The organism is Serratia ureilytica (genome assembly GCF_017309605.1).
Classification (GTDB): domain Bacteria; phylum Pseudomonadota; class Gammaproteobacteria; order Enterobacterales; family Enterobacteriaceae; genus Serratia; species Serratia ureilytica.
The window spans coordinates 4,896,780-4,954,450 of the sequence record NZ_CP071320.1; the positions used below are offsets into that span (position 1 = coordinate 4,896,780).

At 60.4% G+C, this 57,671-nt stretch carries 44 protein-coding genes, 1 tRNA gene and 1 other RNA gene (2 of these 46 cut by a window edge); 8 read left to right on the forward strand and 38 right to left on the reverse strand.

All coding sequences use genetic code 11. The features are described from left to right. The 10 genes from rffA to trxA form a co-directional block, all read right to left on the reverse strand. Window positions 1-100 carry the 5' end (the start) of a dTDP-4-amino-4,6-dideoxygalactose transaminase gene (rffA, locus tag J0X03_RS23195; protein WP_033631478.1) on the reverse strand. It extends 1,031 nt beyond the left edge of the window, so 100 of the gene's 1,131 nt are visible here — the first part of the coding sequence; the start codon lies at window positions 98-100; the stop codon falls past the left edge of the window. Continuing rightward, the gene (gene rffC / locus J0X03_RS23200) at window positions 87-818 is read right to left on the reverse strand and encodes a dTDP-4-amino-4,6-dideoxy-D-galactose acyltransferase (protein WP_069100561.1); all 732 of its coding nucleotides are present in this window, start codon (window positions 816-818) and stop codon (window positions 87-89) included. Before rffC ends, rffA begins: the two co-directional genes overlap by 14 nt. Then, window positions 796-1,677 (reverse strand): glucose-1-phosphate thymidylyltransferase RfbA, encoded by an 882-nt coding sequence (gene rfbA, locus J0X03_RS23205; protein WP_160203887.1) that lies wholly within the window; start codon window positions 1,675-1,677, stop codon window positions 796-798. Before rfbA ends, rffC begins: the two co-directional genes overlap by 23 nt. A gap of 49 nt (window positions 1,678-1,726) precedes the next feature. Then, complete coding sequence (rffG, locus tag J0X03_RS23210) at window positions 1,727-2,794, reverse strand: dTDP-glucose 4,6-dehydratase (RefSeq protein ID WP_033645040.1); 1,068 nt, start codon at window positions 2,792-2,794, stop codon at window positions 1,727-1,729. Then, on the reverse strand, window positions 2,791-4,053 hold the full coding sequence (gene wecC / locus J0X03_RS23215) for a UDP-N-acetyl-D-mannosamine dehydrogenase (RefSeq protein WP_033645041.1): 1,263 nt from the start codon (window positions 4,051-4,053) through the stop codon (window positions 2,791-2,793). Before wecC ends, rffG begins: the two co-directional genes overlap by 4 nt. After that, window positions 4,050-5,180: a non-hydrolyzing UDP-N-acetylglucosamine 2-epimerase gene (gene wecB, locus J0X03_RS23220; protein WP_033645042.1), complete on the reverse strand. Its 1,131-nt coding sequence runs from the start codon at window positions 5,178-5,180 to the stop codon at window positions 4,050-4,052. The genes wecC and wecB overlap by 4 nt, the downstream gene beginning before the upstream one ends. Before the next feature lie 84 nt (window positions 5,181-5,264). Then, the gene (wzzE, locus tag J0X03_RS23225) at window positions 5,265-6,320 is read right to left on the reverse strand and encodes an ECA polysaccharide chain length modulation protein (RefSeq protein WP_033645043.1); all 1,056 of its coding nucleotides are present in this window, start codon (window positions 6,318-6,320) and stop codon (window positions 5,265-5,267) included. Window positions 6,321-6,347: 27 nt separating this feature from the next. Further along, window positions 6,348-7,445: a UDP-N-acetylglucosamine--undecaprenyl-phosphate N-acetylglucosaminephosphotransferase gene (gene wecA / locus J0X03_RS23230; protein WP_025160399.1), complete on the reverse strand. Its 1,098-nt coding sequence runs from the start codon at window positions 7,443-7,445 to the stop codon at window positions 6,348-6,350. 296 nt (window positions 7,446-7,741) lie between these two features. Further along, window positions 7,742-9,001, reverse strand: coding sequence for a transcription termination factor Rho (gene rho / locus J0X03_RS23235; RefSeq protein ID WP_004934188.1), 1,260 nt, complete (start codon window positions 8,999-9,001; stop codon window positions 7,742-7,744). A 400-nt stretch (window positions 9,002-9,401) separates the two neighbouring features. Next, window positions 9,402-9,728, reverse strand: coding sequence for a thioredoxin TrxA (gene trxA, locus J0X03_RS23240; RefSeq protein WP_004934187.1), 327 nt, complete (start codon window positions 9,726-9,728; stop codon window positions 9,402-9,404). Window positions 9,729-9,859: 131 nt separating this feature from the next. Here trxA and rhlB point away from each other — a divergent pair, with 131 nt between their 5' ends. Further along, entirely contained in the window at window positions 9,860-11,146 is a 1,287-nt protein-coding gene (gene rhlB, locus J0X03_RS23245) for an ATP-dependent RNA helicase RhlB (protein ID WP_033645045.1), read from the forward strand. Between the two features lie 5 nt (window positions 11,147-11,151). Then, window positions 11,152-12,648 (forward strand): exopolyphosphatase, encoded by a 1,497-nt coding sequence (gene ppx, locus J0X03_RS23250; RefSeq protein ID WP_099782464.1) that lies wholly within the window; start codon window positions 11,152-11,154, stop codon window positions 12,646-12,648. Between the two features lie 32 nt (window positions 12,649-12,680). Here the strand turns inward: ppx and rep are convergent, their stop codons facing one another. Further along, on the reverse strand, window positions 12,681-14,705 hold the full coding sequence (gene rep, locus J0X03_RS23255) for a DNA helicase Rep (protein ID WP_033645047.1): 2,025 nt from the start codon (window positions 14,703-14,705) through the stop codon (window positions 12,681-12,683). Between the two features lie 109 nt (window positions 14,706-14,814). Here rep and ppiC point away from each other — a divergent pair, with 109 nt between their 5' ends. After that, complete coding sequence (ppiC, locus tag J0X03_RS23260; protein WP_004934175.1) at window positions 14,815-15,096, forward strand: peptidylprolyl isomerase PpiC; 282 nt, start codon at window positions 14,815-14,817, stop codon at window positions 15,094-15,096. A 26-nt stretch (window positions 15,097-15,122) separates the two neighbouring features. Here ppiC and J0X03_RS23265 read toward each other — a convergent pair whose 3' ends face one another. The 9 genes from J0X03_RS23265 to bcsR all read right to left on the reverse strand — a co-directional run bounded on the left by J0X03_RS23265 (window position 15,123) and on the right by bcsR (window position 31,142). Then, the gene (locus tag J0X03_RS23265; protein WP_142001765.1) at window positions 15,123-16,625 is read right to left on the reverse strand and encodes a M16 family metallopeptidase; all 1,503 of its coding nucleotides are present in this window, start codon (window positions 16,623-16,625) and stop codon (window positions 15,123-15,125) included. A 260-nt stretch (window positions 16,626-16,885) separates the two neighbouring features. Then, window positions 16,886-18,172: a dicarboxylate/amino acid:cation symporter gene (locus J0X03_RS23270; RefSeq protein WP_033645049.1), complete on the reverse strand. Its 1,287-nt coding sequence runs from the start codon at window positions 18,170-18,172 to the stop codon at window positions 16,886-16,888. Between the two features lie 273 nt (window positions 18,173-18,445). Then, window positions 18,446-20,452 (reverse strand): biofilm formation regulator HmsP, encoded by a 2,007-nt coding sequence (gene hmsP, locus J0X03_RS23275; protein WP_046688042.1) that lies wholly within the window; start codon window positions 20,450-20,452, stop codon window positions 18,446-18,448. Between the two features lie 230 nt (window positions 20,453-20,682). Continuing rightward, window positions 20,683-24,156: a cellulose synthase complex outer membrane protein BcsC gene (gene bcsC / locus J0X03_RS23280; protein ID WP_160203886.1), complete on the reverse strand. Its 3,474-nt coding sequence runs from the start codon at window positions 24,154-24,156 to the stop codon at window positions 20,683-20,685. Further along, window positions 24,138-25,250, reverse strand: a complete 1,113-nt coding sequence (gene bcsZ / locus J0X03_RS23285) for a cellulose synthase complex periplasmic endoglucanase BcsZ (protein WP_080273430.1) — start codon at window positions 25,248-25,250, stop codon at window positions 24,138-24,140. The genes bcsC and bcsZ overlap by 19 nt, the downstream gene beginning before the upstream one ends. A gap of 5 nt (window positions 25,251-25,255) precedes the next feature. Further along, window positions 25,256-27,544, reverse strand: coding sequence for a cellulose biosynthesis cyclic di-GMP-binding regulatory protein BcsB (gene bcsB / locus J0X03_RS23290; RefSeq protein WP_069100559.1), 2,289 nt, complete (start codon window positions 27,542-27,544; stop codon window positions 25,256-25,258). A 62-nt stretch (window positions 27,545-27,606) separates the two neighbouring features. Next, a complete protein-coding gene (gene bcsA, locus J0X03_RS23295) occupies window positions 27,607-30,210 on the reverse strand; it encodes a UDP-forming cellulose synthase catalytic subunit (protein ID WP_033645053.1) in 2,604 nt (867 codons plus the stop codon). Then, window positions 30,207-30,947 carry a cellulose biosynthesis protein BcsQ gene (gene bcsQ, locus J0X03_RS23300; RefSeq protein ID WP_033645054.1) on the reverse strand — a complete coding sequence of 247 codons (741 nt, stop codon included), beginning with the start codon at window positions 30,945-30,947 and terminating at the stop codon, window positions 30,207-30,209. Before bcsQ ends, bcsA begins: the two co-directional genes overlap by 4 nt. A gap of 3 nt (window positions 30,948-30,950) precedes the next feature. Next, the gene (gene bcsR, locus J0X03_RS23305) at window positions 30,951-31,142 is read right to left on the reverse strand and encodes a cellulose biosynthesis protein BcsR (protein ID WP_033645055.1); all 192 of its coding nucleotides are present in this window, start codon (window positions 31,140-31,142) and stop codon (window positions 30,951-30,953) included. Between the two features lie 189 nt (window positions 31,143-31,331). Between bcsR and bcsE the strand changes: the two genes are divergently transcribed. Genes bcsE through bcsG form a run of 3 tightly spaced genes read left to right on the forward strand, consistent with a single transcriptional unit; the run spans window position 31,332 to window position 34,745 of the window. Beyond that, window positions 31,332-32,900 carry a cellulose biosynthesis protein BcsE gene (gene bcsE, locus J0X03_RS23310; RefSeq protein ID WP_160203885.1) on the forward strand — a complete coding sequence of 523 codons (1,569 nt, stop codon included), beginning with the start codon at window positions 31,332-31,334 and terminating at the stop codon, window positions 32,898-32,900. Then, complete coding sequence (bcsF, locus tag J0X03_RS23315; RefSeq protein WP_033645228.1) at window positions 32,887-33,093, forward strand: cellulose biosynthesis protein BcsF; 207 nt, start codon at window positions 32,887-32,889, stop codon at window positions 33,091-33,093. The genes bcsE and bcsF overlap by 14 nt, the downstream gene beginning before the upstream one ends. Then, entirely contained in the window at window positions 33,090-34,745 is a 1,656-nt protein-coding gene (gene bcsG, locus J0X03_RS23320; RefSeq protein ID WP_160203884.1) for a cellulose biosynthesis protein BcsG, read from the forward strand. Before bcsF ends, bcsG begins: the two co-directional genes overlap by 4 nt. 287 nt (window positions 34,746-35,032) lie before the next feature. On the opposite strand, the gene dppF is transcribed toward bcsG, so the two are convergent. The 14 genes from dppF to J0X03_RS23390 all read right to left on the reverse strand — a co-directional run bounded on the left by dppF (window position 35,033) and on the right by J0X03_RS23390 (window position 50,455). Then, window positions 35,033-36,022 (reverse strand): dipeptide ABC transporter ATP-binding subunit DppF, encoded by a 990-nt coding sequence (dppF, locus tag J0X03_RS23325; RefSeq protein WP_015376237.1) that lies wholly within the window; start codon window positions 36,020-36,022, stop codon window positions 35,033-35,035. Next, entirely contained in the window at window positions 36,019-36,999 is a 981-nt protein-coding gene (gene dppD, locus J0X03_RS23330) for a dipeptide ABC transporter ATP-binding protein (RefSeq protein ID WP_033645058.1), read from the reverse strand. Before dppD ends, dppF begins: the two co-directional genes overlap by 4 nt. Before the next feature lie 15 nt (window positions 37,000-37,014). Beyond that, entirely contained in the window at window positions 37,015-37,917 is a 903-nt protein-coding gene (gene dppC / locus J0X03_RS23335; protein ID WP_033645059.1) for a dipeptide ABC transporter permease DppC, read from the reverse strand. A gap of 11 nt (window positions 37,918-37,928) precedes the next feature. Continuing rightward, entirely contained in the window at window positions 37,929-38,948 is a 1,020-nt protein-coding gene (gene dppB / locus J0X03_RS23340) for a dipeptide ABC transporter permease DppB (RefSeq protein WP_033645060.1), read from the reverse strand. Window positions 38,949-39,116: 168 nt separating this feature from the next. Further along, on the reverse strand, window positions 39,117-40,724 hold the full coding sequence (dppA, locus tag J0X03_RS23345; protein WP_042783430.1) for a dipeptide ABC transporter periplasmic-binding protein DppA: 1,608 nt from the start codon (window positions 40,722-40,724) through the stop codon (window positions 39,117-39,119). A 601-nt stretch (window positions 40,725-41,325) separates the two neighbouring features. Beyond that, window positions 41,326-43,017, reverse strand: coding sequence for a chitinase ChiA (chiA, locus tag J0X03_RS23350; protein WP_033645062.1), 1,692 nt, complete (start codon window positions 43,015-43,017; stop codon window positions 41,326-41,328). A 426-nt stretch (window positions 43,018-43,443) separates the two neighbouring features. Then, window positions 43,444-43,572: non-coding RNA, RtT sRNA (locus tag J0X03_RS23355), on the reverse strand. 36 nt (window positions 43,573-43,608) lie between these two features. Continuing rightward, window positions 43,609-43,685 (reverse strand) — tRNA-Pro (locus J0X03_RS23360). A gap of 120 nt (window positions 43,686-43,805) precedes the next feature. Next, window positions 43,806-45,137 (reverse strand): MFS transporter, encoded by a 1,332-nt coding sequence (uhpC, locus tag J0X03_RS23365; protein WP_033645063.1) that lies wholly within the window; start codon window positions 45,135-45,137, stop codon window positions 43,806-43,808. Window positions 45,138-45,232: 95 nt separating this feature from the next. After that, on the reverse strand, window positions 45,233-46,777 hold the full coding sequence (gene uhpB / locus J0X03_RS23370) for a signal transduction histidine-protein kinase/phosphatase UhpB (RefSeq protein WP_033652277.1): 1,545 nt from the start codon (window positions 46,775-46,777) through the stop codon (window positions 45,233-45,235). After that, complete coding sequence (gene uhpA, locus J0X03_RS23375; protein ID WP_033645065.1) at window positions 46,774-47,364, reverse strand: response regulator transcription factor UhpA; 591 nt, start codon at window positions 47,362-47,364, stop codon at window positions 46,774-46,776. Before uhpA ends, uhpB begins: the two co-directional genes overlap by 4 nt. Window positions 47,365-47,483: 119 nt before the next feature. Further along, window positions 47,484-49,178, reverse strand: coding sequence for a kdo(2)-lipid A phosphoethanolamine 7''-transferase (gene eptB, locus J0X03_RS23380; protein WP_033645066.1), 1,695 nt, complete (start codon window positions 49,176-49,178; stop codon window positions 47,484-47,486). A gap of 226 nt (window positions 49,179-49,404) precedes the next feature. Then, a complete protein-coding gene (locus J0X03_RS23385; protein WP_004934114.1) occupies window positions 49,405-49,830 on the reverse strand; it encodes an organic hydroperoxide resistance protein in 426 nt (141 codons plus the stop codon). Between the two features lie 160 nt (window positions 49,831-49,990). Further along, window positions 49,991-50,455: a MarR family winged helix-turn-helix transcriptional regulator gene (locus J0X03_RS23390; protein WP_033645067.1), complete on the reverse strand. Its 465-nt coding sequence runs from the start codon at window positions 50,453-50,455 to the stop codon at window positions 49,991-49,993. Between the two features lie 97 nt (window positions 50,456-50,552). Here J0X03_RS23390 and J0X03_RS23395 point away from each other — a divergent pair, with 97 nt between their 5' ends. Then, window positions 50,553-51,152 (forward strand): HD domain-containing protein, encoded by a 600-nt coding sequence (locus J0X03_RS23395; RefSeq protein ID WP_033652280.1) that lies wholly within the window; start codon window positions 50,553-50,555, stop codon window positions 51,150-51,152. Here the strand turns inward: J0X03_RS23395 and J0X03_RS23400 are convergent, their stop codons facing one another. From J0X03_RS23400 to bglF, 3 genes are all read right to left on the reverse strand, one after another. Continuing rightward, on the reverse strand, window positions 51,153-52,523 hold the full coding sequence (locus J0X03_RS23400; protein ID WP_408987893.1) for a carbohydrate porin: 1,371 nt from the start codon (window positions 52,521-52,523) through the stop codon (window positions 51,153-51,155). A 150-nt stretch (window positions 52,524-52,673) separates the two neighbouring features. Then, a complete protein-coding gene (locus tag J0X03_RS23405; protein ID WP_042783423.1) occupies window positions 52,674-54,077 on the reverse strand; it encodes a glycoside hydrolase family 1 protein in 1,404 nt (467 codons plus the stop codon). Window positions 54,078-54,091: 14 nt separating this feature from the next. Continuing rightward, complete coding sequence (gene bglF / locus J0X03_RS23410; RefSeq protein WP_033645070.1) at window positions 54,092-55,957, reverse strand: PTS beta-glucoside transporter subunit IIABC; 1,866 nt, start codon at window positions 55,955-55,957, stop codon at window positions 54,092-54,094. 660 nt (window positions 55,958-56,617) lie between these two features. On the opposite strand from bglF, the gene J0X03_RS23415 reads away from it, so the two are divergent. Then, window positions 56,618-57,367 (forward strand): NAD-dependent epimerase/dehydratase family protein, encoded by a 750-nt coding sequence (locus tag J0X03_RS23415; RefSeq protein WP_033645071.1) that lies wholly within the window; start codon window positions 56,618-56,620, stop codon window positions 57,365-57,367. 32 nt (window positions 57,368-57,399) lie between these two features. Here the strand turns inward: J0X03_RS23415 and J0X03_RS23420 are convergent, their stop codons facing one another. After that, window positions 57,400-57,671, reverse strand: the end of a protein-coding gene (locus J0X03_RS23420; protein ID WP_033645072.1) for an MFS transporter. The gene runs 895 nt beyond the window's last position; only the last 272 of its 1,167 coding nucleotides appear in the window; the start codon falls outside the window, past its right edge; the stop codon is at window positions 57,400-57,402.

Here is a 57,671-nt window from a genome sequence, read left to right on the forward strand (position 1 = left end):
GGGTAAAACCGCCGTCGCCGCACAACTTGCCGCTGCCCATGGCAGCCTGCATATATTCCAGTTCAGTGCCAACAACCGGTGGTGCGTTAAATGGAATCATGTCTACCTCTGTATAACCAGTACGCGGTGCTTTCAATCACGGCACCCTGTCGTTGATAGAGTCGTAATGCGGCGATATTGCCTATCTGGGTCGCGACCCGCAGGTGCTGCATCCCCTGACGCCGGGATTCGGCGATCGCCGCCGCCATCAGCCTGGAACCAATCCCCCGGCCGGATGCGCCGGGGAAAGCTGCCAACAGGCCGATGCGTGTTTCCCGTTCGCCCAAATTGCGCAGGCTGACGAATCCTTCTGGGTGCCCCTGTTCGTCCAGCGCCAACAGGCACTGATGATCGAAGGTGCCCAAAACGGCCTTTTCGATCCACAAAGCATAAAACCGGCCGCTGTCATCAGGTTGATACCAGGGCGCACGAAAGCGGCTGGCGGCGAACGCCTGAGCCGCCGCGCTACGCAATGCGGGGATATCGGCCTCGGTCGCAAAGCGTATCGCCTGTACGCGGTCACCAAATTCAAGTATCGACCTGTTATCAAGCGCCAAAACCAGATCGACCTCGCCCTCAACCAGGCGGAAGCCGAAATCGGCCAAGTCATCCGCCAAGGCCAGTTGCTGCGCGGAGATTTTGGCCTGCACCAGGGCATAAGCCGCCAAGTCGGCCTCAGCCAGAACCGGGGCTGAGGAGGAGAAGATGAGTTTCGCGCTGTCCAGCGCGAAAAACTCACTTTCCCATGACAAAGGCTCAATAATGGCGTGGACGCACATGCAGCAAATCCAGCAAATACTTGCCATAGCCGGTTTTGGACAAGGAGTGGGCGGCACGTTTGACGCCCTCATCATCCAGCCAACCGTTGCGCCAGGCGATCTCTTCCAGACAGGCGATTTTAAATCCCTGACGTTTCTCGACCGTCTGCACGAAGCTACTGGCTTCCAGCAGGCTGTCGTGAGTCCCGGTGTCCAACCAGGCAAAACCGCGCCCCAGCAGCTCGACAGTCAGATCACCGCGCTCCAGATACATCTGGTTGATGCTGGTAATTTCCAGCTCGCCGCGCTCGGAAGGCTTCACCTGCTTGGCAAACTCCACCACCTGGCTATCGTAGAAATACAAGCCGGTTACCGCCCAATCGGATTTCGGTTTTTTCGGTTTTTCTTCGATCGACAGCGCGCGGAAATTGTCGTCAAACTCCACAACGCCAAAGCGCTCAGAATCCATGACCTGATAACCGAACACGGTGGCGCCCTCGGTACGAGCCGCGACGGTTTTTAATTTCGGACTGAAAGACTGGCCGAAGAAGATGTTATCTCCCAACACCAGGCAGCAAGAATCGCCGTTGATGAACTCCTCGCCGATCAGGAACGCCTGGGCCAGGCCTTCCGGCTTAGGTTGCGCGGCGTAGCTGAGATTGACGCCAAACTGTTCGCCATTACCCAGCAAACGTTCGAAGGACGGCAAATCCGCTGTGGTCGAGATGATTAAAATGTCGCGAATCCCCGCCAACATCAGCACCGACATCGGATAATAAATCATCGGTTTGTCATAGATCGGCAACAGCTGTTTGGACACGCCGCGCGTGATCGGATGCAAACGCGTGCCGGAACCGCCGGCCAGAATAATACCTTTCATACTAGCTCCCAAATCCGCAGCGCCTTATAAGGACAGCACTGCGCTACATTCAATCGGACAGCCCCAAACGCTCGCCGGCATAAGAACCGTCTTGCACCCGGCGCCACCAGACTTCGTTATTCAGGTACCAAACCACGGTTTTGCGAATGCCGCTTTCGAACGTTTCCTGCGGCCGCCACCCCAACTCACGGTCGATCTTGCCAGCGTCGATGGCGTAACGCATATCGTGGCCCGGACGATCCTTGACGTAAGTGATCAGATCGCGGTAGTGCGCCACGCCCTGCGGTTTGTTCGGCGCCAGTTCTTCCAGCAGGTCACAGATGGTCTGCACCACTTCGATATTCTTGCGCTCGTTATGGCCGCCGATATTGTAAGTTTCGCCCACCACGCCTTCGGTCACCACCTGATAGAGCGCGCGCGCGTGATCCTCGACATACAGCCAGTCGCGCACCTGCGCGCCGTTGCCATATACCGGCAGCGGTTTACCAGCGACGGCATTCAGGATAACCAGCGGGATCAGCTTCTCCGGGAAGTGATAAGGGCCGTAGTTGTTCGAACAGTTGGTGACGAGGGTCGGCAAACCATAGGTGCGCAGCCAGGCGCGCACCAGATGATCGCTCGACGCCTTGGAAGCGGAATACGGGCTGCTCGGCGCATAGGGCGTGGTTTCGGTGAACAGATCGTCAGTGCCATGCAGATCGCCGTACACTTCGTCGGTGGAGATATGATGGAAGCGGAAAGCCTGCTTCTTCTCCGCCGCCAACGGCTGCCAATAGTGGCGCGCCGCTTCCAGCAGGGTGTAAGTGCCGACCACGTTGGTCTCGATAAACGCCGCCGGGCCGTCGATAGAGCGATCGACGTGACTTTCCGCCGCCAGGTGCATCACCACATCCGGCTGATAGCGGGCAAACACCCGATCCAACCCGACGCGATCGCAGATGTCGATCTGCTCGAAGGCATAACGATCGCTGTCGGCCACTACCGCCAGCGACTCCAGGTTACCGGCATAGGTCAGCTTATCCACCACCACTACGCTGTCGCCGGTGGCCTCGATGATATGTCGCACGACCGCAGAACCAATAAATCCGGCGCCACCGGTGACTAAGATACGCTTCAACGCCAAACTCCTTTGGTATCCACCACCCAGCTTTGCTTGATCTCTTCCGGCCGGATGGCCTTGAACTGCTGATGATCGACCAACATCACGATCACATCGGCCTGCTGCAACGCCTCAGCGATCGTTTTCAACGCCACATGACCCACCAACGATGCCGGCAGGTGTTCGACGTTAGGTTCCACGACTAGCGTTTCCCCCGAATGCCAATCAGCAATCAAATGGGCAACTTCCACCGCCGGGCTTTCACGCAGATCGTCGATATTGGGTTTGAACGCCAGGCCGAAGCAGGCGATTTTCACCTCGGACGCGCGCTTGTTAGTCGCGGCCAGGCAATCGGCCACCGCCGCTTTCACCCGGTCGACTACCCACAGCGGTTTACCGTCGTTTACCAGGCGCGCGGTGTGGATCAGACGCGCCTGCTGCGGATTCTGCGCCACGATAAACCACGGGTCGACGGCGATGCAGTGGCCGCCGACGCCCGGGCCAGGCTGCAGAATATTCACTCGCGGATGACGGTTCGCCAAACGAATCAGTTCCCAGACGTTGATCCCCTGCTCGGCGCAAATCAACGACAGCTCGTTGGCGAAGGCAATGTTCACATCACGGAAGCTGTTTTCCGTCAGCTTGCACATCTCGGCGGTTCGCGCATTAGTCAGTACGCATTCACCCTCGAGAAAAATCTTGTATAGCGCACTGGCGCGCGCCGAGCACTTCGGCGTCATACCGCCGATCACACGGTCGTTTTTAATCAGCTCCACCATCACCTGCCCCGGCAACACGCGTTCCGGGCAGTAGGCAATATTCACGTCCGCCGCTTCGCCCGCTTGCTGCGGGAAGCTGAGATCGCTGCGCGTTTCAGCCAACCATTCCGCCACCTGCTCAGTGGCGCCCACCGGCGAAGTGGACTCAAGGATCACCAGATCGCCTTTTTTCAGCACCGGTGCCAGCGACTTCGCCGCTGTCTCGACATAGCTCAGGTCGGGTTCATGATCGCCCTTGAACGGCGTGGGCACCGCGATCAGAAACGCATCGGCCGGCTGCGGTTTGGTCACCGCCCGCAGATAACCGCCCTCAACGGCGTCCTTGACCACTTTATCCAGATCCGGTTCGACGATGTGGATCGCGCCACGGTTAATGGTATCTACCGCATGTTGGTTTACATCAACGCCCACCACTTTTTTCTTGCGTGAGGCAAACGCCGCCGCCGTTGGCAAGCCGATATAACCCAGACCAATGACAGAAATAGTGTCAAAGCTCATAGTGTCACCTGATGATTCTTTAAGGCTTCGAGGATACGCTGGCAGGCATGTCCGTCACCGTATGGGTTATGCGCCCGGCTCATCGCTTGATATTCGCTTTCGTCCGTCAACAACCGAGTTACCGTATCAACGATTTTGGTCACATCGGTCCCAACCAGACGCACCGTTCCCGCATCCACCGCCTCCGGGCGCTCGGTGGTATCGCGCATCACCAGCACCGGCTTGCCTAACGAGGGCGCCTCTTCCTGAATGCCGCCGGAATCGGTCAGGATCAGGTGCGCTTTGGTCATCAGATAAATAAACGGCAGATAATCCTGCGGTTCGATCAACATGATGTTATCGATACCTTTCAGAATACGGTTGACCGGCTCGCTGACATTCGGGTTCAGGTGCACCGGATATACTACCTGCGCCTCCGGGTGGTTGCGGGCTATTTGAGCCAACGCGCTGCAGATCCGCTCAAAACCGCCGCCGAAACTTTCCCGGCGATGGCCGGTGACCAGAATCAGTTTTTTGTCGGCGTCGAGGAACGGGTAACGCTGCGCCAGGCTAGCCTGCAGAGCGGCATCGCTCATCACCCGATCGCGCACCCAAAACAGCGCGTCGATTACCGTATTGCCGGTCACGAAAATCTGATTATCCGGCAGTGTTTCGCGCAGCAGGTTTTGACGTGAATTTTCGGTCGGCGCAAAATGGAATTTCGCCAAATGCCCCGTCAGAGTTCGGTTGGCTTCTTCAGGCCAAGGGGAGTACAGATCGCCAGTACGCAATCCGGCTTCCACATGCCCGACAGGAATTCGCTGATAGAACGCCGCCAGGCTGGTCGCCAGCGTGGTGGTGGTATCGCCGTGCACCAGCACCACATCAGGTTTGAACTCTTCCAACACCCCTTTCAGCCCTTCCAGGATGCGACAGGTGATTTCCGTTAGCCCCTGGCCAGGTTTCATGATGTTCAGGTCGTAATCCGGCGTAATCTCAAACAACCGCAATACTTGATCCAACATCTCACGATGCTGCGCCGTTACACAGACCTTTGCGTCAAAGGCCTCATCCTGAGCCAAAGCATGTACCAGCGGCGCCATTTTAATGGCTTCAGGTCTGGTGCCGAAAACAGTCAACACTTTCACAGAGAATCTCTTTTTGGTCAGTTAAGCGCAGGCGTACCTGCGAACCGAGCGCACTAAGCGCCCATCGGTAAGTTAAATCTATGGTTACTTCGGCTGCCGACGCGCCAAGGCCACACCGGCGCCAACCAACGCGCCCATCGCGCCCCACAAAATCAGCCAGAAGACCCGGCGTGGGCTGTCGCGTTTTACCGGCTCTTCCGGCGTGCGCAAATAGCGATAGGTCTGGAACTTCTCATCCAACGTCGGGCCAACATTCAGCGTCGCCAGCATTGCGCGGTTCTGATCGTAATCCAGATCGTAGGTCGGGCCGGAGGCCTGCAGGCCTTCCAGACGCGCCTGCAGCATTGGCCGGCCCAGCAAGAACAGATCCGAATCCGGCAACTGTTCGGCCGGAGTGTCGGTTTGCGTACGGCTGATCCCCTGGCTCTCGGCAATTTTCAACGCCTGTTGCGTGGTGTTCAGCTCGCGCTTGTAAACCGACTCCGCGACCGCTTCCTGACGCTTGACCTGTGCCTTCATCGAGGTGGTGCGAGCGGCCCACGCGCCCTGGATCTCTTCGTTCAGGTGCAGGGCTGCGCGGTGGCTGGCGAAGGCCACGTATTGGCGCAGCAGGCGGTTGGCGTCCGCGGCGGTTTCCGCCGTCAGCTTCACGCCGTCGTTCGGGACTTTTTTGTCGTCGCGCGGCGTAAACAGGATGTTATTGATCAGCTCGTCGAGCAATGCCGCATCGGCACGGGCATCCCCTTCCTGACGCTGTTTGTAGTAATCGCTCTGCAGCCAGAAATCGCGACGCGTGTCGTAAGCCGCCAGCTGCATGATGAATTCATTGTACGCTTCATCCGCGATGCTCGGCTGATCGCCGGCCGCCGCCGCCGGCAGCGTGCGCACATCCAGATTGCGCAGGAACTGCTGCTGGGAGTAATAACCGCCCAGCGCATTCACCGTCGGCCTGTCGGTGATCGCGGTGGCGCTCCACTCTTGCTTAACCAGGTAAGAAACGATCAGCGCGACCGCCGCGAACAGCACCGCAATGCCGATAATCCACGGTTTGCCGCGCCACAGGGTGCAGCACAGGCCGCGGATATCGAGTTCGTTATCCACCGCCGGGGTATGCTTGTCAGACGTTGTTTCTGGATTCATCACAGCCAAAAAGCCTCTGGTCTCTGGTTAAGGTACTTGCTTGTTATCGCCCGAACGCCGCAGCCGGCGCTTGATACGCTTAATGTACCGCGCAACCCGCCAGGCGCGCTTGATGCAGTAACCGTACAGGAAGAAGGCAAGCAAGAATAATGCCAACATAACCCACTCAGGGATAAAAGTCAGGCGTTCGCCGATCACGCCCACCGCAGCCAGCAACGCGGCCGCCAGGGTGATCAGCACGAAAGCCTGCCGCGGCGTAAAGCCGGCGCGCATGATCAGGTGGTGAATATGTTGACGATCGGGAGAGAAGGGGCTCATCCCCTTGCGTAAACGACGATACATGATTGCTATCATGTCCATCAGCGGAATAGCGATGATCCACAGCGCGGTCACCGGGTTGATCGAGTGCGCCTTTCCCTGTGAACTTTGCAGCAGCAGCCAAATGGCGGTAAAGCCGATCAGGGTGCTGCCGGCATCCCCCATAAACACCTTATAACGGCGGCCGAGGATGCCGAGATTGAGCAAAATATAGGGAACGATAGTGGCGATCATCGCAAAGCACCAGAACGCCAGCTCATGATGGCCGCTCAGGTACAGCAGCAGGCCCAGCGCCCCGAAGGAGACGCACGACAAACCGCCCAGCAGACCATCGATGCCGTCGACCATATTGAAAGCGTTGATCGCCGCCCATACCGCGAACAGCGTCACCAGATAGCCGAACGGCCCCAGCAGCATCTCCCAGTCACCCAGCACATGGCCGAAGCTGCGCAGATACAGACCGGCGAACACCATCATGGCGATGCCGACCAGCGCCTGCACCAGGGCGCGAATTTTAACGCTGATATCGAAACGATCGTCGAGCGCCCCCACAAACACCAGAATACCGGCGCAGGTGAGATAAAGCTTGGCGTGTGCGATGGGTTGTTCAGAGATCCAAAACGCGAAGCACAACCCGGCATAAACGGAAATACCGCCGACCAGAGGAATCAGCCCCTGATGGCGTTTGCGATAATTGGGTTTATCTACCAGACCAATACGTTTTGCCGCCTTGCGGGCAACAAAGAGAAAAGCCAAAGAAAACAGGAAAACAAATAGAATTTCAGTACTCATAGTGAGTAAGTTCACAGTTAACAGATCTCTGTAGAAGATAAGGCAGCTTACCACGGGCTAAGGCTTGTGCCATCGGCCCCCGCTACCTTTCGGTCATTTCCTATGACAACGGTGATTCATGCCTATTTTCTTCGCATCGACTGACAAAATGACAGCAGCAAAGCCGACCGGCGCGAAACCGACCGACAAACAAGATGAATTCTCAATAAGTCGAGGAAACAACTTACTTTTCCATTACTGCTACTTATCGTATCCGCCAAAAGCGAAAAACGCCACGACTAGGCGTGGCGTTCAGCGAATTTTTTAACGAATTATGAGCGTTTCATCATATCGAAGAATTCATCGTTGGTTTTAGTCATCGCCAACTTATTAATGAGGAACTCCATCGCGTCGATTTCACCCATCGGATGAATGATTTTGCGCAGGATCCACATTTTTTGCAGCTCTTCAGAGGTGGTGAGCAGCTCTTCTTTACGGGTACCGGAGCGGTTGTAATCGATAGCCGGGAATACGCGTTTCTCGGCGATTTTACGCGCCAGATGCAATTCCATGTTGCCGGTACCTTTAAATTCTTCGTAGATCACTTCGTCCATCTTCGAACCGGTATCAACCAGCGCGGTCGCGATGATGGTCAGGCTGCCGCCCTCTTCCACGTTACGCGCCGCACCGAAGAAGCGCTTCGGACGATGCAGGGCGTTGGCGTCCACACCACCGGTCAGCACCTTGCCCGAGGCCGGCACCACGGTGTTGTAGGCGCGCGCCAGACGGGTGATGGAGTCGAGCAGAATGATCACGTCTTTCTTGTGCTCAACCAGGCGCTTGGCCTTCTCGATCACCATTTCGGCCACTTGCACGTGACGCGAAGCCGGCTCGTCGAAGGTCGATGCGATCACTTCGCCTTTCACCAGGCGCTGCATCTCGGTCACTTCTTCCGGACGTTCGTCGATCAGCAGCACCATCAGCACGCAGTCTGGGTGATTGTAGGCGATGCTCTGCGCGATGTTCTGCAGCAGCATGGTTTTACCGGCTTTCGGCGGTGCCACGATCAGGCCACGCTGGCCGCGGCCAATTGGCGCCGCCAGATCCAGTACGCGCGCCGTCAAGTCTTCGGTCGAACCGTTGCCGCGCTCCATCCGCAGACGGGAATTGGCGTGCAGCGGCGTCAAGTTCTCGAACAGGATCTTGCTGCGGGCGTTTTCCGGCTTGTCGTAGTTGACTTCGTTGACTTTCAGCAGGGCAAAATAGCGCTCGCCTTCTTTTGGCGGACGAATCTTACCGGAAATGGTGTCACCTGTGCGGAGGTTGAAGCGGCGGATTTGGCTAGGGGATACGTAGATGTCGTCGGGACCGGCGAGGTAGGAACTGTCTCCAGAGCGGAGGAAACCGAATCCATCCTGCAATATCTCGAGCACGCCGTCGCCGAAGATATCTTCTCCGCTTTTCGCATGTTGCTTCAGAATGGAGAAGATGATGTCCTGCTTGCGCATGCGGGCAAGGTTTTCCAGCCCCATATTTTCGCCGAGAGTAATCAGCTCAGAAACCGGCGTATTCTTTAATTCGGTAAGATTCATAGTGGTGGGTTCTTAAACTCGGGGTATGTCTCGAACTTGTATCGTGAATGGTATGGCAGCGAGATGCGTGCCTGTTTACTGGACGTTCGATCACCGGGCGCAGAGCCGTCGCGGTAAGAAATGGCTTACATCGGGCGCACGCATTGACGATTGAAGATCGAAGGTACCTTAAAAATGATTTTTGCAAAACCGTTTGATTGCCAAAACACGGGTTGAGCTCAGTTTACTTTCAACGCCGGTGGTTCGACACAGAGTATAGCTTTAGATTCAAACTCTTTAGATTTAAAACTTCGGGCAAGTTCTATATGCAGTGTGGTTAAACTTAACACGCTTCTTGGCAGGCGTCTAGCGGTGAATTGAACATCACCGCCAGGCGCCTGATACTGGGCTTCCCGCCCGATTACAGATTCGCGTTCAGGAAATCTTTGAGCTGACCTTTGGACAACGCGCCAACCTTGGTCGCGGCCACTTCACCGTTCTTGAACAGCAACAGCGTAGGGATGCCACGGATACCGTACTTAGGCGCGGTAGCCGGGTTCTGATCGATATTCAGCTTGGTGATGGTCAGTTTGCCTTCGAACTCTTCGGCAATCTCATCCAGAATCGGAGCAATCATCTTGCACGGCCCACACCATTCAGCCCAGAAATCGACCAGGATCGGCCCTTCCGCTTTCAGCACGTCAGCTTCGAAGCTGCTGTCAGTCAGGTGAATAATTTTATCGCTCATGTTCTACTCCACAGGATTATGTCTACCTTGTTGGTGTAGCATTAACCAACTCAAGGTGATTTTATTGCACCGCGTTTATTTCAACGGATGTGCTTTCGTAAAGCAATAGTTAGCTGATATTCTACCACACTATGAGCAAAACACACTTGACCGAACAGAAGTTTTCCGACTTCGCCCTGCACCCGTTAGTCCTTGAAGCCCTTGAGAAAAAAGGGTTTCACAATTGCACGCCCATCCAGGCGTTAGCATTGCCGCTCACGCTCTCCGGGCGTGACGTTGCAGGTCAGGCGCAAACCGGTACCGGAAAGACGCTGGCGTTTTTGGCGTCTACTTTTCACTATTTGCTGACCCACCCGGCGAAACAGGATCGCCAGACCAATCAGCCGCGCGCCTTGATCATGGCGCCTACGCGTGAACTGGCGGTGCAAATCCACTCCGATGCGGAAGCCCTCTCCCAGAGCACCGGCCTGAAGCTGGGCCTGGCCTACGGCGGCGACGGCTACGACAAACAGCTGAAAGTGCTGGAAAGCGGCGTGGACATTCTGATTGGCACCACCGGCCGTTTAATCGATTACACCAAGCAGAACTATGTCGATCTCGGCGCGATGCAGGTCGTCGTGCTGGATGAAGCCGATCGCATGTACGATCTCGGCTTTATCAAAGACATCCGCTGGCTGTTCCGCCGCATGCCTGCGGCCGATCAACGCCTGAACATGCTGTTCTCCGCCACGCTGTCCTATCGCGTACGCGAACTGGCCTTCGAGCAGATGAACAACGCCGAATATGTTGAAGTGGAACCGGAACAGAAAACCGGCCACCGCATTAAAGAAGAGCTGTTCTACCCGTCCAACGAAGAAAAAATGCGTCTGCTGCAGACGCTGATCGAAGAAGAGTGGCCGGATCGCGCCATCATCTTCGCCAACACCAAGCACCGCTGCGAAGACATCTGGGGCCACCTGGCCGCCGACGGTCACCGCGTCGGCCTGCTGACCGGCGACGTGGCGCAGAAAAAACGCCTGCGCATCCTCGACGACTTCACCAAGGGTAATCTGGATATCCTGGTCGCCACCGACGTCGCCGCGCGCGGTCTGCACATTCCCGCCGTCACGCACGTCTTCAACTACGATCTGCCTGACGACTGCGAAGACTACGTGCACCGCATCGGTCGTACCGGCCGAGCAGGCGCCAGCGGCCACTCCATCAGCCTGGCTTGTGAAGAGTACGCGCTCAACCTGCCGGCGATCGAGACCTATATCGATCACAGCATTCCGGTGAGCAAGTACAACAGCGATGCGCTGCTGACCGATCTGCCGGCGCCGAAGCGCCTGTCGCGTCCGCGCGGCGGCAACGGCCCACGTCGCAACTCCGCGCCACGTCGCGGCGGCGCGCCGCGCAGCAACCGTAAACGCTCGAGCTGATCGCCATGCTCAGCTCCAGCACGCTTTATGCTGCCATCGATCTCGGCTCCAACAGCTTCCATATGTTGGTGGTGCGCGAGGTGGCCGGCAGCATTCAGACTCTGGCGCGGATAAAGCGCAAGGTGCGCCTGGCGGCCGGGCTGGATCAGCACAATCACCTGTCGCATGAGGCCATGCAACGCGGCTGGCAGTGCCTGCGGCTGTTCTCCGAACGCCTGCAGGACATCCCGCGCGAGCAGATCCGCGTCGTCGCCACCGCCACCTTGCGCCTGGCGTCCAACGCCGATGAGTTCCTGCAGGCCGCCGAGCAAATCCTCGGCTGCCCGGTGCAGGTCATCAGCGGCGAAGAAGAAGCGCGGCTGATTTATCATGGCGTCGCGCACACCACCGGCGGGCCGGATCGGCGGCTGGTCGTCGATATCGGCGGCGGCAGCACCGAACTGGTCACCGGCACCGGCGCACAGGCATCGCAGCTGTACAGCCTGTCGATGGGCTGCGTCACCTGGCTGGAGCGCTACTTCAGCGATCGCAACCTCGGGCAAGAAAACTTCGAGCGCGCCGAACAGGCCGCGCGCGAAATGGTGCGGCCGATCGCGCCGCAGCTGCGCCAGCACGGTTGGCAAATCTGCGTCGGCGCTTCCGGCACCGTACAAGCGCTGCAGGAAATCATGGTGGCGCAAGGCATGGATGAACGCATCACCCTGCCCAAGCTGCGCCAATTGAAACAGCGGGCCATTCAGTGCGGCAAGCTGGAAGAGCTGGAGATCGAAGGGTTGACGCTGGAACGCGCGCTGGTCTTCCCGAGCGGCCTGTCCATTCTGCTGGCCATCTTCCAGGAGCTGGGCATCGAAAGCATGATGCTGGCCGGCGGGGCGCTGCGTGAAGGCCTGGTTTACGGCATGCTGCATCTGCCGGTGGAGCAGGATATTCGCATCCGCACCATCCGCAACCTGCAGCGTCGCTACCTGATCGACACCGAGCAGGCCGAGCGCGTCAGCCAGCTCGCCGCCAACTTCTCGCAGCAGGTCGCCAACGAGTGGCAGTTGGATGCGCGATGTCGCGAGCTGTTGCACAGCGCCAGCCTGATCCACGAACTCGGCCTCAGCGTCGATTTCAAGCAGGCGCCGCAACACGCCGCCTACCTGATCCGCCACCTGGACTTACCCGGCTTTACCCCCGCGCAGAAAAAACTGCTGGCCACCCTGCTGCAAAACCAGAGCAACACCCTCGACCTGTCGCTGTTGAACCAGCAAAACGCCCTGCCGCCGCGCACCGCGCAGCGTCTGTGCCGCATTTTGCGCCTGGCGATCATCTTCGCCAGCCGCCGCCGCGACGACACGCTGCCGGCGGTGCGTTTACGCGCCAATCAGGACGATGAACTGACGGTGATCTTGCCGCCGGGTTGGCTGGAGCAGCATCCGCTGCGCGCCGAGGCGCTGGAGCAGGAAAGCCACTGGCAGAGCTACGTCCACTGGACGCTGCGATTGGAAGAACAACGTTGAAATAGCAAGGGCGCGATGAGCGCCCTTTCTTTTTAATTCCCGCCTTTGGCCTTGGCCAGCTGGGCGCGGATATTGGCCAGATGGCTCTGCCCCTTCTGCATCCGCTCCTGCGGGCTCACCACTTTGCGCTCGGTTTCCCACGCCAAATCGTCCTGCGGCAGCTCCAGCAGGAATCGGCTCGGCTCCGGCCGCACCAACTCACCGTACTGACGGCGTTCGCGGCACAGGGTGAAGATCAGCTCTTTTTGCGCGCGGGTGATCCCCACATAGGCCAGACGCCGCTCTTCATCGACATTGTCTTCGTCGATGCTGCTCTGGTGCGGCAGCAGCCCCTCTTCCATACCCACCAGGAACACGTAGGGGAACTCCAACCCTTTGGAAGCGTGCAGCGTCATCAGCTGCACCTGATCCAGCTCCTCTTCGCTTTCACCGCGCTCCATCATGTCGCGCAGGGTGAAGCGCGTCACGACCTGGGTCAGCGTCATCGGCTCGTCCAAATCGTTGCCTTCCAGCATCTCCGTCATCCAACCGAACAGCGTATTGACGTTCTTCATCCGCATTTCGGCGGCCTTCGGGCTGGTCGAGGTTTCAAACAGCCAGCTTTCATAATCCACGCCGCGGATCAGATCGCGCACCGCCGCCACCGGCTCACGCTCCGCCTGTTGGGCGATGCCGCCCAGCCAGTGGGTGAAGCGCTGGAGCGATTCCAGCCCGCGCCCGGTCAAGTGCTGGCTCAGCCCCAGATCGAAACTGGCGTGGAATAAACTCTTGTTGCGCTGGTTGGCCCATTCGCCGAGCTTCTGCAGCGTCGCCGGACCGATCTCGCGCTTGGGGGTATTGACGATGCGCAGGAAGGCGCTGTCGTCGTCCGGGTTGGTCAGCACGCGCAGGTAGGCCAGCAGATCCTTGATCTCGGGGCGAGAGAAGAACGACGTGCCGCCGGAAATCTTGTACGGGATGCGGTTCTGCATCAGCATCTTTTCAAACACCCGCGACTGGTGGTTGCCACGGTAGAGAATCGCATAGTCGCCGTAGTTGGTTTTTTTCACGAAGTGGTGGGCGATCAGTTCCCCCACCACGCGCTCGGCTTCGTGATCCTCGTTGTTGGCGGTCACCACCTTCAGCTCCTCGCCATACCCCAGCTCAGAAAACAGCCGCTTTTCAAACACGTGCGGGTTATTGGCGATCAGAATGTTGGCCGCCTTCAAAATGCGCTCGCTGGAACGGTAGTTTTGCTCCAGCTTGATCACCTGCAGCGCCGGGAAATCTTCCTTCAGCAGCACCAGATTCTGCGGCCGCGCGCCGCGCCAGGAGTAAATCGACTGGTCGTCGTCGCCCACCACGGTAAAGCGCGCGCGATGGCCCACCAACAGCTTCACCAGCTCGTATTGGCTGGTGTTGGTATCCTGATACTCATCCACCAGCAGATAGCGGATGCGCTGCTGCCAGCGTTCACGCACCTCTTCGTTGCGTTGCAGCAGCAGCGTCGGCAGCAGGATCAAGTCATCGAAGTCCAGTACGTTGCACGCCCGCATATGGGCGTGGTAAAGGCCGTAGCAGTGGGCGAACAGCTTGTCGCGCTCCGAGCGCGCCAGCTCCGCCGCCCGCTGGGGATCGATCAGGTCGTTTTTCCAGTTGGAGATGGTCGAAATCAGCTGCGCCACCAGCGTCTTATCGCTTTCCAGCCACTTTTCGGTCAGCTCTTTCAACAGCGCCAGCTGATCCTGGTCGTCGAACAGCGAGAAGTTGGACTTCATGCCCAGCGCCACATATTCCCGCTTGATGATTTCCAGCCCCAGAGTGTGGAAGGTGGAAATCATCAGCCCGCGCGCCTCTTTGCGTCCCAGGGTTTGCGACACGCGCTCTTTCATCTCGCGCGCGGCTTTGTTGGTAAAAGTCACGGCGGCGATGTGCCGCGCCTGATAGCCGCAGTGGTGGATCAGGTGGGCTATCTTATTAGTGATAACGCGCGTCTTGCCGGAGCCGGCACCGGCCAACACCAGGCAGGGCCCGGTAACGAATTCGACGGCTTGTTGTTGGCTGGGGTTTAATCGCATGGCGCTGACTTGCTCGACTGTAAAACGTGGAAGGGAATTGTAGCAGAAAGCGCCGATGAGATTTAGCGGGTATAATCAGCGCAATTTTCGCATCGACAAAGGCAATACCATGGCAAAAACGGCGTGCGCCCTGCACATTCTGGTAGACAATGAAAAGCTGGCCAACGAGCTGCTGGCCAAGCTGAAGCGCGGCGTCAGCTTCGACACGCTGGCGCGCAAATATTCGAGCTGCCCGTCAAAACGCAACGGCGGCTCGCTGGGCGAATTCAACAAGGGCGCGATGGTGCCTGCGTTCGATAAAGCGGTGTTCAGCATCCCGCTGCTCAAACCTTACGGCCCGGTCAAAACCCAGTTCGGTTACCACATCATCAAGGTGCTGTATCGCAACTGAGGGGGCCTGAGCCCCCTGTCGCGATATTACTGCGCGCCGGCGTCCGTCGCCGGCGCAGCCACCGCAGCGTCGGCCGGTTTGGCTTCTTCCGTCACCACCGCCGGCGCCGGCATCATGATGCCGTCATAAGTTTCCTGCAGCTGCTTCATGCTCATTTCCGGCTCGCCTTTCGGCTGCATCAGCACCAGCGTCGCCTCCTGAGACAGCTGCAGCTTCAGCGCCTGATTCAACGTCTCCAGCGTCAGGCTGGACAGGAATTCCTGGCGCAGTTTCTGATACAGCTCCGGCGCGATATCCACCACCCCGCTCTGCTGCGAACGCAGGCGCTGACTCATCAGCACATCGGTGTCGGTACGGGCGTAGGTCGCGAACAGCTTGCTCAGCTGATCGTTTTTCTGCGCCAGCAGCGCATCGAATTCCTCTTTCGACAGGCCGTTGTCCCGCACGTTGGCCAGTTCGCGGGCAATGAAGCCCAGGCTGCCGTTCAGGTTGTTGTTCGGCGTATCCAGGTGGATGGCGCACTGCCCGCGCTGGTACTGCACGCGGCAGTCAAAGCCCAAATGCAGGTTTTTCTGGTCGCTTTTTTCCAGCGTCTGCTGGAGGTGCCAGAACAACGCCTCGCGGGCGAGATCGCCACGCCAGTAGCGCAGCAGGCTTTGCGAATCGCGAATCGGGTGCCACGGCGAATCCCACATGATCGACAGCGTATCCTGCTTCACCTGCTCGCTGATCAGGCTCACCGGCTGCTGCGGCAGCGGCGTCAGGGTCGGCATCGGAGCCGGGGTTTCACGTTTGCCCTGCAGCGGCGAGAAAGCCTTGTTGATCTGCTCGCCCAGGCTGCGGCTGTCAACCTTGCCGACCACGAACAGCGTCATGGCGTCCGGTGTGTACCACTGCTGATAGAATTTCTTCAACTGCTCAAGGTTGACCGGCCGTTTCGCCGGCTGCGCCGGATCGTGCGCCAGCAGCGTCGAGCCTTTCAGGCGGTAACGCCACCAGGCGTCTTTGGTATTGGGTGGGAAAGTGCCGACCGGATTGATGCTGGAATTCATCACCGCGTGCACCGTGTGCTCGTCGATCGCCAGTTTGCCGGTCGTGTCCGCCAGCCAGGCCAGCGCTTCTTTCAGCAGATCGGGCCGGTTGTTCGGCAAGCTGAGGTTATACATGGTGAAATCGTACGAGATGATAGCCGGCGGCAGCGGCCGCTCGTTATCTACGCTCTGCTGCCACAGCGCCCGCAGCTGCGGCGCCGTGAAGCTTTCGCTGCGCGTCAACGCCAGCCGCGGCAGCAGGTGGGCAAAGCCGGTCTGCTGCGAAGACTCCACCAAAGAGCCGGTATTGACGATCAGCCGCAGTTCCACGCGGTCGCTCGGCCGCTGCGGCGTATCGAGAATCTGCCATGAAAACCCGTTGGCCAGCGCCCCCTGCTGCCAGGCAGGATCGGGTTGTAGTGCTTCAGCCTGCACGCTGCCACTGGCTGCCGCCAGTAGCAGCCCACCAACTATAAGATGAATTCTGGTGCCCTGCATGTGAACCCCTACTTAATGACTATCCAATTTCTTATGCAAATGCGTGTATTCCATTCAATGGAATCATAAAAATACGCCCTGAGTTTCACGGTGGGGCGGAAAGCAGAAAGTGTACCATCGTGTTAGACCGCGCGCCTTTGCGGATGTCACTCATTAGAGTGAAAAATAATAGATTGCGGAGTTTTTAATGCAAAAAATCGTTACGAGGCAGGGGAAGAAGCTCACCGGCCGCGGATGCGACCGGTGATTTACCGCCGAAATCAGGCGGAAGGCAGCGTTTTGTCCGCGCCGGTATTTTTGTTGTTCAGGGTGTCTTTCAGCTGCTTCTCATCCAGCTGATTACACCATTTGGCCACGACCACGGTCGCCACGCCATTGCCCACCAGGTTGGTCAGCGCGCGAGCTTCCGACATAAAGCGGTCGATGCCGAGGATCAGCGCCAGGCCGGCCAGCGGCAGGTGGCCCACGGCGGAGATGGTGGCGGCCAACACGATAAAGCCGCTGCCGGTCACGCCCGCCGCCCCTTTGGAGGAGAGCAGCAACACCACCAGCAGGGTAATCTGATGCATGATATCCATGTGGGTGTTGGTCGCCTGAGCGATAAACACCGCGGCCATGGTCAGGTAGATAGAGGTGCCGTCCAGGTTGAAGGAATATCCGGTCGGGATCACCAGACCCACCACCGATTTCTTGCAGCCCAACTTCTCCATTTTATCCAGCATGCGCGGCAGCGCGGATTCAGACGACGAGGTCCCCAGCACGATCAGCAGCTCTTCTTTGATGTAGTTGACGAATTTGAAGATGCTGAAGCCGTTGGCGCGGGCGATGCTGCCCAACACCACCACCACGAACAGGATGCAGGTGATATAGAAACACACGATCAGCTGGCCGAGTTGCACCAGCGTGCCGACGCCGTATTTACCGATGGTAAACGCCATGGCGCCGAAGGCCCCCAGCGGCGCCAGACGCATGATCATGTTGATGATGCCGAAAATCACCCGCGAGAAGCTGTCGATCACGTTGTAGATCAGCTGCCCTTTGTCGCCCAGACGATGCAGGGCGAAGCCGAACAGTACCGCGAACAGCAGCACCTGAAGAATGTTGCCGCTGGCGAACGCGCCGATCACGCTGCCGGGGATGATGTCCAGCAGGAACGGAATGATGCCCTGCTGCTGCGCCTGCTCGGCGTAGATCGCCACCGCTTTGGCGTCCAGCGTACCGGGATCGACGTTCATGCCGGCGCCCGGTTGCACCAGGTTGACGATCACCAGGCCGATAATCAGCGCGAGGGTGCTGACGATTTCAAAATACAGCAGCGCGATGGCGCCGGTGCGCCCCACCGCCTTCATGCTTTCCATGCCGGCGATGCCGGTCACCACGGTGCAGAAAATCACCGGGGCGATAATCATCTTGATCAGTTTGACGAAGCCATCGCCCAAGGGTTTCATCTGGGCGCCGAGGTCAGGGTAGAAGTGGCCAAGCAGGATACCCAGCGTGATCGCCGTCAGCACCTGAAAATAGAGGCTCTTAAAAATTGTTGTTTTCATATGAACATCCTATGGGGGGAAGACACGCACCAGGCGGCAGTCTAAAAATCCAGCCTGTTCATTGCTTGCGCGGAAAATAACACCCACTTAACAACATGGAAATAATTTGTTGCACCCACCCCTCAGGGTTGATGTGAATTTAAGAGCTGAAACGCGTCAGTCCGGGTGCAAAGCTGAAAATTGCGTAAGCCTTTGTTTGCACTAACGCAAAAGAGGTATGAGTGGAATAGCGATTTTCGGACGGGGAAAAGTACCGGAAAGGTAACGCGGCGCTCACGGCGCCGCGCGGCAAAACTCGGTTTCGAACGCTTCACGCGGCAGCGGCCGAGCGAACAGGAACCCTTGCCCGCTGCGAATGCCGTGCTTCAGCAGCCAGTCGCGCTGCTCGGCGTTTTCCACGCCTTCGGCCATCACCGGCAACGCCAGCACTTCAGAGATTGAACTGACGATGCGCACCATCGCATCGTCGGCCGGCAGCCCCTGAATGAAACTGCGGTCGATTTTAATCAAATCGATCGGCAGGGATTTCAACCGGTTCAGGTACTCCAGGCTGGAGTAGCCCATGCCGAAGTCGTCCAACGCGATCGACAGCCCCAGATCGTGCAGCTCGCGCAGCAGCGCCAGCGCGCGGTCGAGATCATCGATGCGTACCGTCTCGGTGATCTCCAGCAGCAGCTTGCGCGGATCGATTCGATACTGCGCCAGCAGATTTTTCAGATGCGGAACAAACGCCTCGTCCTGCATCTGAATGCCGGAAACGTTGACAGCCAGCGGCAGCGCAATGCCGCGCTGCTGCCAGTCCGCCAGGATACGGCAGGACTCTTCCAGCACCCAGTTGCCGAGCGGCACAATCACGCCCAGCTCTTCCGCGAGCGGAATGACGTCGGCCGGCAGGGTATAGCTGCCGTCGTACTGCTGCCAGCGCAGCAACGCTTCTGCGCCAATCACCTCGTTGGACTGCATGTCGATCTGTGGCTGCAGGAACAGCGTGAAATGCCGCTGCTCAATACCGTGCAGGATCTCGCTCTCCTGCGTCAATCGCTTCTGCGTGCGCTCCGTCAGGCTGGGTTCGAAGAACAGGATCTGATTTTTCCCTTCGCGATGTGCGGACATCATCGCCGAGGTGGCGCTGCGCAGCAGCTGTTCCGCGCTCTCCCCCTGATTGAGGTAGTGGGCGATGCCGATGCTGGCGTTGGGCCGCAGCGCCAGTCCTTCCAGCGTCAACGGCGCGTTGATCTCCGCCATGATGCGCCGCGCCAGCTGCATGGCGTGGAACGGCCGCTCGATGCCCTTGGCCAGGATGGCGAATTCGGTATTGCTAAGCTGTGCCAGCACGCCGTTTTCGTCGATGCAGCCGCGCAGCTTCTTCGCCAGCGCCAACAGCAATGCCTCGCGCATCGCCGGGCTCATCACGCCCGACGCTTCATGCAGCGTCTCGATGCCGATCACCAGCAGGTTAAAACGCTCGGGGCGCAGGCTGGAGGCGATATGCTGTTCCAGCAACGCGTTCAGCAAGGCCGGGTTGGGCAGTTCGGTCACCGGGTGGCGGGTGCTCAGGCGGCTCATGTCGGCATGCGCCTTGGCCAGCGTCTGTTGATTGCGGTTGTAATTGCGCACCAGCAGGCCGAGCTCATCATCCTGGTGCAGCGCCGGCAGCATCAGTTGATGATAGGGCGCTTCGTCCTGCGAGATGTTCTCCAGCTCTTTGGCCATCGCGCGCAGCGGATGCACCATCAGCCGGTTCATGCACCAGGTGATGGACACCGACAGGATCAGCGCCAGCAGCAGGTAGGTCGACAGCATGGTCGACAAAATGCTGAGGATAAACTGGTACATGCGGAACGAATCGGCCTGCAGCACCAGGTAGGCCAGCGGCTGCTGGTTGGCCGGCACCCGTTCCAGCGAATAGAGCGGCACGGAAATTTGGATAGGCAGCTCAAACAGCCGGGCGATCAGCGTCGGCACCGGCCGCTCCGGCGGGAAATTGGCGTGCAGCGCCTGAAACTCGTTCGGCAAGACGATATCCGCCCGGCTGAGAATGCCGACCGGCAACAGCGTGTTCAGCACCCTTTTGGCTTCCGGCACGTCCATGCGCAGCACCGCCTCCGCCAGCGGCTGGCGCACGGAGTGGGCGATATTCTCCAGTTGCTGGGCGTAGTCATCCCTGCGCTGCTGCACAAAGTGGAATAACTGGATCACGATAAAGATGCAGATCGTAACCAGCGCCACGCCGGACACTGTCGCCATCTGCTTAATCGTTAACGAACGCCTGACCCGCAAACCTGCTCTCCGTGAAATCGGGCTGAAACAAAAAAGGGGGCTGACTCTCACCCGCCCCCTCGAACCGGGCTGAGTATACTCGATCATCGGCTGTTTTTATCTGGCTATGCCGCAGGCAAAACCAAGAAAATCGCGGGTTTCAGTCTTTTCCTAAAGCGAACAAACGCGACCCGCACACAGGGTAACAAAACTCCCCGGCGTCCGACACTCCGAATCTTTCCCCCTTCCGGCTACTTGAAGTCGGCGTAAGGCGTCAGCGGCTGCGGCGGCAAATCGAGATCCCCTTGCCAGCCGGCCAGGGTATAACGCAGATAAATCAACGCGTGGCTCGGCGTATAGTCCTTCGCCTGTTGAATGTCGATGCCGGCGCCGAGCGTCCAGTGCGAACTGAGACGGCGTTCGACGATCGCCCGCAGGGTATAACCGACGCCGCTCGAGGCGCTGCCGTCCTCGACGGCGAACTTATCGGGCAACGAATCCGGGATCAGGCCTTGCAGCGGATAACGGCGCTGGCTGTCGGTTTTCGAATGCGACAGCGAAACCGAACCGCCCAGCTCCCACGACCAGTTCTCGGTGCGCTGACGATAGTTGACCGGCAGCGACAGCGACAGATATTGCTGCGGGCTGTAATAGCCGCCCTGTCCCAGCGAATAGCCGCTCAAGTCTTTCTGGTAGTGCCACAGCATGGTATTGAGTCCAACGCTCAGGCGGCGATTGTCTTCGTTGATCAGCTTGTAGTAGTAACCGACCATCAACCGCTGCCGCTGGTTGTCCGCCACGTTCTTGCCGGTGAGCTGGTGCGCGCTGAGATCGGCCCACACGCCGTTCGCCTCGCCGCGATCGTAGCTGGCGCTCAGACTGACGCCGGTGGCGCGCACGCCGCCCCAGGTAGTGCCGGTATTCGGATCCTTGGCGCCGCCAAACGCCAGCAGCGAGCTGGAGATCGGCCGCCGCGAGGCCGCCAGCGTCCAGCCGATGTGGTTCCAGTCGCCGCTGTAGGCCAGGCCGCCGGTCCAGTCGACCACCTCAAAGCCCATCGGCGTCGTGCCGATGTCGGCGGCCCAGCGATCGTTTTTCCAGCCGGCCGCCACGCTGGTGCCGGTGGTTTTCTGGTGTTCATCGCCGCGGCACCCTTGCGTGTTGCAGGTGCCGAAGGTTTCGTAGTACTTGCCGCTGCCGTCGGTCGAGAAGCGGCCGGCATCCAGCTGCACGGTGTCGGTACGCAAAAAGGCGCGCCCGTCATACAGCGGCATGTCCACCTGCAGCATGGTGTCGTGCGCGTTGAAGTCGGAAATGCCGCCGGTGCCGCTCGAGCGCCAGTAATCGTGATCGAGCGTGACGTTCACGTCTTGCTGTCGATACAGATCCGCGGCGTCGGAGCGGATGCCGCGTTTCAGCCAGTCGTCGCTCGGATTATTGCGCGTCAAATAGGTGTAGCCGTCATTATCCTGCGGCAGCGTCGGCGTGATGCCGCCGGCCACCATCGCCTGGCGGTAATCCTGCTGCGCCCGCTCAGGCTGTTGCTGAGCCCGTTCCAGCCGGGCGGCGTCACGATAAACAAGCGCCTTGGTCTGCCCGGCGGGCTCCGAAGCCGCCGCCGTTTTCAGCCGGCTGAAGAGCGCGTCGGCCTGCTGCGGATCGCCGACCGCGCCCCAGGCGTTGGCGACCCGCCGTTGGCTGTTGAGCGAAGCGTCTTGCGGCTGCGGTTCGGTTTTCAGCCGCTGACGCGCCGCGTCCAGATCCCCCTGCGCCACATAGGCTTCGATCTCGCCCAGCTGCGCATCCGGGTTGTTCGGTTCACGCCGTTTCACCCGCTGATAGTCGTCCAGCGCCGCCGCATACTCCCCGCGCGCCAGCGCCCAGTCGGCGAGCAGCAAATCGATGCGCGTGTCCGCCGGCTGCCGGCGCAGATAGGCTTCCGCCGCCGGTTCGTCACCGGCCGCCCGCAGCCCTTCGGCATGTGCGATCGTCGCCTGCATTTTCAGCCGCTGCGCCAGTTCGCGCATATTGTCGTTCCACTGCGCCGCCGGCAGCGTATTGAGCTGCGCCAGCGCCTGCCTGTCGCGATCGCTGCCGGAAAGATAGAGCGCATAGGCGTAGGTCAGCTGCGGATTGGCGGGCTGGCGCTGCGTCAGTTGCCGGAATAAGGCGTCCGCCTGTTGCGGCTGCCCGGCCTGACGCAGCGCCTGAGCATAGCGATAGGTCAGCCAGACATCGTCGGGCGCCATCGGCTGGGCGCGCCGATAGATTTCCGCCGCCTGCTGCCACTGTTGCTGCTGCGCCAGCGTCTCCGCCTGCTGTTTCAGCCTGTCGAGCCGCAGCCCATCGAGAGTACTGCGCAGCTTGGCCTGCTGGCTGTGCGGCAGGCCGTCAAGGTAGGCCAGCGCTTTTTCCGGCGACTGGCGCTGATAGATATTCACCAGGCCGCGCAGCGCGCTGCCGTTGCCGGGATCGCGCCGCAGCGCCTGCTGATAAAACCCTTCCGCCGCGGCGTCATCCTTGCTCGCCACCGCCACATCGCCCAGGCCGAGAAACGCGTCGCCGTTGCTGTCGTCGAGCTGGCGCGCCTGCTGATATTTCTGCCGTGCCAGCGCGAGATTGCCGGCCTTGAGCGCTTTGTCGCCCTCGTCAATCGCCAGCCAGTAGCCGGTGCTCTTGATCAGGCTCTGCCATTTGCCGCTGCCGTAGCCATTCTTGTCGGCCGCCAGCGCCTGGCGAAACAGCTTCAGCGCCTGCGGGCGGTTGCCGGCGCGCGAGTAGGCCTGGCCGAGCGCGCCCAGCACCTCGGCGTCGTTCGGCGCCGCCGCCAGCGCCTTTTGCAACTCTGGAATGGCTGCCCGGCTGCCGCCTTTATCCACCTGCGCCAGACCGCGCACCCTCGCCTGATAAGCCGGATCGGCCAACAGTTTCTGCTGTCTGGCCAGCTCTTCACGGGCGCGGGTCGCCTGATCGCCGGTGTCGAATACGCCGAGGAAACGGTTGAGCGCCGCTACGCTCTGCGCGCTGACCGGCATCGCTTTGACCTTGTCCAGCCACAGATCGGCGGCATCGCCGCGCCCGGCCGGATCGGCGGCGATCTTCTGCAGCAGTTCATAGGCCTGCGCGTCCTGATTCTGGCTGAACAGCATGCGCGCCAGCGACATGCGCAGCGCCGCGTTGCCGGAATATTGCTGATCCAGCGCCTGCAGCTGCTTTAACGCCTTCGCCTCCTGTCCCGGCAAGCGCGCCACCAGCCGCCAGTATTCCACCGCCAGATCGAGCGTCGGCGGCTCGCCGTGGAACAACGCATCGTACTGCGCCTTGGCCTCCGGCAACCGGCCGGCGGTCGCCATCAGGCGCGCCTGCTGCAGCTTTTGCCGGGTTTCCGGCTGGGTCAGCAGCATGTTCATTTGCGCCTGGCGATAAGCGCTGGACTGCGGCGCGAGCGTTTTCAGCTTGTCCAACTGCTGCTGCGCCAGCGCCATGTTGCCCTGCCGCAGCGCCAAACGCATGCGCGCGGCGATCACGTCCGGGTTGTTCGGATCCATCAGTTCGAGCCGGTACAGCGATTGGCGCACCAGATCGTCCTTGTTGCCGGCCTCGCCAATGCGCACCTGCTCCAGCAGCCACTGCTCCGGAGCCACGGCCTCCGCAGCGCGCGCCTGCGGCAGCATCGCCAGACTCAGCGGAATCAAATTCAGCCAGTTTATTTTGAAGTTGTGCATTGGCCGTCCCACGAGGGTTGCAATTCACCCTGACGATTAAAGCGATAACGTTGTTGATCCCACCCCTGGCCGAACAGCGTCAGCGAGGCGCTGAAATAGGCGTCGTCACCCGGCGGGTGTTCGCCGATCCGTTGCCGCTGGGCCGCCAGCGCGTCGGCCTGCGCCGCCAACATCGGCAACATCGCGGCGGAAAAGCCGACCGGGCCGTCGCCGGTGGTTTTGCCGCTGGCGGTATCGGTTTTCTCCGGCGGCACGCCCTGGCTGGCGGTAAGCTGCGCCATCGGCTGGAAGCGTTTGAGCAGCGCCGCCTTGTGTTCATCGTCGTCCGCCAGCATGCCGGCCCACAGATAGACCCGAATGGCGTCGTAGCTGCCGACGTTCGGCTTGACGGTGTCCGGCTGCCAGCCGGCGCCGACCCGCCATACCACCCAGTCCGGCGAGAAGCCGTGCGGCGCGGTCTCCAACCACAGCCGCTGATTGATCTCGCGCATCGCGCGCCACGGGCCGTTCAGCGCCGCAAAACGCGTCAACAGCTGCGGCGGCAGGTAGCTGGGGTTCAGCCGCCAGCGATCTTCCGCCACGAACCCGACTTTGCCCGGCAGCAGCATCAGCCCCAGGCCGGGGATGTCGGCCACTTCCTCGCGGCCGATGCGCTGCAACAGCAGCGTCCCCAGGGTTTGATAACGCCGGCTTTTCCACAGGCGGCCGGCTTCGAGCAGGTTATAAGCGATCCACAGATCGGCGTCCGACGCCGAGTTGGCGTCCAGCACCTTCCACTGCTTGTCGTCGCCCTCGCCCCACAGCCAGGCGGGTAAACGGGCGCTGAGATCGCCCGCAGCCAGGTTGTTCTCCGTCCAGGTCAACAGCTGGTCGAAGGTCGGCCGGTCATTGGCCACCAGGGCGAAGAACAGGCCGTAACTCTGCCCCTCCGACGTGGTGATTTTGTTCGGGCTGCTCGGATCGATCACCCGCCCCTGCGGGCTGATGTAGAACTGCTTGTACTGTTGCCAGCCCGGCCATTCGCAGGCCGCCGCCGCGCTGAAAGCGCACAGCAGCAGCATGCCGAGCGACAGGCGTTGCAGCATCGCGTTCACCGCCGTCAATCCCGATCTTCAGGCGCCAGACGCCGCCGGCTGAAGGCCTTCAGGCCGCGCCACAGCATCAACCCCAGGATCACCACCAGCACCACCGCGAGCACCGCCAGCAGGACCGGATGCGTGGAGAGGGCATACCAAAGCCGCTCCCACCAAGGCAGGTGGCCGACATAGTAAACATCACCGACGCGCAGGCTGTTGACCCCCGATTCGCGGATCACCGCCACCGAGCCGAACACCGCGGCGCGCTTGCCGCTGTCCAGCAGGGCATTGTTCAGCAGCTCATAGCCGCGCGGGCTGTCCGCCAACAGCGCCACGATGCTGCGCTGGTCGTTGAACGGCGACTGCACGCCAATGATCGCCGACATCGCCCCCTCGGAACTGACGGTGGTCTTGCTGTCCGGCTTGGCGTCCTCCGCCAGCACTTCCGAGCTGGGCAGCGGCGGTTGGCGCGTCGGCTGTTTCACCCAGCTTTGGGTCGCGTCCACCAGCAGGCTGATTTTCTTGTCGTCGCGCAGCTCCGGCGGAATGGTGCCGACCATCAGGATATCGTCGTCACGATCCTTGGCCTGCGACCAGTCGTCGCTCAGCGTAAAGGCCAGCGCCGGATAGCCGGTTTGCGCGCCGATCACGCCGAGCGCGTTCAGCAGCGCGCTGACCTGTGCCGGCTGCGGTTTCTGATTCACCAACACCAGCGTTTGCGACAGATCTGCCAGGCGGCTGAACGGGAAGCCGGCGTTGGCGAAGGCGCGCAGGTCCGGCATCGCCATAAAGTGGCGGTAGCCGGAGAAATCGATGGTAGACGCGCCGTCGATCACCGCGTGGTTTTGCGTGAAGGAGTAGGTTTCGCAGCGCCCTTCCGCGCCGCTGGCCAGCAGCGTGGTGTAGTCAAAGTCAAAGCGCAGCTGGTTGGTGGCACCCAGCCGCAGCGCCGGGATACTGACGTTCTTGTCGGAGTCGAGCAGCCCCTGCGTCAACGGCAGGCGCAGCAGCTGCGCCCCCTGTTCGTGTTCCGGCACCAGCGAGTAGGCCTGCACGAACTGGTTGTTCAGGCTGACGCTCAGCCGCGAACCGTCCTGAATGCGCGGCGCGGTATAACGGTACTTGAGGTGCATGTCGATGCCGGTGCTGCGGATCAGGAACAGATCCGGCGGCAGGTTCATGGTCAATGAAATCGGGCCGGGCTCGATGCCGCTGGTTTGCAGCTGTTCGGCGTATTGTTGCAGTTCGGCGAAGGTCATCGGCCGATCGGTGCGCACCCAGTTCGGCGCGTCGTAAGGCTGACGCGCCGCCAGCTGTTCCACCTTGTCCACCGTCACGTTCTGGCCGCGGAACAGAATGTCGCCCTGCGCGATGCCTTTCACCGCGGTGATCAAATCGTTGTCGTCACGCCCCTGAATCAGCAGCAGTTTGACGTACGGATTGTCCGGGTGGCTGATCATCTCCACCGTCGGGCCGTTGACCGCCGGGTAATCGCGCAGGAAATCCGGGCGCTGCTTATTGGTGGCGAACACCACCGCGTGCTGCGTCGGCAGCGCGTTATACAGCGTCGGGAAGGATTGCCCGCGCCACTGCGCCTTGCTGCCGAACCAGGAAGCCAGAATGCCCGCCGCGCGCTGCTGGGCCAGATCCGGCTGGCCGGCGAACACCATCGGCAGCGTCAGCGGCCGATTATCGCGGCTGTCGAAGAACGGCTCAGGGAAGTGCGACAGCTCGTTTTTCACCGGCAGCGTCTGGAAGCGCAGCTTCAGCGCGCTGGATTTGCTGACGTCGAGCCACAGCGAGGTGCTGGCCGGGTTTTCGCAGATGTTCTGATAATGGCCGACGAACACCAGCCGGACGCGGTTAAAATCGGTGATATAGCGCGGATCGATCGCCATCTGGATGCGATTGGGCTTGCCCAACTGCTCCTTGGCGATCGTGGTCACGCCCATCAGCTCGTCGTTGAGGTAGACCTTGACGTGCGACTCGACCGGGATCAGCGCCGGCGACGGCGTAAATTCCAGGTCGAGCATCGCCTGCGAGACCACCTCATCGCTGCGCACGCCGAATTCGATCTGCCCGTCCGGCCGGGTGCCGCGCAGAACAAAGGTGCCCGGCGGCGGCGCTATCTGCGCGAACGGCAGCGACACGTCGCGCACCGGCGCATTCGGATCCTGCGGCGCGGTCGCCGTATCGGCCGCCGCGGCGATCGGCGGTTGAGCCGCCACGGTCGGCGCGGTGGCGGTTTCGGCCTGCGACAGGGTGCTGATGCCTAAGGCCAGAGCAGTTAACCAGGTTATTTTTCTCGTCATCGTATCATCATCAATGTTGGAGCCTGTTCACCGGGCGAGTGAGCGGGCGGTTGAACTCGCAGCTAACCCACGGTTTCTTGTTGACCCAAGGTCGGATCCCTGCCGACGCCGCGCGGAATAAACGACACTACCCAGGCGGTCAACGACGTGACCCCGACCAGCAGACCGCGCACCAGCGGCGGCGCGTAGTCCGCCATGCGCACATAGCCGCGGAAGCCCAGCGCCAGCACGTCGCGCAGGCTTTCGATCGGCCGGTCTTCAGGGAACCCGTCCTGCCACAGCGCCCAGGTATCGGCGCGGGCGAAGGTGCACTGAATAAAATCGATGTGTTCGCGGGTGGAAAGACTGACCAGACGCACCCCCACCTTGTTGCCGAAGGCGCGCGTCACCACGCAGGGGAAGCTGTACTCCTGCTGGCCGCGTTTGAGCAGCAGCGAGGCCTTGTCGCCCTCTTTCAACGTGTCCGCCACCCGCATCTCGATGCCCACGCCGCCATCGGAGTAATCGCGCAGCGTGCAGGGGTAGAGGTGGCCGTCGGCACGCGCGATCGCCGCCGGCATGGCGATCTCCACGCGGTGCGCCTGACGCACCTGTTTGGCTTCCACCGCCACCGCCACCGCGCCGCCGAGAATGGTCATGTTGTACAGCACCCACACCAGGCTGATGATCACCGTCATCACCTCGTCCGTCGGGCCATAGGCCAGCCGCCAGGCGCCGAACGCCAGCCCGGCGAGGTTAAGAACCACCAGGAACATGTAAGGCCGGGTGATCACCCAGTCGACGTGCTCCTCCTCCACCAGCCCGCCCTTGGCGGTCACGTTGAATTTGCCCTTGTGCGGATTGAACAGCGCCACCGTCGTCGGCCGCGCGATATACCAGGCCAACACCGTTTCATAGATTTCGCTCCAGAACGAATGGCGGTATTTCCCCTGGATGCGCGAGTTGGTCAGGCTGGCGTGGATCATGTGCGGCAGCACGTAAAGCGCGATCGCCAGCGCCGGCGCGAAGATGATGTAGGCATGCAACAGCAAAAACGCCAGCGGCGCGGTGAGGAAGATCAGCCGCGGGATGCCCGACAGGAAGTGCAGCATGGCGTTGGCGTAGCACAGGCGCTGCGCCAGTTTCAGCCCCTTGCCCAGCAACGGGTTGTCGAGCCGGAAGATCTGCACCATGCCGCGCGCCCAGCGAATGCGCTGGCCGATGTGCGCCGACAGGCTTTCGGTCGCCAGCCCGGCGGCCTGCGGAATGCGGATATAGGCCGAGGTATGCCCGCGCCGGTGCAAACGCAGCGAGGTATGGGCGTCTTCGGTGACGGTTTCCACCGCGATGCCGCCGATTTCGTCCAGCGCGCTGCGGCGCAGGATGGCGCAAGAGCCGCAGAAGAAGGTGGCGTCCCACATATCGTTGCCGTCCTGCACCAGCCCGTAGAACAAAGTGCCCTCGTTGGGCGTCTGACGGAAGCGGCCAAGGTTGCGCTCGAAGGGATCCGGCGAGAAGAAGTGGTGCGGGGTCTGCAGCATCGCCAGCTTTTTGTCTTTGAAGAACCACCCCATGGTCAGCTGCAGGAAGGAGCGCGTCGGGACATGGTCGCAGTCGAAAATCGCCACGAACTCGCCGGTGGCCTGCTTCAGCGCGTTGTTGATGTTGCCGGCCTTGGCGTGTTCGTGAGTCGGCCTGGCGATGTACTTCACTCCCACCTCGGCGGCGAACGCCCGGAACTCGGGGCGATTGCCGTCATCAAGGATATAGATGTTCACTTTCTCTTTCGGCCAGTCGATGCCCAGCGCCGCATAGATGGTGGGCTTCACCACCCCGAGGTCTTCGTTGTAGGTCGGCACCATCAGATCGATGGTCGGCCAGGTGGCGCTGTCTTCGGGCAACGGCACCGGCTGGCGGTTAAGCGGCCAGATAGTCTGGAAATAGCCCAGCACCAACACCACCCAGGCGTAAGTTTCCGCCACCAGCAACAGCAGGCCGCATACCAGGCTGAGCGGATCGTCCCAGTTCAGCGTGGCGGTATAGCGCCACCACAGGTAACGGCAGGAGACGGTCAACGACAGCACGATCAGCATCAACGCAGGCAAGCGCCCCGGCACCCGGCGCACCACCATCGCGATCCCCCACAGCAGCAGAACGAACACGAACTGCGCCGACAGATCGAACGGTTGCGAGATGCACAGCATGGCGAGGATCGCCGCCAGCACGCCGACCAGAATGAACAGCGCGCGCCGCAATCCGCGGTTCATGCGGCCGAGTCGCTCTACCGAGCGCTGTTCCACGCCGGCGTTTTTCAGCCGCTGCGGCAAGCCCTGCAGCCAGTCGGCATAGCGCTGCTGCAGCCGCCGCCAACCGGCGAAATAATCGCGCTGCACCGGCGCGCGGCCGCTGCGGAACAGCAGCAGCCACGCCCCCTGCAGCAAATAGCGCAGCGCATCCGCCGGGCGGGGGCGTTCGGCGGACAGATGCGGGAACCAGTAAGCGCGGCCGGCGCGCACGCGCCGCCAGGCCGGTGACTCCAAACGCAGCAGCATCCACCCCAGCGCCACCAACAGCGTAGTGAAAAAGGCGGTCAGCGCCGACGCCCCGCTGCGGCGATAGGCGCGGTAACGCGCCTGCACCGCCTGGCGCACCGGCGGCACCAGCAGCAGGCTCAGCACCCGACTCATGGCGCAATGCCCCGTTTGAGGTTGATCAGGCACCAGTTGGCCAGCGTCAGCACTTCATCCGCCGCCAGGCTCTCGGGGCGGTACTCGCCCAGCGGCTGTTTGGCCGCCAGCGCTTCCGCCAGCGCTTCATCGCGGTGGATAACCACCGGCAACAGGCCGCTCAGCGTTTGCAGCCACAGCTGATGCAAATCCTGCTGCAGCCGGCTGGCCGAAGAGTAATGGTTAATCAGGAAATGACTTGCGTGCGGCAGCGCCTGCTGATGGAGCCGCACCTGGCAGTTGGCGTCGGGGTTCAACAGCACGAACACGCTGTCGGCCAGTTGCAATGCCTGCTGCGCCAAAACGCCATCCCCGACCGGGACGTCCAGCAGGATCCAGCGCTGCGGATCGCCGGCCATCAGCTGACGCAAATTATCGCGCCAGCGATCGGGATGCGCCTGACACCGATGTTGCACTTCCAGCCGTTCCGCCGCATTCAGGCGGCCAAACGGTAAAAAGTCGAGGTTTTCGCAATAACGCAGCGCACCTTCCCGCCAACCGCCGCCGTCCTGTTCCGCGCGTGCCCAGCCGCGCGCCAGTTCGAACGGCGTGTTGAAATGCAGGCGTAGCAGATTATCCGGCGTAAAGTCTATCGCCAGCACCGACTCGCCAAGCTGGCGCAACGCCCAGGCGAGCGCCGCCGTGACTGACGTCGTCCCCATCCCACCCCGCAACCCTTGCAGCGCGATCGCCGGCATAGATCAGTGGCTCCCCGCGTTTTGCGCCAATTCGGCCAGCAGCGGCCAGCGCGTCATCATTTGCGTTAACCGCTCCTGCCGCGAAATATCGACATAGCTTAATTTTGGTAATGAAAAAGCCTGGCTGAGCGCCTGCAGGTCATCCTGGCTCTCCTCCGGCGCCGCTGCACGAAAATGGCTGGGTGCGTTATTCATTCTTCCGCCTTGGCGAAAATAGGCTATGTTAATTAACTATAGCAACGATACAAAAAGAGACAGGCAATAAGATGATTCTCAACAAATATTATTGAAGACCATCGGACATTTGTTATTGCCAGCGTAAAAATGGCTATCTTTAAATATAAACGCCTTTAGTCGGCTTTCAACGAAAGTAGAACACATCCTATGGCGCACTCTTTTTCTCTAGGCATTCGGCAGATTTGGGAAGAGCTGTCGGTGATGCAGGCCCCCGGGCTTTATTGGATCAATATCGACAGGCAAAGCGACGCCGCGCTGTTGTGTCGCCAGGCCATCGCCGCCCAGCCGGCCACCCGCAAGCTCGCCCTGATCTGCAGCGGAGACAAACCCGATCGCCTGCTGGCCGAGCTGGCTGCGCCCGCTTTGCAGAAGCTGCCGCTGTATCAACTACCGGAGAAAAAAGCCGCGCTGGCGCAGTTGAGCGACGATCTGATGCGCGCCCTGCGGCCGCAAAATCGCTTACTTATCCTGCTGGCCCACGCCAGCCTGTGGCAAACCTTCACCACCGAAGAACTGCGCGAATGGACGCGCACCCTCGCCGCCTGGCTGCGGCGGCAGGGGTGTACGCTATTGATCCTCAGCCACGGCGGCGGCATCAATAAGCTCAAAGGGCAGCTCAGCACACAGCACCGCATCCTGAACGGCCTGTCCAGCCTGCAATGGCAGCAGGACAGCGCGCAATACCTGGTGAACTGGTGGAGCACCGAAAACGGCATCAACGCCAATCAGCTGCTGACGCTGTATGCGGCGGAAGGCGGTTGGCAGGGCGAGGAGGAAAATAGCCAACCCTCCCCCACCGCCTTGCGCAGCGACGAAGGCCAGTATCTGGCCGAGCGCAGCATCCTGGAAGGCGCACCGCCGCTGTCCGCCAACTGGCAGCTGTTGGAGAGCAACGACGAACTGGCGCAGCACGGCATGCTGAGACTCTCGGCGACGTTGATTTTCGCATTGTATCAAAGCGACCAAATCGATCATCTGGCGCACCAAATCCACACCCTGCGCCGCAGCCGCGGCAACGGCCTGAAAATCGCGGTGCGCGAGATGAGCGCCAGCCTGCGCTACAGCGACGAACGGCTGCTGCTGGCCTGCGGCGCCAACCTGATCGTGCCGCACGTCGCGCCGCTGTCGCGTTTTCTGACCATGCTTGAAGGCATCCAGGGGCAGCGCTTCTCACGTCACGTGCCCGCCGACATCGATGCGCTGCTGGCCGGGCTGCGTCCGCTGCAGCTGAAAGGCTACATGCGACCGGAACCGTTTAGCCAGGCGGTGCTTTCGCTGATGGCCAACACCTTGCTGCCCGAGGACGGCAAAGGCGTGATGGTGGCGTTGCGCCCGGCCACCGGCCTGCGCGCCGAACAGGCGATGACCCTGTGCCACCTGCGGCGTTTCGGCGACGTGATGACCGTGGTGCAGGGGCGCCTGGTGCTGTTCCTCTCCACCTGCCGCATCAACGATCTGAACACCGTACTGAAGTTCATCTTCCGCCTGCCGGTGGATGAAGCCTTCAGCAACCGGGTGGTGTGGCACCAGGATGTCGATATCATTTCGGAAATCAAACGCATGGCTCAGGGGCGCTGGCAGCTTACCGCCACCGGCGCCGCGGGCGTCGCGCCGCCGCCCCCCGTGGTGACGGCCGCAGAGCCCGCAGAACGCCGCCAGCCGATCGCTTTCACGCTGCCGCTTGGCCCGCAGGAGGAAAAGCATGCTGAACCTTAACGACATCCTGCAACTGATCTTGCTGTGCGCGCTGGTCTTCATTCCGCTGGGCTACGCCTTTCACCGGCGTTTTCCGCATTTGCGTCAATACTGGCAAAACCTGTTGTTATCGCCGCGCTATTTGAAATCCGCCGGTTTATGGGTGCGCACAGGCTCATCCTCCCAGATTAAACGTCATAAGAAGCAGCCATGAATCCAAACACAAATACGCAATCCGATAACGCTCTGTGGCGCTACTGGCGCGGGCTGGGTGGCTGGAACCTCTACTTTCTGGCGAAATTCGCCCTGCTGTGGTTCGGCTACCTGAATTTCCACGCGCTGCCGAACCTGGTGTTCATGGCCTATCTGCTGATGCCGATCCCCTCGCTGCGGCTGCACCGCTGGCGCCATTACCTCGCCATCCCGATCGGCATCGCGTTGTTCTACCACGATACCTGGCTGCCGGGCATCAACAGCATTCTCAGCCAGGGCTCTCAGTTGGCCGGCTTCAGCGCCCAGTACCTGCTGGAGCTGGTCAGCCGCTTTATCAACTGGCAGATGGTCGGCGCCGCCTTCGTGTTGCTTATCGCCTACCTGTTCGTCGCCCAGTGGGTGCGCGTTACGGTGTTCACCGTGGCCGCGCTGGTGTGGCTCAATATCGTCAACATCGCCGGGCCGGCGGTCTCACTGCTGCCCGCCAGTTCCACGGCTGCCGCCGGCGGCGCCGGCACGCCGGCCACGGCCGCGCCGACGGCAGGAGATAATGCGCCGGCAGACAGCCTGCCGCCGACCAGCGCCAACCTGACGGCCTATCTGAACCAGTTCTACGAGCGGGAAAAAGGCCGCGCCACCGCGTTCCCGGCCACTTTGCCCGCCGACGCCCAACCGTTCGATCTGTTGGTGATCAACATCTGCTCGCTGGCCTGGGCCGATATGGAGGCGGTCAACCTGCAGAATCATCCGCTGTGGTCGAAGATGGATATCATGTTCGACAGCTTCAACTCGGCCACCGCCTACAGCGGCCCGGCGGCCATACGGTTGCTGCGCGCCAGCTGCGGCCAGCTTTCGCATCACGATCTGTACCAGCCGGTGAACCAGCAGTGTTACCTGTTCGACAACCTGGCGAAGCTCGGCTTCAAGGAACAGCTGATGCTCGATCACTCCGGGGTGTTCGGCAACTTCCTGAAAGAGCTGCGTGAACAGGGGGATATGCAGGCGCCGCTGATGTCGCAGGCCGGCGTCGGCAACGAGCTGACGTCGTTCGACGGCGAGCCGATTTATAACGATCTGGAATTGCTGACCCGCTGGCTGGATCAGCAGCAAAAAGCCGGAGACGCCCGCACCGCCACCTTCTTCAACGTCATTCCGCTGCACGACGGCAACCGCTTCGTCGGCTCTAACAAGAGCGCCGACTATCAGCCGCGCGCGCAGAAGCTGTTCGATCAGCTGAACACCTTCCTCGATCAGCTGGAAAAATCCGGCCGCAAAGTGGTGGTGGTGATCGTGCCCGAGCACGGCGCGGCGTTGGTGGGTGACAAGATGCAAATGTCCGGCCTGCGCGATATCCCCAGCCCGAACATCACCCATACGCCAGTCGGCATCAAACTGATCGGTATGAAGGCGCCGCATCAGGGCAGCCCGCTGCAGGTCAAAACGCCGAGCAGCTATCTGGCGCTGTCGGAGCTGGTATCACGTCTGGTGGACGGCAAAGTCTTCAGCGAGTCCAGCGTCGACTGGCAGGCGCTGACGCAAGGGCTGCCGCAGACGCCGGTCATCTCCGAAAACGACAACGCCATCGTGATGCAATATCAGGGGAAACCATACATTCGCCTGAACGGCGGCGATTGGGTGCCTTATCCGCAATAAGCGCGGCCTTATCGACCCAAAGCACGCCGACGGCGTGCTTTTTTTATTGAACAAGTCCGACAAAAGGCGAAGTTAAACGTCTGGCAAAAATATTATTACTCACCTCCCGTTAAATTTTTTATTCGCTTATTAATTCATTGCGAAAATTCCTATAAAAATAAGCATTCGTCAGATTTTCGTTAAGCATTCAATAACGCCCCGAAAAGCGATTCGATTAACTGATTGATTAAATAATAAAAAACGCCGGCGTTAAGCCGGCGTGGGTTTATGCGGTGAAATCCGACGCTTTACGCCCCCGGATGTTCGTCCTGATCGACCGCAAAACAGGCCACCATCTGCTCACCGTACTGCTTCAGCTGCGGCTGCAGCTGTACGCAGGTGCCGAAGGCGCGGCGGCAGCGGGCATTGAATGCGCAGCCCGGCGGCGGGTTCATCGGGCTGGGCAGTTCGCCGGTCAGCTTGATGCGCTCGCGGCGCATATCCGGGTTCAACCGCGGCGTCGCCGACAGCAGCGCCTGGGTGTATGGATGGCGCGGGTTGTTGAAGATCGCCTCTTTGCTGCCCTTTTCCACGCAGCGGCCCAGGTACATCACCATCACTTCATCGGCGATGTGTTCCACCACCGACAGATCGTGCGAGATGAACACGTAGGACAGCCCCAGCTCCTGCTGCAGATCCATCATCAGGTTCAGCACCTGCGCGCGCACCGACACGTCCAACGCCGACACCGGCTCATCGGCGATCACCACGTCCGGATTCAACATCAGTCCGCGGGCGATGGCGATACGCTGACGCTGGCCGCCGGAGAACATGTGCGGATAGCGATCGTAATGCTCGGTCTTCAGGCCGACCTTCGCCATCATCTCCAGCGCTTTTTCCCGCCGTTCGGCGGCGCTGAGCGAGGTGTTGATCAACAGCGGCTCCTCGAGGATCTGCCCGACCTTCTTGCGCGGGTTGAGCGATCCGTAAGGATTCTGGAACACGATTTGGATCTTCTGGCGCCGCAATTTCTCGGCGGAAACGTCCGGCTTCAGCAGATCCTGTCCCTGGTAGTACAGCTCGCCGCCGGTCGGTACTTCGATCATCGTCAGCAGGCGACCAAGCGTGGATTTGCCGCAGCCCGACTCACCGACCACCGCCAGCGTTTTACCGCGCTCCAGAGTGAAGGAGACGCCGTCCAGCGCCTTGACCAGCCGCTCCGGCGCGAACAGGCCCTTTTTCACCGGGTAATGCTTTTTCAGGTCGATCGCCTGCAGTAAAGGTTGATTCTGGCTCATACGGTCGGCCTCCCCGCATCATCCAGCGGTGTGTGACATTTAACCTGACGGCCGGGAATGCTGCGCAGTTCCGGCTCCTCGTTACGGCAGCGCTCGTTGGCGTACGGACAACGCGGATTGAGCAGGCAGCCGGTCGGGCGATCGTATTTGCCCGGCACCACGCCCGGCAGCGAAGCCAGCCGCGCCTTGTCGGCGGCGAACTCCGGCAGCGCGCGCAGCAGCGCCTGGGTGTACGGGTGGCGCGGCGCGCGGAAAATCTCCGCCGCTTTGCCGGATTCCACCACCTGGCCGGCGTACATCACGATAATGTGATGCGCCGCTTCCGCCACCAGCGCCAGATCGTGGGTGATGAGCAACAGCGCCATGTTCTCGCGCTGCTGCAGATCCAGCAGCAGTTCGATGATCTGCGCCTGGATGGTCACGTCGAGCGCGGTCGTCGGCTCATCGGCGATCAGCAGCTTCGGCCGACAGGCGATAGCCATGGCGATCATCACGCGCTGGCTCATGCCGCCGGAAAGCTGGTGCGGGTACACGTCCAGCCGCGAGGCCGGATCGGGAATCCCCACCTGCGTCAGCAGGTCGATAGCGCGCTGGCGGCGAGTGCGGCGGTTGCCGCCCTGATGCACCTTCAGCGCCTCCATAATCTGATAACCGACGGTGTAGCACGGGTTCAGGCTGGTCATCGGATCCTGGAAGATCATCGCCACTTCGGAGCCCACCAGCTGGCGGCGCTCTTTTTCGGAGATCTTGCGCAAGTCCTGGCCGTTGAACTCCAGCTTGTCGGCCATCACTTTGCCGGGAAAATCGATCAGGCCCATGATCGCCAGCGAACTGACGGATTTGCCGGAGCCGGATTCGCCGACGATGCCGACCACCTGACCTTGATCCACGCTGTAACTGATGCGGTCTACCGCGCGGAACGGGGTGCCTTCGTCACCGAAGTGCACCGAAAGCTTGTCTACATTCAATAACGCCATCTCTCTCGTCCTCTGTTACTGCTTGAGTTTGGGGTCGAGAGCGTCACGCAAACCGTCCCCCATCAGGTTGAATGCCAGCACCGTCAGCAGGATCGCCAGGCCGGGGAAGGTCACTACCCACCAGGCGCTTTGCGCGAACTGCAACACGTCGGAGAGCATGGTGCCCCACTCCGGCGTCGGCGGTTGCGCGCCCATGCCCAGAAAGCCGAGAGCGGCCATGTCGAGAATGGCGTTCGAGAAACCGAGAGAAGCCTGAACGATCAAGGGCGCCAGGCAGTTAGGCAGAATATTGACGAACATCTGACGCAGCGCGCCGGCGCCCGCCACCCGCGAAGCGGTGACGTAATCGCGGTTCACCTCCGCCAGCACCGCCGCGCGCGTCAGACGCACATAGTGCGGCAAGGCGACGAAGGTGAGCGCCAGCGAGGCGTTGACGATCGACGGTCCGAATACCGCCACCAGCACCAGCGCCAGCAGCAGGCTCGGCAGGGCCAGCATGATGTCGACGACGCGCATGATCACCGCGTCCACCGCGCCGCCGAAGTAGCCGGCCAGCAGGCCGAACACCACGCCCATGACCAGCGACAACACTACCACCAGACAACCGACCAGCAGCGACAGGCGCGCGCCGTACATCAGGCGCGACAGCACGTCGCGGCCCACGTCGTCGGTGCCCAGGATGTATTGCCAACTGCCGCCCTCCTGCCACACCGGCGGCTTGAGCAGCGCGTCGCGGAACTGGTCCGCCGGCGCATGCGGCGCCAGCACCCCGGCGCCGAGCGCGATCACCAGCATCAAAACGATATACACCAGGCCGACCACGGCCCCTTTATTGCGCTTGAAATAGTGCCAGAACTCCTGAAACGGGGTCATCGGCTTCGGCGCACCTTTAACTGCAGACTCAGTGATTTGAGACATGAGAGCGCCCCTTATTTCTTGTGGCGAATACGCGGGTTGACCACGCCGTAGAGCACGTCTACCAGCAGGTTAACCAGAATGATCATACAGGCGACCAGCAACACCCCGCCCTGCACTACCGGGTAATCACGGCGCTGCAGCGCATCGATCAGCCAGCGGCCCAGACCCGGCCAGGAGAAGATGGTTTCGGTCAGAATGGCGCCGGCCAGCATGGTGCCGACCTGCAGCCCGATCACCGTCACCACCGGCAGCAGCGCGTTGCGCAGCGCGTGAACGACGATCACCCGCATGCGGCTCACGCCCTTGGCGCGCGCGGTGCGGATATAGTCTTCGCCCAACACCTCCAGCATCGAGGAGCGGGTCATGCGCACGATCACCGCCAGCGGGATGGTGCCCAGCACGATGGCCGGCAGGATCATGTGCATCACCGCATCGATAAAGTCGCCCGGTTCGCCCCAGATCAGGGTGTCTATCAGCATGAAGCCGGTCAGCGGGTGGCTGTCGTCGAGGAATACCGTGTCGCTGATGCGCCCCGACACCGGCGTCAGGTTAAGCTGCACCGACACCAGCATGATCAGCATCATGCCCCACCAGAAAATCGGCATCGAATAGCCGGTCAGCGAGATGCCCACCGCGGTATGGTCGAAGACCGAGCCGCGTTTGACCGCCGCCAGCACCCCGACCGGGATGCCCACCAGCACCGCGAAGATCATCGCGCACAGGCCCAGCTCCAGCGTGGCCTGAAAGCGCGGAACGAACTCGCTCCAGACGGAGATGCGGCTTTTGAGTGAGGTGCCCAGATCGCCGTGCAGCACGTTGGACACGTAGGAGAAATATTGTTGATAGAGCGGCTTGTCCAGCCCCATTTCCGCCATCAGCTGCGCGTGGCGCTCGGCGGAGATACCGCGTTCCCCGGCCATGATGGTCACCGGGTCGCCGGGGATCATATGGACGAATGCAAAAGTCAGCAATGTAATGCCGATAAACGTTGGGATAACTAACCCCAAACGTCGGAGTATGAACTGCAACATATCCCGAACTCTCTGTATCAATGCCCGGCAGCTCATCGTCCGCCAGGCTTATTAACGCTCACATGCCTTTGAACGATCCAACGGCCATACGCCGGAGACTGGTCAGCAGAGGCGCAAACCTGTTGCGCCCCTGCAAGTCCATTCGTGCATCTCCGGTTTAGGTCGGAATCAGTCTACAGAGACATTCTCGAAGTGATGCTTGCCGAGCGGATCCACGACGTAGCCCTTCACTTCCTTACGCACAGGCTCATACACGGTGGAGTGCGCGACGATCAGCGCCGGAGCCTGATCGTGCATCACCACCTGCGCCTGCTTGTACAGTTCGATGCGTTTGTCGTGGTTGGACTCGGCGCGCGCCGGTTGAATCAGATCTTCAAACGGCTTGTAGCACCAGCGGGAGTAGTTGGAGCCGTCTTTTGCCGCCGCGCAGCTGAACAGCGTGGCGAAGAAGTTGTCCGGATCCCCGTTGTCGCCGGTCCAGCCCATCATCACCGTCTGGTGCTCGCCCGCTTTGGCGCGCTTGAGGTATTCACCCCACTCATAGGTCACGATTTTGGCTTTCACGCCGATCTTGGCCCAGTCGGCCTGGATCATTTCCGCCATGCGGCGCGCGTTCGGGTTGTAAGGACGCTGTACCGGCATCGCCCACAGGTCGATGCTGAAACCATCGGCCATGCCCGCTTCTTTCAGCAGTTCTTTCGCCTTGGCCGGATCGTAAGCGTAATCCTGCACCGCGTCGTTATAGCCCCACATGGTCGGCGGGATCAGGTTCTTGGCCGCCTGGCCCGCGCCCTGATAAACCGCGTCGATGATCGCCTGCTTGTTGACCGCCATGGTCAACGCCTGACGCACCTTCACGTTATCCAGCGGTTTTTTCTCGGTGTTGAACGACAGGTAACCCACGTTCAGCCCCGGCTGCTCCATCAGGTTGATGGATTTGTCCTGCTTCATGCGGGCGATATCGGCCGGGTTCGGGAACGGCATCACCTGGCATTCGTTTTTCTGCAGCTTGGCGTAACGCACGGAAGCGTCAGGCGTGATGGAGAACACCAGACGATCGATCTTCGGCTTGGTGCCCCAGAAACCGTCGAACGCCTTGTACAGGATTTTGGAGTCTTTCTGGTATTGCAGCAGCTGGAACGGGCCGGTGCCGATCGGGTTCAGGTCGACTTTTTCCGGCGTACCGGCTTTCATCATGACGTCAGCGTATTCGGCGGACAGGATGGACGCGAAGTCCATGCCCAGGTCAGCCAGGAACGGCGCCTCCGGGCGGTTCAGCACGAAACGCACGGTGTTGTCGTCTACTTTTTCGATCTTGGCGATCAGCTTCGGCATGTCCATGCCTTCAAAGTATTCGTAACTGCCGCCGGACACTTTGTGGTAGGCGTTATTGGCATCCAACTGGCGTTCGAAGGAGAACACCACGTCGTCGGCGTTGAAGTCGCGCGTCGGTTTGAAATCTTTGCTGCTCTGCCACTTCACGCCTTTGCGCAGGTGGAAGGTATAGGTTTTGCCGTCTTCGCTGACGTCCCACTTCTCAGCCAGGCCCGGCTGCAGTTCGGTGGTGCCGACTTTGAATTCGACCAGGCGGTTGTAGATCGGTACCGAACTGGCGTCGTAGGTGGTGCCGGAGGTGAACAGCTGCGGGTTGAACCCTTCCGGGGAACCTTCAGAACAGTAAACCAACGTCTTGGCCTGTACGCTGGCCGCCACGGTCAGCGCGATCAGCCCAATGCCGAATTTCAGAACCCCCGATTTACCCAAGGAACGTGTCATCGTTAGTGCTCCATTGTGTGATGTGATGTGTGTAATTGCCGCCAGACCTGTATTTTTTATTGCGTGGCCTGTGCGGTCAGCGCCCGAAGGCAGAAGGCGTACGATGAGAGGATGCCGGATGGAACGCATCGCGACGGGGACGTCTGAGCGCGTGGAATTCACTCAAACAACTCTCGCTCTTACCCCTGAGGCTATCAAGTTGCCAACTGTTTGGGGTGTCGTCAATATAACCAGTGGGGATTTACGCAGACTGTGAGAAACAGCAAACAAACATAAAAAAAACCTTTTGTTAACAGTTCCAGCATGAAAATTTATGCTAAGCGGTCATTTTTAGCGCATTGGTCTGACCCTGATAAATTTACTGGTTTTAAACTCCGCTAAAAAACCCCAAAACTTTGTTGCTGAACGATGAATATCTGAACGGTTATTTTTGTGATCGCCGTTAAAGACAGAAGGAAATGCTGAAGGATTACCCAAAAGGGTGAGTCCGATGAGCGCATTTTTCGCCGGGCAGGCCCACAATCTGTGCGGCGTAAAAAAACTTTCGGCGGCGAAAAAGCCGGGGGCGAAAGGATATCCCCCGGCAACGCACTGCAACCGATTATTGAACGCCGGCGCTGTTGCCCAGGCTGGCGTTCATGCTGTTGAGAATATCGCCGTTGTCCGCGTCGATCTCCCAGGAGAATAGGCCGCCCAGCTGCTTATCCAACACGTACTTGCCTTTGGCCTGCACCGAGCGGGCATCGTCAAAGGTGATCAGATCGCCGGTGGAAGGTTTGAACACGTAAGGCGCTTCCGCCGTGGCGTCGTAGGTGTACTGCCACTCGCCGCTCATGAACTGGCTGGCGATCTGGCGGTAGTCCACGATGCCGTTCTCCCAGGTGCCTTTGACCGGCCCGGTGGCGGTGCCGGTGAACGGAATGTTGTTCTGGTAGCCGTTCACCCCGGTCCAACCGCGGCCATACATGGCGGTGCCGACGACGATCTTGCCCGGCTTGACGCCCTGCGCCAGCAGCGCATTCACACCGTTCACCGTGGTGTAGGCGGTGTCCGGTTTCCAGGCCGGCGCATTCAGCGCGGTCTGATGCCCCAGGTTTTTCAGATCGAAGGCGCCGTAGAAGTCGTAGCTCATCAGGAAGATGTGATCCATCGAGTTCTGCGCGACGTTGTATGCCACCTTGTCGATCTTGTCCTTGCCGGCGCTGATGGCGGAGGTCAGCTCATACTTGCGGCCGGTTTCCGCCGACAGCTGATCCAGCATCGCCCGCAGTTCTTTCATCAGCAGCACATAAGTTTCCCCGTCCTGAGGGCTGCCCAGATTCGGGTTGGCGCCTTTGCCGCCCGGGAATTCCCAGTCGATATCCACGCCGTCGAAGAACTTCCAGGTCTGCAGGAACTCTTTCACCGAGCCGACGAAGCGATCGCGCTTCACCTTGTCGCCCATGAAGAAGAACGGGTCGGACAACGTCCAGCCGCCGATCGACGGCAGGATTTTCAGATCGGGACGCGCCTGCTTCAGCGCCATCAGCTGGCCAAAGTTGCCCTTATAGGGGTCATCCCAGGCGGTGACGCCCTTCTGCGCTTTTTGCAGCGCGGCGAACGGATCGTGGATGGAGACTTTGAAATCCTCGCGGCCCTGGCAGGAGCGCTGCAGCGCCTGGAAGCTGCCTTCAATCTCTTTCAGGCTGTCGTTGATGCCGTTGCCGCCGCAGATTGGGATAAAGCCGTACAGCAGGTGGGTCAGGTTTTGCGCCGGGATCTTATCGACGGTGAAATTGCGCCCGTAAACCCCCCACTCGACGAAATAAGAACCGACCACTTTGCCGGAATTCTGTTTATACGGTTTATTCTTTTCCAGCAGCGGCTCTTTCAACGGCGCCAAATGGCTGCCGTCGGTGTCGGCCACCACAATTTCAGTGGCGTCGCTGGCGGTGCAGCCGTCGGCATTGCACAATGCCACCTGCATTTGATAACGGCCGCCTTTATTGACTTTAAAATTCGCCGTACCGGAAGAACCGGTTGAAGGGCCGCTCCACGCCTCTTTGCCATTTAATAAAATCTTGGCCGTCGTGCCCGCGTCGCCATTCCATAAATTCCAGGAGACGGAAACATCGGCGGCATTTTTTACCTTCACCAAATTATTATAAGCGGTAGCCGCCTGGTCAACTTCAACGATGGCGAACTTGGTGTTGCCCCAGGCGATGGTCGGCTTGCCCGGCGCGGCGGCCTGCGCCGCGGAACACAGCGTGCTGCCGATCAACAGCGCCAACAGCGGTTTATTAAATTTGCGCATAACTGATTCCTTTATTCCGAGAGGATAAACATAAAAGAGTTAATCGTCGCTACGCATTGCCGAAGCGAAAAAATTCCGCAATAATCCACGAAGATTAAAGTCAACAAATAAAAACAGCGTTTTTCCACGTAACGGAAAAAAATCATTCCCGCCGCGTACATTCAGACTATAAATAAAAAAGGCGTAAAAACAAGAGCGCTATCAACTGGGTTTTATTCAGCAAGAGTGAATTTATTTAAATATGAGAAAAAGAACCTAACTGGAATAAGGAGTTTGAATTAATTAAGCGTAAAGGATAAATATATTTCACGAGGCTGGCGGATTGACACGTGCCATAAAGCGAAGCCGGTCGTATCGTAGGAGGTGCTCATCCTCATAAACCGCAGGCGAAAAAAAACCTGCTTTAAAAGCAGGTTTTTCGAATGGTGGTCGGCGAGAGAGGATTACGCGCATCGTTGATGCGCGCCCTGCGGGCCGTTGCTAAAGCAACGTTGTCTCGCTTCGCGAGGCTCGAACCTCCTGCGGAGGTACTCATCCTCATAAACCGCAGGCGAAAAAAAACCTGCTTTAAAAAGCAGGTTTTTCGAATGGTGGTCGGCGAGAGAGGATTCGAACCTCCGACCCACTGGTCCCAAACCAGTTGCGCTACCAAGCTGCGCTACTCGCCGATGCGGGGCGCATCTTACTGCTGGCGGTTATAGGCGTCAATCACTTTTTTTCCCCTGCATTTCAAGTGGTGATAAAAGCGCCATAATGCGCTGCGCCGGGGGTTGCGCAGCGCATTTTACTCAGGCTTTGGCGGTTTTCAGCACCGGCGTCTGCGCACGCAGGAACGGCAGCAGGAACAGCGCCGACAGGCAGGCGGCGATGGAAATCACCACAAAGAAACCGTTCCAGTGCCAGATTTCCATCACCCGCGCGATCGGGTAGCCGGACAGCGCCGCGCCCAGGTAGGCGAACAGGCCGACGAAACCGGTCGCCGCGCCCGCCGCATCTTTATGCGAGCACTCCGCCGCCGCCATGCCGATCAGCATCTGCGGGCCGAAGATGAAGAAGCCGATGGCGAAGAAGCAGCAGGCCTGCAGCAGGTAGGTGACGCCCGGCATCAGCCACAGCGCCGCCACCGACAGGAAGATGCCGATGGCGAAGATCAGGTTCATCGGGCCGCGGTTGCCGCGGAACAGCTTGTCGGAACCCCAACCGGCCACCAGCGAACCGATAAAGCCGCCCACTTCAAACAGCGAAATGGCCGAGTTGGCGGTCATCAGCGAATAGCCCTTTTCCTGCGTCAGGTAGAGGTTGCCCCAGTCGTTGATCGCGGTGCGCACGATGTACACCAGCACGTAAGAGACCGCCAGCAGCCAGATGTACTTGTTGGTCAGCACGTAGCGCTTGATGATCTCGCGGTTGCTCAGCCCCTGGCCTTCCGATTCCTGCACCAGCTCCATGGCGTCGTTGCGCCATTTGCCGACGCTCGGCAGCCCCAGGGTGGAGGGCTTGTCGCGCAGGCGCCAGCACATCAGCAGGCCGAGCACCACGCCGATGATGCCGGGAATGATCATGCCGTAACGCCAGCTGAAGTGCAGCGAGATAAAGCCCACCAGCAGCGGGATCAGCGCGCCGCCAACGTTGTGCGAAGTGTTCCAAATCGCCCACCAGCTGCCGCGCTCGGAGCGCGAATACCAGCTGGTGAGGATTTTGGAGCACGGCGGCCAGCCCCAACCCTGGAAGAAGGCATTGAGGATCCACAGCGTGCCGAGCATCAGCAGCGACGAACTGAGGCCGAAGAAGATATTCAGCACCCCGGTCATGATCAGGCCCAGCCCCATAAAGTAACGCGGGTTGGAGCGATCGCTGATCATGCCGGAAATGAATTTCGAGCAGCCGTAGGTGATGTAGAACAGCGTGCCGAGGATGCCGACGTCGGACATCGTCAGGCCCAGATCGCTCAGCATCGCCGGCATGATGAAGTTGAAGCTTTTGCGCGTGAAGTAAAACGCGGCGTAGCCGATGTACATGGTGCACATCAGCTGGATGCGCCAGTACTTGTAGCTGGCGTCGATCTGCCGTTGATCGGTGACCTGCGGCGCATCCGGGCGGCTTTTAAGGAAAGACCACATGTGGAACCTCAGAGGATTGAATAAAGTGCCGCTATGATGCTCCCCGCGCGCGCGGGAGGCTTACGCCGGATTCCCGACGCGGTTAGGAGTTTTTCCTAGTTTTGCGCTTGCGCCGGTGAAACTGTGGGCAAGATCACACTCAAACAGGCGCCCCGCTCAGAGGTGAGCCGCAGGCTGCCGCCGAGAGCGCTGATGCGCTCCTGCATGCCGCGCAGGCCGTACCCCGGCTGATGGTGGTCCGCATCGAAGCCCACGCCGTTATCGCGGATGGTCAAGGCAATCTGCGGCGCGGCGCCTTTGCGCGGCTGCAGACGCGCGTCCAATTCCAGGCGGCTGGCGCCGGCGTGGCGGCACACATTGGTCACCCCTTCCTGGCACACCCGGTACAGCGTGATTTTCAGCGTTTCATCCAGCAGTTCGTCCGGCACCTGCCACTGCATGCTGCTCACCAACGAGGCGTCCTGCGGCAGCGACTCCCGCAGCATCGCCGCCACCGCCGCCGACAGCGGCAGGTTGTTCAGCGCCGCCGGCCACAGCTGGGTCAGCACATCGTGCACCCCATCGTAGACCCGCAGCGCTAACGCATCGATGGTGTCGGCGCAGCCGATCACCGCCGGCTCCGGCGCCAGGCGTTTAACGATGCTGGCCTGTGTGCGGATCACGGTGATGGTCTGCCCCACTTCATCGTGCAGCTCGCGCGCCACCTCGCGCCGGGTTTGTTCCTCCGCCGTCACCAGCGCCCGGGCCAGCTGCCGGTTCTCCGCCAGCCGCAGCCGCAGCTGCTGATTCAGTTCGCGCTGGCGCTGAATACCGGCGCCCAGCAGCAGCCCGGTCAGGCTCTGGGCCAGCAGCGACAACAGCAAGTCGCGGTGCGACTCGGGCTGCGGCGGCTCGTTGACCATCAACGCCACGCCGTTGAGCAGCGTCGCCAACAGCGCGCCCTGCCAGCCATAACGGTAAGACATGAACACGATCGGGATCGCCAGGCAGAAAGGCGCAAAGCGGCGCAGCTCGGCGGCGTTAACCTGCTGCTGCAGCCAGATGCTGAATGCAAACAGCAGCAGATAACTGGCCAGGTGGCCCAGGCGCAGCTCCACCGGCTTGTGGATCAGCCCCGGCTCCAGCGGCACCCAGATTTGGCGCGCCAGATAGTGCCACAACAGCAGGCAGGTCGGCGCGATGGTGAAACCGCCGGTCAGGCCGAGCAGCAGCGCGCGGGCGCCTTCGCCGCTCACCAGCTGCCACACAAGCGCCTGCAGCAAAGCGGCGGCGGCGACCACCGCGCCCTGCAACAGCGGCCAGCGCCATTCGCTGTCGCTCTGCTGATGGCGCAGCAGCCACGGCGAGGCCAACAGGCTGAGCAGCACCGTCAGCACCAGCACCGCCACCGACGCCCACAGCGCCGGGCCGTAGCCGTACTGGTCCGCCAGCAGCGCCATCAGCAGCAGGTCGGCCAGCAGGATCCCCGGCCAGAAACGGTACGGGCTCTGCAGCAAAATGCCCATGCGCAGGCCGAACGGGAACAGCAACAGCGCCTGCCAGGGCGGGTCGATCAGCGCGGTGCCAATGCCCCACAGGCAAAATGCGCTGGCGGCATAAATGAAGAACAGCGCCAGCTGGGTGATCAGACGCTGCGTCACAGGTTCAGCATCCGTCTGGCCAGCTCAACGTTATTGGTGATGCCCAGCTTGGCGAACAGGTTGGCGCGATGCACATGCACCGTCTTCGGCGACAGCCCCAGCGCGGCGGCGATCTCGCGCACCTCCTGGCCCTGCGCCAGCAATAGCGCGATCTCGCGCTCGCGGCGGGTCAACGGATCCACCTTCACCCGCGCCAGCTGCTGGGCGATTTCCGGCATCAGATAGACGCCGCCGCCGGCGACGGTGCGCACGGCGGTGATCAGATCTTCCGGCTTGCAGCGCTTGGAGAGAAAGCCGCTGGCGCCGCGTTCCAGCGCCATTTCCACCAGCGCCGGATTATCGTGCATCGACAGCATCACCACGCGGATGCCGGAGGGAATGTCCGCCAGCAGATCCAACCCGCTGCCGTCGGGCATCGAAATGTCGCAAATGCAGATTTCCGCCTCCAGCCCCGGCAGGCCGGCGCGCGCCTGCGCCGCGCTGCTGAACTCGCCCACTACCTGAATATCGGCCTCCAGCGACAGCAGCTGCACAAAGCCCGAACGCACAATGTCATGATCGTCGATAAACGCCACGCGCAGGGTCATGGAAATCTCCGGTTAGAAGGGGAAGTGCGCAAGTATACCGTATGCACACACCGGAATAATTGATGAAGAGAATGTATTGGCGGAAATTACCGGGTGCGCAAGGCACCCGGCGGGAGGGATTACAGGCTGGCAGGTGCCGTTTTATTCTGCGGGAGATGGCACCAGTTGTTTTTATCCACGATGCCGCCGTTCGGCGAGGTGTAGCCGAGGCAACCGAGGATGGTGTCGAACAGCTCGACGTGGCGATGCGTTCTGCCGATGCGTTGCTGCGCCTGCAGTTGCTCAAAGGCGCTGAGGTGCTGCGGGTTCTCGAGGAACTTGTCCGACGCCCACACCATCATCGGCACGCGGAATTGTTCCGGCGGCGCCATTTCGCGCGGCGTGCCGTGCAGGTGCGTATTCTCGCCGATCGACTCGCCGTGATCGGCGGCATAGAACACGATGGCCTTCTTGTCCCGCACCTGGTCGATCACATTACTGATAAAGCTGTCGGTATACAGCACCGTATTGTCGAAGGCGTTGATCAGCTGCGCCTTGGTGCAGGAGTCATCCACCCCCATGCACTCCGGCTGATAGCGCGCATAGCTGCGCGGATAACGCTGCGAGTACAGGTAGTGCGAGCCTTTGGTATGCAGGATCACCAGGTGTTTGCCCTTCGGATAACGCGCCAGCGACTCCTTCATTTCGTCCACCAGCAGCATATCGTCGACCGCCTTGCCGTCGTTGCGCTTCTCGGACGCGATCATCTCGCGGAACGAATAGTTGTTCACCTCGGTGTTGTTGTAGAACCACACCTCACTCTGCATGGCGAACAGCTCGGAAGAGAAGCCCAGTTCCTTCATCACCGCGAACACGTTTTGCTCTTTCAGCGTGCGCTGCGGGTTGTCCTCGGTGCCGCCTTCGCGCACGAACATGCAGCGCAGCGACAGCTTGGTGGCGGTGTCGCACGACTCGCCGCGGAACGCCACCAGATTCTTCTCTTTCGACAGGCGCGGGGTAGTGTCGCGCTCGTAGCCCAGCATGCCCATGTGATCCCAGCGCGTGGTCTCGCCGATGATGAACACCACGTAGGTATCGTCGATGTCCGCCGGCGGCACATAGGTAAAGTGTTTGCCCGGATCGAACAGCGTGCTCTGATCCTGACTTTCGTCATAGCGGGTATAGGCGAACAGCCCCAGCGCCGACAGCCAGTTAGACGGCAGGTACGAGTGCGCCACCACGCCGCCGTAGCTCGGCAGATCGACGTTGGCGAGCTTCTCCTGCACGCTTTGCTCGTCGTCCAGCATGCGCAGCGGCAGCCAGACCAACGCTACCACCGCCAACAACACCAGCAGCGGTTTGATGCGGTGACCGGGGGTTTTCAGCTGTTCGATCAGGGTGAAGCGCAGGCTGTTTTTCCAGATCAGCAGCAGCGGCAAGGCGCTGAGCGCCACCATCCACAGCACGAAATGCAGGCCCACCACCTCTTTCGACAGATCGATATCGGTGGTCATCACCGACACCACGATGCCGTAGCCGATCACCACGTTGAAAAACGTCATGTAGTAGCTGGCGGCAACCGAAATCAGCACCAGCAGCGAGGCGACGATGCGATAAAACAGCCGGCCGCCGAGCGATACCAGCCGCATGATGAAGAACGTGAACAGGACGATAGCGATGACTTCCGTCACCGCCGAAATAAGCTTAATTCCCTGAATGCCGTGCGCCAGCGAATCAAAACGGCGATAAAAAACGGACAGGTTTAGAAAGATGCCGATATAGATCGCTAACAATAACGATAAATTCTGCTGTGATAGCGATTTAACTTTGTTCATGTAACGCGGTGGCTCCGGGGACGGTGTAGCGGTTCTGACTCAGTCAGACACTGATTGCGGCTTCTGGTTCAGCCAACCGGCAATAAGCGTTATTTTGCGAGTAATAATCAAGAGAATTCTCACAAAACGGGCAAAATTTACCGCTTTTTTGAGCACTTTTCAGACGGGATATCAAAGAAAATGGAGGGATAAACCCTCCATTTTTTCCATGGTGTCGGCAAAAAACTTACTTAACGTTCAGCGTAACGTCGATATTGCCGCGGGTGGCGTTGGAATACGGGCACACCACGTGCGCCTTTTTCACCAGATCTTCCGCCACGCTGCGCTCGATGCCCGGCAGCGAAATATCCAGCTGCACTTCGATGCCGAAGCCGTTCGGGATTTCACCGATGCCGACGGTGCCGTCGATCTTCGCTTCGGCCGGGATTTTGACCTTTTCTTTCGCCGCGACAAACTTCAACGCGCCGAGGAAACAGGCCGAGTAACCGGCGGCGAACAGCTGCTCGGGGTTGGTGACTTCGCCGCCGGCGCCGCCCATCTCTTTCGGTACGCCCAGTTTCACGTCCAACACGCCGTCGGAGGAGGTTGCACGGCCGTCGCGGCCGCCGGTTGCGGTGGCGTGAGCGCGGTAAACCACTTTCTCAATAGACATCGTTCATTCCTTCTTGCTGGTTGGCGAGATGACAACGGCCCCCGCGAGGGGTAGCCGGTCACATATATATCTTTTACGATTAAATCGTGCACTACTTATTTTTGACGCTTATTAACCAGTGTAGACCACCCCTGCCGTTCTTGCGTCCGGCGTCGGTGGGTCAAATCTGATCGATCAGGCTGCCGCGCAGCTTTTCCAGCTGCTGTTTGAGCGAGACGATCTCGTCCAGGCTGCAGTCGGTGGCGCACATCACCGCCTCGGGCACCGACTGCGCCCGTTCACGCAGCGCGCGGCCGGCTTCGGTGAGCGCGATGATCACCTGGCGCTCGTCGGTAGTGGCGCGATAGCGCACCAGCAAACCGGCGGTTTCCAGCCGTTTCAGCAGCGGCGTCAGCGTGGCGGAATCGAGGAACAGCCGCTCGCCGATATCCGATACCGTCACCCGATCGCGTTCCCACAGCACCATCATCACCAGATACTGCGGGTAGGTGAGCTCGAGCTGATTCAACAGCTTGCGGTAGACTTTGTGCAGCGCCAGGTTGGCGGAGTACAGCGCGAAACAGAGCTGCTGATCGAGCAGCAGCAGGTTCTTCGCGTTGGGTTGTTCGGTATCGGTGCTTTTCATGTGAGTGAATATAGATAGCGCACGATGTAATCGCAAGCTATTTCTTGTGAGGTATGCTACATTTTTTTCATGCAGAGGATGCCGGGAGGGAAAGGAAATGACGAATACGCTTGCAGAACGCGCGCGCCGCTACGCCACCAAGGCGCATGCGGCCATCGATCAGCGCCGCAAATACACCAACGATCCGTACATCGTCCACCCGCAGGCGGTCATGGAGCTGGTACGCAGCGTGCCGCACACCGAAGAGATGCTGGCGGCCGCCTGGCTGCATGACACGGTGGAAGACACGCCCACCACCCTCGGCGATATCGAAAGCCACTTTGGGCCGCAGGTAGCGGAGCTGGTGCGGATGTTAACCAACGTCAGCCACGCCGAGGACGGCAACCGCTTCGAGCGTAAAAACCGCGATCGGCGCCACAGCGCCGGCGCATCGCCGCAGGCCAAAACCATCAAACTGGCGGATCTGATCGACAACACCCGCTCGCTGCTGGACTACGACAGCCACTTCGCCCAAACCTATCTGATCGAGAAACAGCGCCTGCTGGAAGTGCTGACCGAAGGCGACCCGACGCTGTGGCGCCAGGCCAGCCATATCGTCGAACAGGGGCTGCTCAGATTACAGCAGCCGCCGCACAACGTGCCGGCCAGCTGGTTTGAGCACGCACGCCGGCGCTACCGCGAGAACGACGCGGCCTGATCAGAAGGTCACCACCGTTTTCAACGCCGTCACCCAGGCGTCCTGCGTTTCGCTGACGCCCGCCGGATGATGCCAGTATTGCAGGCCCGGCTGCAGCTGCAGCCACGGCGTGACGTTAACGCGGTAGTACAGCTCCGCCGTCACCGAGTGGCCCGGCACCGGCCGGTAGTTCGGATCGTGATAATCGCTGATGCCGCTCATCTCGTTGAGGTAACGCTGATTGTCTTTATAGCGGTCGCTCAGTTTCACTACCGAAACGCCCAGCCCCAGCCAGTCGTCCGGCCGCGCATCGAACAGCCCGCGATAGCGGATGCCGGTCGAAGTGGACCAGTGCAGGTAGTTGCTGCGCTGATCCCCTAGCCCCAGGCTGTAGAACACGCTCAGGCCACGGTTGACGTCATCCGCATGGCGCGTCACCTGCTGGTTGAAACCGGTATACAGGAACCAGGTGCGATCGTGGCTGCGATAGCCCTGCGGATCGCTGGCGCCCGGCCCGCCGGATACCCCTTCATAAAGATCGCTCTGGCGCGCGTTGGTGAACAGCACGCCCAGGTTATACACCCCCGGCAGCTGGTTGACGGCGTGGGTTTTCAGCTCCACCTCCATCGGCAGCAGGAAGCCTTTGCTGCCCTTGGTGTACCAACTCCAGGCGTGGCTGCGGCTGGGGGCGCTCGGGTTCTGCTCCATCACGCCGCCCTTGAGCGTCAGGCCGTCGGTCAGCTTGTATTGCAGCGTGGTGCCCCAGTAATGCACGTTCCAGTTGTACCAGGTCAACGAGTTGGCGGACTTGCCGCCGCACAGCGTCAGCGTCTGAAAATCGCAGGGGATGATCTGATCGAAATCCTGCACCTTGTTCATCATGCCGATACGCCATTGCAGCCGGCTGTCGAGGAAGGAACGGCTGAAGGTCAACCAGCCCAGCCGGGTGATCGACTGCCCGCCAAAGCTCTCCTGCGACAGATCGGTCAGGCCGACGCGCGGATCCTGCAGCCGATCGCGGGTCAGGTTGTTGTCATGGTTGCGGTTGACGATATTGCCTTCGATCGCCGCATCCGGAATGCCGGTCAGCGCCTGCAGATCCTGGCTGAAGGTCAGCGAAAATTGGTCGATGTACGACGCCTGTTTATCGTGGTTGTAACCGCCGCCGGCGTTATACGACAGCTGGCTGAGGTAGCCGAGATTATAGTGGAAACCGTGATCCTCCAGGATCGGCCTGATCCCCAGCATATCCCCCAACAGCCCAGGCTGCGGCGGTTCAAAGCCGAGCGCCACCCCTTCCCATTTGGCGGTGGGAGCTTCAACGTCCTTGCCGGTTTGCAGCGTTTCCGCCTGCGCCTGGCTACAGAGCAGCGCCAGCGCCGCCAGGGTCATGGAACGAGGTAATAAGCTTTTCATCATTATTATATTTCTCCGCATAACGGCTGACTGCGGGCAACAGCATTCCCTGGGAGAGAATTTCCCATCATGAACAGCAGCGAATAAGGTTAGTTAACGCCCGGCGTTTGCCGCCGGGCTGAAGGGTTAGCGCCGGTCTTTCAGGCTGGCGCCGTTGCTGTGGATCACATCGCGATACCAGTAGAAACTCTTCTTGCGGCGGCGCTCGAGGCTACCGTTGCCGGCATCGTCTCTGTCGACGTGAATGAAGCCGTAGCGCTTCGACATTTCGGCCTTCGAGGCGCTGACCAGATCGATCGGCCCCCAGCTGGTGTAGCCCATCACCTCGACGCCGTCGTCGATCGCCTCGGCCACCTGCACCAGGTGGTCATTGAGGTAGTTGATGCGGTAGTCGTCGTTGATGCTGCCGTCGGCCTCGACGCGGTCTTTGGCGCCCAGCCCGTTCTCGACGATGAACAACGGCTTCTGATAGCGGTCGTACAGCACGTTGAGCAGGTAGCGCAGCCCGATCGGGTCGATTTGCCACCCCCACTCCGAACTGGCCAGGTGCGGGTTCGGCACCATATCGAGAATGTTGCCGCGCGCCGTTTCATACTGCTCCGGGTCGGCGGTAACGCAGCCGCTCATGTAGTAGCTGAACGAGATGAAGTCGATGGTTTCGCGCAGCGTTTGCCGATCTTCCTCGGTGATCGCCACCTGAATGCCGTTTTCACGGAAGAAGCGCTGCATGTAGGCCGGGTAATAGCCGCGCGCCTGCACATCGCCGAAGAACAGCCAGTCGCGGTTTTGCCGCTGGGTTTCCAGCAGATCTTCCGGCTTGCAGCTCAGCGGATACAGAATGCCGCCCAGCAGCATGTTGCCGATTTGCCCCTCCGGCACGATCTCGTGACAGGCCTTCACCGCTCTGGCGCTGGCCACCAGCTGATGGTGGATCGCCTGATAGACGGCGCTCTTGTCGCTCTCTTGCGGCAGGCCAACCCCGGTGAAGGGCGCGTGCAGCGACATGTTGATCTCATTGAAGGTCAGCCAGTATTTAACCTTGTGCTTATAGCGTTCGAACACGGTGCGCGCATAGCGCTCGAAGAAATCGATGGTGCGGCGATCGCCCCAACCGCCGTAGCGCTTCACCAGACCGTAAGGCATCTCATAGTGCGACAGCGTGATCAGCGGCTGAATGCCGTATTTCGCCATCTCATCGAACAGCCGATCGTAAAACGCCAGCCCGGCTTCGTTCGGGGTCTCTTCATCGCCCTGCGGGAAAATGCGCGTCCAGGCGATCGAGGTGCGCAGGCACTTGAAACCCATCTCGGCGAACAGCGCGATATCTTCCGGGTAACGATGATAGAAATCGATCGCCACGTCCTTGATGCCGCTGTCGCCCGCCGTGCGCGGCGTGATGGCGCCGAAGATGCCCTGCGGCTGCAGATCGGAGGTCGACAGCCCCTTGCCGTCGGCCTGATACGCGCCTTCTACCTGGTTCGCCGCTACCGCGCCGCCCCACAGAAAATGTTGCGGAAACTTGCCGTTCATCGCTTGCTCCTCAATTAACGTAATAAAGTCAGCAGCGGCGCCTGTTCCTGCACCGGAGACAGGCCGCTGGTCAACACGTCCACGTAGTCATCGCTGTTGCTGATGATGATCGGCGTGGTGGTGTCATAGCCGGCGGCATGGATCGCCGCCTGGTCGAACTCGATCAGCAGATCGCCCGGCGCGATCCGCTCGCCTTCCCGCACGTGGGCGGTGAAATGCGCCCCGTCGAGCTTCACGGTATCGATGCCGACGTGGATGAGAATCTCCGCGCCATCGTCCGATTCGATGCCGATGGCGTGTTTGGTTTTGAACAGCGACGCCACGCTGCCGCTCACCGGCGCCACCACTCGCCCCTGCTGCGGCGCGATCGCCACCCCTTTCCCCAGCAGGCCGCTGGCGAAGGTCGCGTCGTTCACCTGCTCCAGCGGCACAATGTCGCCGGCGATCGGGCTGAGAATGGCCTGCTTGCGGTTAAGCGGCGCGGCGGCTTCAGGCGGCGCCGTCTCTTCCGCCGGCGCGACGCCGAACAGGTAGCTGGCCAGCGCGGCGAACACAAACGACAGCAGAGTGCCGCCGATCGCGCCCCACACCGTGGCGTCGATGCCGCCGTTGGGAATGATTTGCGCGAAGGTGAACACGTTCACCAGGCCGAACGAGTAGACCGAGGTATGGAAGTAACCGATCACCGCCCCGCCCAGCGCGCCGCCGATGCAGCCGAAGATAAACGGACGCTTGTTCGGCAGGGTGACGCCGTACACCGCCGGTTCGGTGATGCCGAAAATCCCGGCGCCGATGGCCGAACCGGACAGCGCCCGCAGCTTGGCGTCGCGGGTGCGCAGCATCACGCCCAGCGTGGCGCCGACCTGCCCCATCACCGCTGGCAGCAGCAGCGGCACCATGGTGTCGCGCCCCAGCACGCTCAGGTTGTTGATCATCAACGGCACCAGCCCCCAATGCAGGCCGAAGATCACACACACCTGCCACATCGCCCCCATGAAAGCGCCGGCGATGATCGGGTTGAAGGCGTAAATGGCCTGATAGCCGTTGGCCAGCAGATGGCTGAGCCAGGTCGCCGCCGGGCCGATCAGCAGGAAGGTCAGGGGCACGGTGATCGCCAGACACAGCAGCGGCGTGATGAAATTGCGCAGCGCGCTGTGGATCACCCGGTTAAACAGCGGCTCCAGACGGCAGGATACCCAGGCCGCAAAGATGATGGGGATCACCGACGAGCTGTAGTTGATAAAAGTCAGCGGAATGCCGAAGAAATATTCGCGCACCGCGCCCGGCTGTTGCGCCGCCTCGAACGCCGCCATCATCAGCGGATGCGTCAACGCGCCGCCGATCGCCATGGTGACGAACGGGTTGCCGCCGAATTTTTTCCCGGCGGTGTAGCCGAGCATGATCGGGAAGAAATAGAACAATGCGTCGCTGGCGGCGAACAACATTTTAAAGGCGCCGCTGCTTTCCAGCAGCCAGCCGCAGGCCAGGCTCAGCGCCAGCAACCCCTTCAATACCCCCGAGGCAGCCATCACCCCGAGCAATGGGGTGAAGATGCCGGAAACCACGTCGATAAAGCGGCTGAGCAGATTGTCTTTTTTAACGTCCGCATCGCTGCCGCTCGACGCGCCTTCGGCTAACCCGCCGACTCGGTTGACCGCGTCGAACACCTCGGCCACGTGGTTGCCCACCACCACCTGAAACTGGCCGCCGCTCTCCACCACCATGATGACGCCCGGGTTTTTCTTCAGCGCTGCCGCGTTGGCGCGGCGGTCGTCACGCAGCTTGAAACGCAGGCGGGTGGCGCAATGCACCAGGCTTTTCACATTGTCGCGGCCACCGACGCCGGCCAAAATCTCACTGGCTAATGTGTCATATTTCATACGGTTATCCTTAGACTTCGCGTTCTGCCGATCCCGCATTTGCGCTGGCCTGGCGCAGGAGCGAAATTCGGCGCAAAAAAAAACCTAAACCTCGCGGCCTCTGCCCCATCGGGGAACAGAAACGCGAGGTTTAGGTTTTGCCTGCCGCAGCAGTAACAACCCTAAATCGGTTGAGTTATGACGTTAACACCGCAGATTTTAGCGGAGCAAGGCTTTGCGACGGCAAATTGCCGAACTGTGATCGCAAAGGCAAAACGGCCTCAATGCGCGAAATAATGCATGCCGCCCTCTACCGGGATCACTGCGCCGATGATATATCGCGCGAGCGATAGAGAGGGATGAGAGAGTATCGCCCGGCTTCACGTCAAAAAAACATAAGATTAACTAACCTAATAATTCACTATCAAGCTAAAGCGAAACACGTATTTTCCAGCGGCCAATCGGCTTTTCTGGCAATATTCGCAGCCATTAAGGCAAATACATCGCCAAACCTCATCGAATATTGTTAGCACCTCACGATATTCACCCACGCAAAAATCACCGTGCGCAATTGAATATGGCGAATAAACATCAGAATAACTAATTAAAACAACTAGACAAAAATCACACGGGGGATTATTACTGGTCAACGCTTAATCGAGAGTAGGGATGACAGTCACCATGGTGTTGCGTACTGATGTAGGACGGATTTTGATTACCGGCGCCGGCGGCCGAGTCGCCACCGCGTTTCGCCAGGCAGTGGGCGATCGCTATGCATTGCGGCTGGCGGAACGAGATCTCGCTCTGTTGCGCGATCGCCGGCCCGGCGATGAGGTCATCAGCTTCAACATCGCCGATCTCGACGCCTGCCGTGAGGCCTGCGCCAATATCGACACCGTGTTGCACCTGGCCGCCGATCCGGCTCCCGACGCCGATTTTTGCGGTTCGCTGATGGACAACAACATTCTCGGCACCTTCAATATCTTCCGCGCGGCGAAAGACGCCGGCTGCCGCCGGGTAGTGTTCGCCAGCAGCGCGCAGGCGGTGGAAGGCTACCCGCTCGATTATCAAATCCGCCCAGATGACGCGCCGAAGCCGAAAAATCTGTACGGCGCCAGCAAGGCGTTCGGCGAAGGCATCGCCGCCTATTTCGCCCATCAGGAGGGGCTTTCCGCCCTGTCGGTACGCATCGCCAACTTCACCACTCTAAGCCGGGGCGAACAGCTTAGCGCCCGCGACATGAGCGCTTTTCTCAGCCATCGCGACGCCGCCGATCTGCTGGATCGCTGCATTCGTGTCGAAGGGGTGCAATATGCGGTGGTGCACGGGGTTTCCAATAACCGCTATACGCGTTTGTCGCTGGAAGAGACCCGTCGCCTGCTCGGCTACGCCCCGCAGGACGATGCGTTCAGCCAGCTCGGCTTTGAGTGAGCGCGGCGGGGAACCCCGCCGCACGTTATCGTTTACCCGTTGGCGTAGGCCACTTTTTCGGCCTGACGGTGGGTAAACAGCACCAGCAACAGCGCCAATCCGGCAATAATAGCCCCCATCACCGGCACGAAGCTGTATCCCAGCCCGGCGGAGACTACCGCGCCACCGGCGGCGGCGCCCAGCGCATTGCCCAGGTTAAAGGCGCCGATGTTGACCGAGGACGACAGGCCCGGCGCTTCGCTGGCGACACGCATCACGCGCATCTGCAGCGGCGGCACCACGGCAAAGGTCGCCGCACCCCAAA

Excerpts from the sequence above, each read along its gene's own strand:
- trxA (WP_004934187.1), bottom strand. The coding sequence starts at position 9,728 with ATGAGCGATAAAATTATTCACCTGACTGACAGCAGCTTCGAAGCTGAC.
- J0X03_RS23400 (WP_408987893.1), bottom strand. The coding sequence starts at position 52,523 with ATGACCCTGGCGGCGCTGGCGCTGCTCTGTAGCCAGGCGCAGGCGGAA.
- dppD (WP_033645058.1), bottom strand. The coding sequence starts at position 36,999 with ATGGCGTTATTGAATGTAGACAAGCTTTCGGTGCACTTCGGTGACGAA.
- dppB (WP_033645060.1), bottom strand. The coding sequence starts at position 38,948 with ATGTTGCAGTTCATACTCCGACGTTTGGGGTTAGTTATCCCAACGTTT.
- bglF (WP_033645070.1), bottom strand. The coding sequence starts at position 55,957 with ATGAAATATGACACATTAGCCAGTGAGATTTTGGCCGGCGTCGGTGGC.
- J0X03_RS23415 (WP_033645071.1), top strand. The coding sequence starts at position 56,618 with ATGGTGTTGCGTACTGATGTAGGACGGATTTTGATTACCGGCGCCGGC.
- J0X03_RS23405 (WP_042783423.1), bottom strand. The coding sequence starts at position 54,077 with ATGAACGGCAAGTTTCCGCAACATTTTCTGTGGGGCGGCGCGGTAGCG.
- bcsF (WP_033645228.1), top strand. The coding sequence starts at position 32,887 with ATGCTGAACCTTAACGACATCCTGCAACTGATCTTGCTGTGCGCGCTG.
- dppC (WP_033645059.1), bottom strand. The coding sequence starts at position 37,917 with ATGTCTCAAATCACTGAGTCTGCAGTTAAAGGTGCGCCGAAGCCGATG.
- J0X03_RS23390 (WP_033645067.1), bottom strand. The coding sequence starts at position 50,455 with ATGAAAAGCACCGATACCGAACAACCCAACGCGAAGAACCTGCTGCTG.
- rho (WP_004934188.1), bottom strand. The coding sequence starts at position 9,001 with ATGAATCTTACCGAATTAAAGAATACGCCGGTTTCTGAGCTGATTACT.
- wecC (WP_033645041.1), bottom strand. The coding sequence starts at position 4,053 with ATGAGCTTTGACACTATTTCTGTCATTGGTCTGGGTTATATCGGCTTG.
- uhpC (WP_033645063.1), bottom strand. The coding sequence starts at position 45,137 with ATGTGGTCTTTCCTTAAAAGCCGCCCGGATGCGCCGCAGGTCACCGAT.
- rfbA (WP_160203887.1), bottom strand. The coding sequence starts at position 1,677 with ATGAAAGGTATTATTCTGGCCGGCGGTTCCGGCACGCGTTTGCATCCG.
- ppiC (WP_004934175.1), top strand. The coding sequence starts at position 14,815 with ATGGCAAAAACGGCGTGCGCCCTGCACATTCTGGTAGACAATGAAAAG.
- J0X03_RS23385 (WP_004934114.1), bottom strand. The coding sequence starts at position 49,830 with ATGTCTATTGAGAAAGTGGTTTACCGCGCTCACGCCACCGCAACCGGC.
- rhlB (WP_033645045.1), top strand. The coding sequence starts at position 9,860 with ATGAGCAAAACACACTTGACCGAACAGAAGTTTTCCGACTTCGCCCTG.
- chiA (WP_033645062.1), bottom strand. The coding sequence starts at position 43,017 with ATGCGCAAATTTAATAAACCGCTGTTGGCGCTGTTGATCGGCAGCACG.
- bcsB (WP_069100559.1), bottom strand. The coding sequence starts at position 27,544 with ATGACGAGAAAAATAACCTGGTTAACTGCTCTGGCCTTAGGCATCAGC.
- bcsE (WP_160203885.1), top strand. The coding sequence starts at position 31,332 with ATGGCGCACTCTTTTTCTCTAGGCATTCGGCAGATTTGGGAAGAGCTG.
- J0X03_RS23270 (WP_033645049.1), bottom strand. The coding sequence starts at position 18,172 with ATGAAAACAACAATTTTTAAGAGCCTCTATTTTCAGGTGCTGACGGCG.
- rep (WP_033645047.1), bottom strand. The coding sequence starts at position 14,705 with ATGCGATTAAACCCCAGCCAACAACAAGCCGTCGAATTCGTTACCGGG.
- bcsR (WP_033645055.1), bottom strand. The coding sequence starts at position 31,142 with ATGAATAACGCACCCAGCCATTTTCGTGCAGCGGCGCCGGAGGAGAGC.
- dppA (WP_042783430.1), bottom strand. The coding sequence starts at position 40,724 with ATGACACGTTCCTTGGGTAAATCGGGGGTTCTGAAATTCGGCATTGGG.
- rffC (WP_069100561.1), bottom strand. The coding sequence starts at position 818 with ATGTGCGTCCACGCCATTATTGAGCCTTTGTCATGGGAAAGTGAGTTT.
- bcsQ (WP_033645054.1), bottom strand. The coding sequence starts at position 30,947 with ATGCCGGCGATCGCGCTGCAAGGGTTGCGGGGTGGGATGGGGACGACG.
- J0X03_RS23265 (WP_142001765.1), bottom strand. The coding sequence starts at position 16,625 with ATGCAGGGCACCAGAATTCATCTTATAGTTGGTGGGCTGCTACTGGCG.
- wzzE (WP_033645043.1), bottom strand. The coding sequence starts at position 6,320 with ATGAATCCAGAAACAACGTCTGACAAGCATACCCCGGCGGTGGATAAC.
- ppx (WP_099782464.1), top strand. The coding sequence starts at position 11,152 with ATGCTCAGCTCCAGCACGCTTTATGCTGCCATCGATCTCGGCTCCAAC.
- eptB (WP_033645066.1), bottom strand. The coding sequence starts at position 49,178 with ATGAACAAAGTTAAATCGCTATCACAGCAGAATTTATCGTTATTGTTA.
- uhpA (WP_033645065.1), bottom strand. The coding sequence starts at position 47,364 with ATGACCCTGCGCGTGGCGTTTATCGACGATCATGACATTGTGCGTTCG.
- bcsA (WP_033645053.1), bottom strand. The coding sequence starts at position 30,210 with ATGAGTCGGGTGCTGAGCCTGCTGCTGGTGCCGCCGGTGCGCCAGGCG.
- bcsC (WP_160203886.1), bottom strand. The coding sequence starts at position 24,156 with ATGCACAACTTCAAAATAAACTGGCTGAATTTGATTCCGCTGAGTCTG.
- bcsG (WP_160203884.1), top strand. The coding sequence starts at position 33,090 with ATGAATCCAAACACAAATACGCAATCCGATAACGCTCTGTGGCGCTAC.
- J0X03_RS23395 (WP_033652280.1), top strand. The coding sequence starts at position 50,553 with ATGACGAATACGCTTGCAGAACGCGCGCGCCGCTACGCCACCAAGGCG.
- dppF (WP_015376237.1), bottom strand. The coding sequence starts at position 36,022 with ATGAGCCAGAATCAACCTTTACTGCAGGCGATCGACCTGAAAAAGCAT.